Genomic DNA, 57,671 nt, shown 5'->3' on the forward strand with positions numbered 1-57,671 from the left:
GATATTGATGCCAACCGCGCCGAGCTGGATCAGCGCACCGACCAGTCCGCCGGTATCTTCCGCGTCCTCGCCGTAACCGCGTTCAATGTCGATGCTTACCGGTACGTCGACCGCCTCGATGATCCGGCGCGTGGCCGTCAGCAGGTCATCCAGCGGAAGCTGCTCGCCATCCGGGTGGCCCAGCGCCCAGGCCATGGCGGCGCTGCTGGTGGCGACGGCCCTGGCACCGCCCTTCTCGATGATGCGCGCGCTGGCGGCATCCCAGGCGTTGGGCAGGACCAGCGGCTCACCCGCGTCATGGAGCTGGCGGAAAGCTTGCGCACGGGCGGACGGGGCGTGGTTCATGACGATGACCTTGAGGTGAGCCCGCGTTCCGGGCCTGACTAGGAGACCACCCCCGCCCCCGGGGCGGCTGTCAGAATATTTAGCTATCGGAAGGACGACACAGGTCCGTCACTCCCGCGCTTGTTATGCTCCGGGCACTTGCCCCGGGAAGCCACAGCGGCGCCGCCCATGTCGTCCATCACCAGCCGCCTCCTGCTGTCGACGGAAACGCTGTCACTGCGCGATGTGCACTGCAGCGGCACGTGCCGCCACCGCAGCGCGGAAGAATGCGCCGCGTCGACCCAGCTGGTGTTTCCCTATCGCGGCCTGTACCTGCGCCACGTGTCCTCCGACCAGACCGTGGCCGACGCGAACCACGTGCTGTTCTTCAATGGGCAACAGGGTTACCAGGTCAGTCATCCGCTGGATGGCGGCGATGCCTGCCTGTCGATGAACCTGTCACCGGCACTGCTCGCCGAACTCACCCCGCGCGAACTGATCCACGCCGGCGAAGGACACATCTTCCGCTCGCAATCATTGCGCATCGATGCGCGCGCACAGGCACTGGTGGCCCTGCTGCGCCACAGCCTGGACAACGACAGCATCGAACCGCTGGAAGCGGAAGCACTCGCGCTCACACTGGTGTGTCGCAGCCTGGGCCCGCGTACGTCGCGCGCGCCGACGTCCACGCACGCGCGGCGGCGTCTTGCCGATCGCGTGAAGATGCTGCTGGCCAGCGACTTGTCGCGGCGCTGGACGCTTGCCGAGATCGGCGCGGAAATCGGCAGCTCGCCGGTCTATCTCACACAGGTGTTCAAGCAGGTGGAAGGCATGCCGCTGTACCGTTATCAGCTGCAGCTGCGCCTGGCCCGCGCGCTGGATCTGCTCGGTCAGATGGATGATCTCTCGGCGCTGGCCGCGGAACTCGGCTTCTCCAGCCACAGCCACTTTGCCAGCGCGTTCCGCCAGGCCTACGGACGCTCGCCCACGGCTTTCCGGCAGTCTTCGCGTCGTTCGGCCTGACCACGCCGGCCATTCAGTGTCCCGCCCGCGCATGCACGCGCACGCCCACCGCATAGCCGCACACCAGGCCTGCCGCCAACGCCACCAGCAACACCATCCACACCAGCGGATCGAACAGCATCATGCTGAACTTCCATTCGGCCGACCACGCCATCGAAATCAGCGTGACCAGCGCGAACAACGCGCCGCCTGCCCGTGCCCATGCCTTCGACACTCGCGCCTCGGCGGCATCGGTCGTGGTCGAGGGAAACGAATGAGAATGCACGCGGTTCATGGGACACCTGCACAGGCGGTGGTAACTGCCGCGCAGCTTAGAAACCGGTCCCGGCCACCAACATAAGACGCCTCTGAATCTGTCTGGCCCGAAGCGAAGCGCCCGGCCATCGCCTAAAGAATTCGACAGCATGGCCCGCGCGCAAGTGGTCTTCTGAACGGGCCCAATCAAGGGCGACATAAGGAGACCGCCATGAACGAGAAAACCTGCGCCGCGTGCGATTACCCGCTGGACGACAACGCCATCAAGGTCACTGTCGGCCATCGCGAAGTGGAAGTGTGCTGCGAGGAATGCGCCCAGAAGCTGCGCGAGGCGCAAGCCAAAGCCGGCGCGTAATCGACGATCACCCAGGCAAAGCGGCCTCCCGGCCGCTTTGCCTAGAGCAGGCTGTCAATGGGAAGCAGGCGCAGGAAGTCCACTTCCGCGCGTCGCTTGGTGGTTGCCTCCGGCTCGCTCTGATAGGTGACCGGCCCGTTCTTGTCCTCCGCGCGCCACACCAGGTGATGCGACGACGGGTCCAGCGTGACCTGATAGGCGTTGGATGGTTGCGTTGCCGTGTGGAAGAAATCGGTGATGGCCTTGGCCAGCCCCGGTGAATCCACGATCACACCCATCTCGGTGTTGAGCAGTTTGGAGCGCTGGTCCATGTTGAGCGAGCCAATGAACACCTGTCGCTCGTCCACCACGATGCTCTTGGCGTGCAGGCTGATGCCCGAGGATTTGCCCAGCGCGGTCGAGGGCTGCCCCTGCCCAGCCGATGGCTTCAGCTCGTACATCTGCACCCCGCCCTCCACCAGCGCCTTGCGGTAATGCACGTAACCCGCGTGCGCCGCCGGTTCATCCGTGGAAGCGAGCGAGTTGGTCAGTATCTGGATCGAGATGCCGCGCTGCACCCGCGCCACCAGATGTTGCGTGCCCTCTTCGCCCGGGATGAAGTACGGCGTGGTGGCGATCACCGAATGCTGCGCGCCATCCAGCATCGTCTTCAGGCGCGGGCCAATGCGCAGCGCGGGCACGTCGCCATCCACCGCGATCTTCTCCGGCTGATCGGCCACCAGTTCGGCATCGCCCCAGAACCACGCGCCCTCGCGGTCGGCGGTGGGTCCGTCCGGCAACTGGTCCAGTGCGGTCTGCGCATAGTCCGACTGGGCGAACGTGCGCACGTCATGCTGCAGCAACTGCCGCGCCGCGGCCAGGCGCTGCCCGGATGCGCTGTCCTTGGCGAGCTGGTTGAGCGGATACGCCGCCGCGCAGTTCCAGTACGTATCGAACGCCTCCGATGCCTGCGGCACCACCGGCCCGATGGCCACCACGTCCAGATCTCGGAAGTGGGTGTCGCTGCCGGCGTCGAAGTACGGATCGCCGATGTTGCGCCCGCCGATGACAGCTACCGTGTTGTCCACGATGAATGACTTGCTGTGCATGCGCCGGTTCAGCCGTCGCCACTCCAGCATGAACTGCGTGGCACGCGACAACGCAGACGGGTTGCGCGTCTGCAGCGGATTGAACAGGCGGATGTCGATATTGGGATGCGAGTTGAGCGCCTCGAACAGGTGATCCTTGTCGTCGAAATTGTTGTCATCGATCAGCATGCGTACGCGCACGCCGCGATCTGCCGCGGCAAGCAGGTGCTGCATCAGCAGATGCCCGGTCATGTCGTTGGCGAAGATGTAGTACTGCAGGTCGATCGAATGTTTGGCGTGATCTGCGAGTACCACGCGACTGAGCAGGGCGTTGGCGCTCAGCGTGAGCAGGCGAAAGCCGGACTGGCCCTGGTGCCGGGCCACCTCTGCGTGCGCGTACTGTGCGGTGGGCGTGTCCCTGGCCGGTGGCAGGTGATGCGTCTGGGCCTTGCCGTCGCTGGGGGGCAACGGGGAACACGCCTGCAGCCACAGGCACAGTAGGGCGAAGACCCAGGAAACGACCCAACGATCTGTCCGCATGACACACCCCGAGACGTGCCGCACATTGCAGCGCATGGCACCCCAGGTCGCCATGATGTTCACTGATTTAGCACGCCCTGCCCGGACGCCGGCTGACTGCCGCCAGTCATCTTCCAGACAGGTGCCGCCCGCTTGGCATGGCGTATTCCCGGTGACGCCAGTGACTCCAGGTAGCCGGGTGTCGACGTCTTCGCCACGTTTGTGGCGCGCATAATCGCCCAGCCCCTTTCCGCCCCTTCTGCGCAGGTGACGCCATGCCGCCACTTCAACGCCATGTGGCGACACTCCTGATGCTGGCCCTCCAGGCCGGCGCGGCGCTACCGGCACGCGCCGCGCCGGATGCAAAGGCACAGCGCGAGATCACCGCACTGCTGACCTTCGTCGGGCAAAGCCACTGCAGTTTCGTCCGCAATGGAAAGTCCTACGGCGGCGAACAGGCGCAAGGCCATCTTGAGGACAAGTTCCACTACCTGCTGCGCCGCGACCAGGTGAACACCGCCGAAGATTTCATTGACCGCGCGGCCACCAGGAGCAGCCTCAGCGGCGAGCCTTATCAGGTGATCTGCGACGGCAGGCAGCAAACCTCTGCGGCGTGGCTGAACGACGAGCTGCGGCGCATGCGCCAACGCGAACCGTGAGGCGTTGATCGCCCCCGCAACGATGCACCGGCGCTCGCACGTCAGGACCTGGCCTGGCCCGCTGCATCATCGCCGGGGCACGTCGCCTCATCGGTGGCGTACCCATCGGGCTCGTCCATGCGGGTTGGACGGCGACGCTTGGGCACCGCACGGCGTCCCACGCGGCAGGCCCGCGCGTAGTTGGCCTGCAGGGTCATCCAGTAGAACGGGCTGGTGCGGAACACGATGGCGAATCGCTGCGCCATGTCCTCTTCGATGGGCCGCTTGCCGGCGATGATGTCGGAGATATAGCGCGCCGGCACGCCTGTCTTCCTGGCCAGCTGGGCAGCTGGCATGCCGAGGGGCTGGAGATATTCATACCTGAGCACCTGGCCCGGCGAGGGGACGCCGGCGAATGCCATCGGGACGGTCCGAGGTAAAACTTTCATGGCGTGTTCGCTGTGAGAGATGACGGAATGGCGGATAAGCACCTACATACTTGCGTGTAGGGGATTGCGAAGCTCGATGTCAGCGGGCGAGCAGAACCAGAACCGGATGGTTGTCATGAGACCGGCGCAAGCCATGCTCCGGCGGGTCCGATCAGCTCCTGTCCGCTGCGCCAGCGGCTGACCTGATCGCACCGCGCCACGCGCCCCGGAGGCCCGAAACAGCGCCCTATCTTCGACATCCATCCATGGCTCCATCGTCTGGTGGCGGGTACGGGGACGCTGTTCCAGGCTGACGGGCGAGGCGGTGCGGCGGAATCGGGCGCGGTACATCGCGGCAAGTAACAGGCGTCCCCGGACACGGCCACCAGATATCCGGCGGCCAGACACTGCGCCGGCATGGAGGAAGCGCTGGCGAGCGGGTGACCTATGATTGCGAACAGCCATGATCAACTCTTGCTTAGCTGGTGATGGTCAGCGGGTCGCATGAGCGTCACCTCATGCGACCCGCGCTTCACGACATGGCTGTCGTGGCCACCTGCGGGGAACAAAGGCGCGTCGCAGATGACATGGGGACGGTAGCAAAAGCCAACCACCCCGCCTGTCAGGCATCGCCTGTCATCACCTTCTCGTCGCGGCGCGGGTTGTTGTCGTCTCACGGATGCACGCGCGCCCGGCAACACGCCGATGGCGCTACAGCTGGCGAATGCGATCCATGCTGATGCGATGACGAAAGCGCCGGCTCACGCGCAGCGACGTGCCGTCCCGCAGGGTGACCAGCGCATCGCGCGTGGGCAGCAGGCTCAGTCCCTGCACGCGGCTCAAGGGAATGATGGTGGATCGATGAATGCGCGCGAAGCGCAGCGGGTCCAGGCGCTGCTCGATGCCGTCCATGCTCTCGTGGATCATGTGCCGTCGCGGCCCTACATGCAGGGTGATGTAGTCGCCGCTCGCCTCGATCCAGTCGATGTCGTCCACATCGACCCAATGGGTCCGGCCACCGCTCCGGACCGCCAGGCGGCTGTCCCGCGCTGCCGCTAACCGGGTGCGCTCGGCCATGGGCACGGCCATCGATTGGGCGAGGGTTCGCTCCGCCACGCGCTGGCGAACCGCCTGCAAGGCGTCGTCGAAGCGTCCGTCGTCGATGGGCTTCACCACATAGTCGACCGCGTGTACGTCGAACGCCTTCAGTGCATGGTGGTCGTGCGCCGTAAGGAAGACGACCAGGGGACGTGTATCGCCCTGCATGCGGGACACCATGTCGAAGCCGTCCATGCCGGGCATCTGCACGTCGAGAAACACCACGTCGGGTCGCCGGGCTTCGATCATGGCCAGCGCCTGCTCACCTGACGCGGCTTCGCCCACCACGGTCGCGTCAGCCGCGCGACGCAGGCACACGCGAACGCCTCGCCGCGCCAGCGGTTCATCGTCGACGATCAGGATACGCATCATGGCCTGCCCTCCCCGGCTGGTTGCCAGGGAATCTCGATTTCGGCCAGCCAACCACGCGAGGCATCACCACCGACGGTGAATCGCCCTGCATCGCGATAGCGTGCGACGAGGCGAGCCGCCGTGTTGGCAAGGCCGACACCGACGGAATGCGGCGCGTCTGCCCTGTCGCCATCGACACTGTTGTGCACAGAAATCACCACAGCGTTGTCACGGCTGGTCACCACCAGCGCCAGCGTGCCGCCGCGTGGGTTGGGCGCGATGCCATGGCGAATGGCGTTCTCCACCAACGGTTGCAGCAACAGGTGGGGAACGAGCGCTTCCGCCGCCGCGTGATCGCAATCCATGGTGGCCACCAGCCGCCGGCCCAGGCGGATCTGTTCGATCTCGATGTATTGCTGCACCTGGGCAAGCTCCTGCGCGATGGTGACATCGCCCTGTCGCGTCGGCTCCAGCGTGGAGCGGAGGAAACCGGCCAGCAGGGCGATCATGCGCCGCGCCGAACGTGCGTCCCCTTCGCCGACCAGCGTGGATATGCCGTTGAGGGTGTTGAACAGGAAATGCGGCGTGATCTGGTAACGCAACGCCTTCAGTTCCGCTTCGCGCGCCAGCGATTCGGCGAGCAGCAACTGCTGTTCCCGCAGCTTCACCTCCCGCCCGCGCTGGACACCCAGATACAGCGCGCTCCACGCCACCAGCACGACGGCGGGGCTGAACGCGTTGGCGACACCTGCCATGAGTACCGCAGGCCAACCCACCGGCATCGACCCGGCCAGCACCTCCACGCATGCGCCGGCGAGTGAACAAAGCACGCCCAACGCATAGGCGCAGGCCAGTATCCGCGCAACGATGCCGGGCCAACTCATCGGCCGGTGCACGAGTCGCCGGCAAAGCGCGCGCATGGCAAAGCTTGCGAGGAAGGCCGCCAAGGTGGTGCCGGTGAAATAAAGCACGAGCGGCATGGCGTGGCGGTAAGGCAGCGCGCCCAACGCGCTGATCAACCCATACGCCACCCAACCGCCAGCGTGGACCAGCATCGTTTGCACGCGTGCGGATGTCCGGTCGCCAGACATCATGGGCGTCGCCCCGCGTGCCACCCGGCAGGCAAAAGCGGTCCGCTGGTCGAAAACCGGTTTGCGGCAGGGGGGCGACGACCTAGCCTCCTTGTCACGCATCGGACCACCGATTCGGTGACTACCGGGCTCATCACGAGGCAGACATCATGGAACATGCACTGGAAAAACCCACGGGCTTGCTGATCCGCGCAACGCTGGTGGCAGGCACGCTCGACATCCTCTCGGCACTCACCTATGCGCTGATGGCCGGCAAGAATCCGCTCGCCGTGCCTGTAGGCATTGCTTCGGCGATCTGGCCTGGCGCGGTGAAGGCCGGTGCACCCGCGCTGCTGGTCGGCCTGCTGCTGCATTTCGCCATCATGCTGGTGATGGCGACCGTGTTCGTAGCTGCTGCGCGGAAACTGCCATGGCTTACCGCCCAACCCGTGGCATCGGGCCTGCTCTACGGCCTGTTGCTCTGGGCGGTGATGAACCTGATCGTGCTGCCGTTGCGCTGGCCCGCGCTGTTTCCACACTTCACCGCGGTGTCGCTGGCCGAGCAGGTATTCAGCCATACCGTACTGGTCGGCATACCGCTGGCGTGGATCACGAGCCGGGCCGTGGCACATCGTCGGGCTAGCGCTGACTGACCAGCAGACGCAGGCCGAGCAAGGCGAAGCAGGCAGCAAAGCTGCGACGCATCCAGGTCAGCACCGCCGGTTGGCGGAGCACATGGGTACGCATCAGCGCCGCGAAACAGCCGTAGATGGAGAACACGACCCAGGTCATGGCCATGAACACGCCACTGAGCATCAGCATGGTGGCGATGGGGGATGGATCGTGGGCCGGCACGAACTGCGGCAGAAAGGCCAGGAAGAACACCGGCAGCTTGGGGTTGAGCAGGTTGACCAGCACGGCGGATGCGATGATCTTGCCCGCGCCCTGCTTCGCCGCTTCATCCTTCACCTCCAGCATGCGCGCATCGCGCAGCGCCTGCCATGCCATGTAGAGCAGGTAGGCCGCACCGACGATCTTCAGCGCCTCGAAGGCCAGCGTGCTGGTGCGGAACACCGTCGCCAGCCCCAGCACCGCCGCCAACATGTGCGGCACGATGCCCAGCGTGCAGCCCAGCGCAGCCAACAGACCCGAGCGCACGCCGTGGGAAAGACTGCTGGACACGGTGAAGAGTGCGCCCGTTCCCGGTGATGCCACCACCAGCAAGGCCGTAATGAGAAAGGCCATGCTCATGGCACGGCCGCCGCGTGGATCTCGTCATTGACCGCGCTGCGGGCGGTAGCTGGTTGCAGCTGCGCGGGGTCGTAGTAGAAGCGCTCGTGCACGATCTTGCCATCCGCCCATTGCTGCACGGCAACCTCGTCCAGCGTGACGCGTGCGGTGTCGTTGGCAAACTCGAAGCGCCAGTTGATGGTGACGTCGTCGCCATCAACCAGCACGTGCACGGCGCGCCCTTCGACGGCGTGGAAGTTCTTCAGCACCAGCTGCTCGTTTTCGATCAGCGCATCCAGGCCGATGCGCGAGCGCTGGCGGTTTTCCCACACCACGGCGGTAGGATGGTAGTAGCGCAGCAAGGCCTCGATGAACTGGCCGCGCTCCACCAACGAAACGAACGTACTGACCACATGACGCTCAGGCATGGCTGCTCCCGGAACAATGGATGGAATGCGCTACCCGTGCCCTGACCGGCCGGGCCTGGAATGTGCGCCAGCCTAGGTTGGCCGTGCAGCCTCGTCAGCGGGCTCCGGCGACAGATGCACGGGCGATCCCGCCGCGCATGTGGGAAAGGCATGGGCAATCCCGCCAATCTTTTCGCTTCGGTCGCCATGGGCGCGCTCCTTGCAACGCGTCAGTGACCGCCCAGTCCATTGATTCCATGGGAAGTTCTGGCCCATTCGGCAACCCCATGGCCGGCGCCGCCGCCAGGGCCCATGCTTGACGTGCATGGCGAAATCGCCACGCTTGGGCTCTGGAGTGATCGAGGACATTGCCGTGCGGGTCGCCATACTTGCCTACGACGGGTGCATGGGTGCCGAGGTCCTTGGACTGTCGGACGTGCTGCTCGTGGCCAATCGCATCAGCGCGCTGCGCACGCCCGATGCACCGGTGCCGTTCTCGGTCACCATCATCGGCACGCAGGCCGGGCAGGTGCGCCTGGCCGGCGGTGCCCATCTTTCCGTCGCCACGCCCACGCCGTTCGACCTGCTCGTGGTACCCGCGTTCGATTTCAACAATGCCGAGGAAATCTCGACCGCCCTCGCCGGCCTGGACGAAGAGAAAGCGCTGATCCGTCGTGCCGCGGAACAGCGCAAGGTGGCCTCCATCTGCGGTGGCAGCCTGTTGCTGGCCGAAGCCGGCATCCTCGACGGCCGACAGGCCACCACGGCCTGGGCACTGGCCGGCGAGATGGCACGTCGCTATCCCAGCGTGGAAGTGGTGCCCGATGCCGTGCTGGTGCGCGACGGCGAGATCGTCACCTGCGGTGCCTTCACTGCCTATGGCGATCTTGCCCTGCAGCTGATCCGCGATGCGGTGGGCACCAGCCTTGCCCGCGCCGTGGGGCGTTTCAGCCTGATCGATCACAGCCCGCGCACCCAGGCGGCGTACCTGGACCACCGCCTGAGCCACAAGCGGAGGGAATCGTTCGCGCGTGCCGTCAGCACGTGGTTCGAAAAGCGCATCGCCGAGCGTTACCGGCTCGACGTGCTCGCTGAAGCGTTCAATCTTTCCAGCCGCACACTGCTGCGCCGGTTCCGCGCCGAAACCGGGCGTTCGCCGCTGGACATGTTGCACGACCTGCGCGTGGAGCGCGCGAAGCTGCTGCTTGAAACCACCACCCTCAGCGTGGCGCAGGTGGCTTCGGAAGTGGGCTATCTGGACGTGGCCACGTTCTCGCGCCTGTTCACGCGACGCACGCATCTCACGCCCGCGGCATTCCGCAAACGCTTCCATACCACCGACATCGCGGTGTTCTGACGCCGCGTCGCCAGATGGCGACGCTGCCCTTCAATCTGTCTGCGCCGCCCGCTGTGCGCGCGAAAGGCCATTGCTAACGTCCATCACGCAAGCAACTCCCCTGCACCGCCCTACGGGAAGCGTGATCAACATGACGTCGCAACATCCCTCACCTTCATCCGGCCAACGCGCCGAGACACCCGCATGGATCGTCCCGGGACAACGGCTGATTCGTAACGGCATGCGGCTGCTTGGCGCACTCAGTCCCGTCCATGCGGCACGCGTGATGGATCGGCTGTGGTTCAGCGCGCCCCGCACCCGGCCACGCACGGCGGACCAGGCCGTGCTCGACTGCGGCGAGCGCCTGCACTTCAGCGTCGATGGACGCCAGGTGACGGCATGGGCATGGGGTGATGAGGGGCCCACCGTCATCCTGCTGCACGGCTGGGGCGGGCACGCCGCCCAACTGCAGACCTTCGTGCTGCCACTGCGCGAAGCCGGCTTTCGCGTGATGGCTTTCGATGCTCCCTCGCATGGCGATTCCGCAGCGAGCCGTCATGGTGGGCAGCGCGTCACGTTCTTCCAGTTCGCCGATGCATTGCGCTTGATCGCGGCAGGCGAGAACACGTTGGCGGGCATCATTGCGCACTCCGGTGGATGCACCGCCGTATCGCTGGCCCTGCGCGACGGATGGACGCCACCGGCCCAGTTGGTGTTCATCGCGCCGTTCGTGCATCCCGCGGCATCGGTCGACGCTTTCGCGCGTGCCATCGGGGCAAACGGACGGGTCGTCGCGGCGTTCAGCGCCGGCGTCGAACGCTGGCTGGGCAAGCCATGGTCTTATCTGGACATCAGCACGCTGGAGGCTGCGCACAAGCGCCACCGCCTGCTGGTGATCCACGACGAGGAAGACAAGGAAGTTCCGCTGGCCCACGCGCGCGCGCTGGCCGCCAGCTGGCCAAAGGCGCAGCTGATGGTGACCCGCGGGCTCGGCCATCGCCGCGTGCTGCGCGACCCGGCCGTGGTAGAGAAGGCGCTTGGCTTTCTTGCGGATGGCGCAACGGCCTCGCTCGCCGGCGGTACCGACTACCTGCCGCGCGATTCACGCTCGGCGCTGGATCGGGCGTATGAAGCGTGTGCATCGCGCTGACATGCCATGCAGGTCCGACGATGGATCCAGCCGTCGCCCGGATCAGCTTTGCGTCAACCGCAACGCACGCCCCTTGTGCGCAGCGATGTGATCGGTCTTGTCGCTCTTGATCTCGTACTGCGGATCGTCGGCGGTGGCGTGGTGGGTGTAACCCTTGTAGTCGAAGTTGCGGGTGTGCACCTTGATGATGGTGCCACTGACCCAGCCGGCCTCGGAGTTCCACGTGACGTGGTCACCTACCTTGAATGTCGTGGCCATGCTGCGACTCCCGCCTGCGTTCAACGAAAGCCGGGCCTCATGGGCCCGGCCAGCCCTGCTTACGCTGCGCGCGTCACGCGCACCGGTACTGATTTGTACGACGGTGTGCCGCTGATCTTGTCGTTGTAGTCCAACGGCACCAGGCAATTGCCTTCGGGATAGTACGTGGCCACTGCGCCACGGGCGATGGGATAGGCCACCGCGATCACGTGTTCCAGGCGACGTTCCCTGCCCTTGCCGAACGCGGTTTCCACGCACACCGCATCGCCCTCGCCGATGCCCAGCTCGGCAAGATCATCCTTGTTCATGAACAACACATCACGCCGGCCGAACACACCGCGATAGCGATCGTCGTAGCCGTAGATGGTGGTGTTGTACTGGTCGTGGCTGCGCACCGTGGTGAGCTTGAGCACGCGAGGATCTGCCGATACCGGATCTTCCTCCAGCCCGCGGAACAACAGGAACTCCGCCTTGCCCGAAGGCGTTCTCCACACGCGCTGCGTCGGCGGCAGCGGCAGGCGGAAGCCGCCGGGCACGCGAATGCGCTCGTTGTAGCTCTGGAAATCCGGGAACACCGATTCAATCGCGTCGCGGATACGGTCGTAGTCGGCCACCAGCTCCATCCACGGCACCCTGGTGTCCGGCAAGGTGGCACGCGCCAGCCCAGCCACGATGGCGGGCTCCGAGCGCAGCGCCTCGGACGCCGGCGTCAGCTTGCCGCGCGAGGCATGCACCATGGACATGGAATCTTCCACCGTCACCGACTGCGCACCGGCTGCCTGCATGTCGCGCTCGGTGCGCCCCAGGCACGGCAACAGGAAGGTGTGCTTGCTGGTGAGCAGGTGCGAACGGTTGAGCTTGGTGGCGACATGCACCTGCAGCTCCAGTCCGCGCACCGCAGAGAAGCACGCTTCCGGGTCAGGCATCGCCACGGCGAGGTTGCCGCCCAGGCAGATCAGTGCCTTCGAACGCCCTTCGCCGATGGCCTGCAGCGCCGCCACTGCGTCATGCCCATGCTTTGCCGGCGGGCGGAAGCCGAAGGTCTGCTCGATGCGATCCAGCAGCATGGCATTCGGCTTCTCGGTGATGCCCACCGTGCGATCGCCCTGCACGTTCGAATGGCCGCGCAGCGGGCAGATGCCTGCGCCCGGCTTGCCGAAGTTGCCGCGCAGCAACAGCAGGTTAGCCACCTGCTGCACGTTCTGCGTACCGGTACGGTGCTGGGTCATGCCCATGCCGTAGGTGATGATGGTGGCGTTGGACTTGGCGTAAGCCGCGGCGACGGCGCGCAATTCATCCTCGGACAAGCCCGAGGTCGCGACGATGTCGTCCCATGTCGTGCCGCGCAGATCCGCCGCCAGCGCATCGAAACCGTTGGTGTGTTCGCGGATGAACGCGTGATCGAGCACGGTGGATGCCGCGCCCGCTGCCGCGTCCATCTCCAGCAGCGCCTTCATGATGCCCTTGAGCGCCGCCGCGTCGCCGCCGATCTTCACCTGCAGGTACGTGGTGGCGATGGGCGTGGAGCCCAGCGTAGCCATCTCCACCGGGCTCTGCGGATCGGCAAAGCGCTCCAGCGCGCGTTCCTTCAGCGGGTTGAACACGATGATGGGTGCGCCGCGACGCGCCACTTCATGCAGCGTGCCCATCATGCGCGGATGGTTGGTGCCGGGGTTGTGGCCCATCGCGATGATCAGCTCGCAATGGTCGAAATCTTCCAGCGACACGGTGCCCTTGCCGATGCCGATGGCCGGCGGCAAGCCCACACTGGTGGCCTCGTGGCACATATTCGAGCAGTCGGGAAAGTTGTTGGTGCCGTATTCGCGCGCGAACAGCTGGTACAGGAACGCTGCCTCGTTGGATGCACGGCCGGAGGTGTAGAACTCCACGCTGTCCGGATCGTCCAGCCCACGCAGGATGCCGCCGATGCGTGCAAAGGCGTCGTCCCAGCTGATCGCTTCGTAGATGTCCTTGTCGGCGTTGTAGACCATGGGGTGCGTCAGGCGCCCCTCGTCCTCCAGCTCGTAGTCGCTCCACTCCCACAACGAGCTCACGGTGTTGAGCGCAAAGAACGTGGGCGGCACGCGCTTGTTGGTGGCTTCCCAGGTAACGGCCTTCGCGCCGTTCTCGCAGAACTGGAAGGTGGAGGTGTGCTTCTTGTCCGGCCAGGCGCAGCCCGGGCAGTCGAAGCCCTCGGGCTTGTTGGTGCGCAGCAGGGTGACGGTGGCATCGCCCGCATCCATCTGTTCGCGGATGGCCCGCGCCGTAGCGCGCAATGCACCCCAACCACCTGCCGGTGCATCGTAGGTGCGGATGCCGGGAATTTCTTTGTCAGCCATGAAGCAACGCCCTGGGTGCCTGATCTGTGTCGTGTACCCGGCCTTTATACACAACCGTTGCAACACCAGGCTTTAACGCAGAAGCCTGCGGTGGCGGATAACGGGGACGGCGCTGTGCTTCAGGTGCCCGGGTTGTTTTCCGGTTCGTCGACGTAGCGCGAACATGCGGGCGAGATAGCGCCACCGGGCGCCACGGTCGCCGTCGCTGTGAGCCTGAAAACCGGTGGCGCGATGCCGGCAAGTGCCGGAATGAAGGAGAGGTAGACCCGACCACCTCGCGCTGATCGGGTCCACGGCTTCGAACCAACGTTCGTGAAAGAAAAGGGACTGCCTTCCCTCGCCGAACTTGTTGGCCTTACTTCTCCGCAGACAACACCACCGCCGCCTCGGACGTGAGCTGCAGGAAGGTGAACGACTCCTGCAGGTACAGCGTGACGGTTTTTTCGTCGTGACTGAGGTAGCCGATGGAGATGTCCTGGCCCAGATGCAGCTCGAAGTCGCCGCCGCGTGTGCTCAGCACCACGCCGCCATGGATGGCCGGTGCCCAGATGATCTCGCCATCCACCAGGTTCTGCATGTCGCGCGCCACCGGGTAGCCGTGCTGCGTGGCCGCGCTCACGGCCGTGTACGCCTGCTCGCCGAGCAGCAAGGTGTACGGGCCGTTGACGCCCATCTCGCGCAGCTGGCTGACCGCACGCGCCACGGCGGCGGGATAGCCCGACGCATCCTTGGGCAGGGCAATGGCCTTGTTGCTGGTGCCCTGGTGGATGCCTTCGATATGGGCGGACTTGTAGCCTTCGAACACGGCACGATCTTCGGCAAAGGCGATCTTGCGCGCCGCATCCTTCAGCGGTTGCAGATCCGGATCGTTCGCGCCGCGCTCCACTGAATCCAGCGAGCGGCGGGACAGCTTGAACGGCACGCGGAATTCCACCAGCGGCTTGACCTCGCGCAGGCAGGCCTCGATGTCGCTGTCCGGCGCGTCGATCTTCGCCAGGTGACCCGTGCCGACCGCGGAGAACTCGGTGCCCTTGGGCCCCAGTACATCCACCACGCGCCGCGCGGCCAGGTGGCGCTTCAGCGTGCGCGCTGCTTCCTGCTCGATCTGCTCCCACGCCTTTTCGGAAATGGGCGCGAGCTTGCGGTGAAGATTATTCATGGGCTGACTCTCCTTTGAGCGAACCGATACCGAGCGAACCGTCGGACGGACGCGCCGCGCCGGATGCCTGTTCATCCGTTGCCGCCTGCGCAGCGGGCGCTTCGTCCTCCGACACGTCGTCGAGGAAACTGGCCGTGGGAATGAAGAACAACGAACCCGTTACGGCCTTGCTGAAATCCAGCAGGCGATCGTAGTTGCCGGGCGGGTTGCCCACGAACATGTTGTTGAGCATCTTCTCGATGCGCGTGGGCGAGCACGCATAACCGATGAAGTAGGTGCCGAACTCACCCTTGGACACATCGCCGAAGGGCATGTTGTCGCGAAGAATCTGCAGCTGCTGGCCGTTCTCTTCGATATTGGTGAGCACGTTGTGCGCGTAGCTGGCCTTGGCCGAATCGTCCTGCTCGATATCCGAGAGCTTCTGCCTGCCGATGATGCGCTCCTGCTGCTCCACTGGCAGCTTGTTCCAGGCGGTGAGATCGTGCAGGTACTTCTGCACGATGACGTAGCTGCCGCCGGCAAAGGCCGCATCCTCGTCGCCGATCAGGGTGGCATCCAGCGCCGCCTGTCCCGAGGGATTCTCGGTGCCGTCGACAAAGCCGAGCAGATCGCGCTCGTCGAAGTACTTGAAGCCATGCACTTCGTCGGCCGAGGTCACGCCATCACCCAGTCGTAGCATGATCTGCGAGGCCATCTCGAAGCACAGGTCCATATGCGTGGCACGGATATGGAAGAGTAGGTCACCCGGCGTGGAGACCGCGTGGTGTTCGCCGCGGATTTCCTTGAACGGGTGCAGCTCCGCCGGACGCGGCTCGCCGAACAGGCGATCCCACGCATCCGAACCAAAGCCCATGGTGCACGAGAGCTTGCGCGACGGGTGGCGAAAGCCGATGCCGCGCAGCAGTGACGACAGGTCGCCGCACAGCCCGCGCACCGCCTGATCTACCCTGGGTTCCGGTGCCAGCGTCACCACCAGGAAAATGGCCGACTGCGTCAATTTCTCTGCAACCGGCTGCGAAACGATGGAAGACACGATCTGCTCCTTATGACGGGTCTTGCTGATGCCCGTACGTCGTGCAATGAGGCACCCAAGCGCGCGAACAATCAATCCCCTTTGGGGGATTCGCCATCCTTGCTTACATGTATCTGATTCGAAAGGTCCGTACGTGCCGACCCGACTCCTCACCTGTCATGCAAACGCCATCTGCACGCGGCTCAGGCAACTACCGCCTGCCGGGCGCACCCGCGACCAGTGCGCGCACCGTGGCAGGCCCCGATACGTAACGGCTATCCGGCACGCTCCAACGCCAGGGCAGTTCGACGCCCACGCGGATACCCACCCGGCGCGTGCCGGTCAATCCCTTGGGCGGGCGCATGCCGTCGTCCACGATGGCAAAACCGTCCGGGTCTTCCACCAGATCGATGCCGTTCTGCGCCCCGGTGATGCCAAGCGCCTGGGTGAGACGCGCCGGGCCTCGACACAGGTCGCGGTCCCGGATTCCCTCCGGGCGTGCGCCACGCATCTGCGCCAGCCCGTGCAGCGGTTCCAGCGCCCGTATCAGCACACCCTCGCCCGGCGGCGCGCACACGCAGTTGGCGCACCAGTGCATGCCATAGGTGAAGTACACATACATATGGCCGGCGGGCCCGAACATCACGGCATTGCGCGGGGTCTTGCCGCGGAAGGTGTGCGCGGCCGGGTCGATGGACCCGCGATAGGCTTCCACTTCCACGATGCGCCCGGATCGTCCATCCGCGCAGGCCAGGATCTTGTTGAGCAGCTGGGGTGCCACCGTGGTGGCCGGGCGTGCGAAAAACGACCGCGGCACGACGGCGCCCGGCCACGCGGCATGTTGCCCCACCCTTGTGCGCATGGCTGACGTCCCCTGCGGGCTTGTCGACGGCGAACTCACCACGAGTATGGTCCACTTTCGCGCCGCGCCGGAAGGCGTGCCTGTGGAGGACACGGCCATGACTGCGCGCGATATCCGGGATGCCCTGGTGCGGCACTGGGCGGCATCGGCTGCCGGCGACCAGGACACGGAGCACAGCATCTATCACGACGATGCCGTGTGCGAGTACCCGCAATCGGGCGAAGTGATCCACGGCCGCCAGAACCTTCAGGCGCTGCGCAGCCATCACCCCGGCAAGCCCTCCGGATTCACCATCCGTCGCATCGTGGGCGAAGGCAACCTGTGGATCACCGAGTACACCATCACCTATCAGGGCAAGCTGGCATACACGGTGAGCATCATGGAATTTCGCGACGGCAAAGTGGCGCACGAAACCCAGTACTTTGCTGATCCGTTTGAAGCACCGGCGTGGCGGGTGCAGTGGGTGGAGCCACACACGTGATCTCACGCTTCATGCCATCACCTGCGGTTCGGCACCCCTCGATGCCCGCCCCCTTCCGAAGCGACCAGCGCGCCTGCAACGCCAGCCAGTAGAACGCCGAGGTGCCGAGCACGGCCGCCAGACGCACCGCGATATCCGGCGTGATGGGGCGCGTGCCGAAAATGGTGGCCGCGAGGTGCTTTCCCGGCACACCCGACAGTTTGGCCAGTTGGGCAATCGACAGGTGACGCCGGTCCAGATAATCCTTTTTCAACACCGTGCCCGGCTTTCGGGCCGGCGCGGTCATCTCCAGCATCATGTCTGGCGTCAGCGAAACGAGATTGGCCATGCGACCCGCCTTCTGTAAGGCACAAGGAAGCGGCAGAGCAGCCATCCGGCCGGCTCCGTGTAGGAAATGAGGAAGCACGATCAGACGTGGCGTATCGCCCGACCAGCCGATACGCCACCAGGACCGATCACCACACCCACCTAAACGCTCGCTTTCAGTTCAAGCCCGAGCGACCCCGCGTACTGCCGGAGACACTGCACCGCCGACGTCAGCCCTTCCACAAACAACGGCGAAAGCGGCCACACCACCAGCCCTTCCGGACTGAAGCGCGCCGCCGCCCTGCGCGAACACTCGCTGTATTCGAGCAGACACGACAGCGCGAACAGCGCCACCGTGATGTCATCGAGCGTGGAAAGGTGTAGCGACGATGCCTGCCTGCTGGCAGTCAATCGAACGGACGTGAGCGGAGAAGCGGATGCATCACCCGAAGGAAAATGCAGGCGAGCGGGTGCCGTATGATCGCGGATAGCCATGATCAACTACCAGAAGTTGGTGATGGTCAGCGGGTCGCTTTGAGCTGTTACTCAAGCGACCCGCGCTTCACGACATTGCTGACGTGGTCAACCGCGGAGCGAAGAAGAAGAACGCCGCGAATGACGTGGGGACGGTAGCAAAGGCTGAGGGCGGTGGATGTCAGGCGGTGCCGATGCGGCGCATGGGGTAAATGGCGCGTCTGTGTGGGCCGAGAAGGTGAGGCGCCGCCGTCCATCCACGATGGCGATTGACGAGCACGAGAGCGCCTCCACTTCGCCCCTCCGGGTCAGTCGCTAGCAGTCAAGCACTGATTCGTAGTGGTCGCCCACCTTTTGAAACGCCCCGAGTACATCTTGAATACCTACTCATCCGACAAGGCGCTAACCACCTCTTCCGGATGGGGAGCATCCGCCCTGGATTGACACCGTACACCTCGGTCACTGCGAAGCGCAGTGAATTCGTGATCTCTTTTTGAGCGGTGCAAGCCGTTTGGCTGGAACAAAGAGATTCTGGTTCTTGAGTTGACCGCCGCACCCGCTGCACTGGGTGTATTGCTCTTCTTTGGGAGACGACTTGAAACCCTGAGCCACCTGGGGCCTTGGTGCAACACGTCTCATGGATGCCAAGGGCTGGTCAGTGAACAGATGGCTTCGCCACAAGCTGTTCTTGCGGCGGCGGCTCGGCAAAAGGCTTCACCCCGATCGCGCCGTAGATTTCCGACGGGAAGAACACCGTGCCGTCCTTCATCACGAGCCGGGGTGCACGGATGGCGGAAATATTGGCCGTCGGGTCTTGCGCGACGAGGAAGAAATCGGCGAGCTTTCCGCGCTCGATCGTGCCCAGCCGGTCGGCGCGGCCGAAGTACTCCTCTGGCCCCAGCGTCGCCATGCGCAGCACCTCGGCGGGCGGAATGCCGGCCTTGACGTAAAGCTCCAGCTCGCGATGAACCGAGAAACCGTTCGTATCGTCCGTACCCGGCATGAGGCGAATGCCCTTGTCGTGCAGCAGCTTGAGGATGTCCAGGGACTTTTGCACCGCACCGTTGTATTGCGCGGTCAGCTCTGGTGTCGGTGCCGGCACGAAGGTGCGCTTGCGATACCGGCTATAGCTGATGGGCATGTGATCGATCACCGCCGCCTCGGGCTCGGGCGTTTCGCCGGCGCGACTGACCAGCAACCGCTCCACGATCGACATCGTAGGATCCAGCACGATATGTCGTGCCACCATCAGGTCGATGGTCGCCCGCACGTTGGGCGCGTTGAGATCCAGGCTCGCCAGCCGCGCCAGCGCCGTGAGCCGCAGCGGCGTACGGGTATCTTCACCGGGCTTGAGCACCCAGCCCAGCGCCAGCTGGTTGATGTGCGCGATCTCGTCATAACCGTCGTGGATGACCCGGTCGGGCGTATCGAAGGCGGGCACGTGGCCCGTCACACGCATGCCGCGTCGATGGGCCTCCGCCGCGATGGCCGGGACCCAGTCCGGATTCATCGAGTTGTAGATCTTGATCTGGAAGTAGCCGCGATCCGCATACCAGTCGACGTCGCGCACCGCATCCTCGACCGAGTCGGTGATGAAGCCAGTGTGGGCGGAGTACGGACTGCGACCTTCGAGAAAACCATTGGGCACGATGCGTGGCCCGATCAGCTCACCGGCATCGATGCGGGCCCTCAGCGTCTGCAGGAAACTATTGACGTTGCCCATGTCGCGGGCGCTCGTTACGCCAGCGGCGATGTAATTGAGGCCCGAATCGGAGGTGGCATGCGAATGCATGTCGTGCAGGCCAGGTACCAGCACGCCGCCCTGGCCGTCGAAAACCACCTGGTCCTCGGTGGGCGGTAGCTTGTCGGGATCGTTGCCTACGTAGGTGATGTGGTGGTCGAAGGTGATGACCGTCTGCAACGGTCCCACCTTACCCGTCGCCGGGTCGAATACATGGACGTTCTTTATCCGGACCGGCCGGTCATAGTTGTGGGCCAGCTTCGCGCCCAGGCTTCGCAGGCGCTGGTCCTCCAGGCTGGCGACCACATCGGCCACCTGTTTCGCGGCGCCTTCATAGCCGTCGAGGACGGCCGTACCCTGCCCATCCACCGTGCCCACCAGTCGCTGCTTGCTGTCGAGGAAGACGTAGAGCGGTTTGGTGTCGATCCCGGTGATGGCATACACGTCCGCGTGCAGCGTGTGGCCGTTGGCGGTGAGATCCGTCGATTGGAGCTTTTCCAGCTTCATGTTGCCCGAGGGCCAGGTGCCCAGGGACTGCTTGGGTGCCTTGAGCAGGGCCCGCGCATACACGCCGTACGCCCATGGGCTGGTGTCGTTCAACACGTAGAGCGCCGGTGCCGCCGCCGTGGACTCGCCCTGTTCCGCCTGGCTCTTCCACTGCGCGTGTCCGTCGGCCCAGTGGAAGTCTTCGTCAACCGCACCACCCATCAGCGACGTGCCCTTGACCGACCATGCCACGGGCAGCGCACGGTCATTGAGCACCAGCGCTTCGTGATGCCTGGGTCCGCGTCCGTTGTTGCTGACGGCATAGTCCACGGTGACGTGGTCGCCGCTGGTGGTCGCCACCACGGAGCCAACGGCTTCACCGTTGCCCACGATGATCAGCTTCTGCGTAGTGACAGGCTGCGCGTGGATCGACGAGGCGAGGGCGAGGGCGAGGACGGCAAGGGTCGATTTCATGAGGCGATCCACTTTTTAGGGTCGCTTCGGGCTTGTCACTCACCGATGCCTGGCGATGACCCGAGGATCCCGTGTGCGATAGAAAAGCGTGGCATCCATGCCAGCGGGGAAAAGGAGGCGCGCAGCCGACGGCGCATGGGTGCCGGCAACGGCCAAGGAACAGGGGCGGTGCAGCAGGCAGCCGACCGCCCCGGGTCTACTTCTCTCAGAACTTGTACGCAGCGGTGAGCCCGATGGTGCGCGGCTGGATCATGTTCCACGAATAGCGCGGATCTTTCGGGCTCAGCGTGTTCTTCGGGCCGCCGCCGAGGAAGCCGCGGCGATCGAACAGATTGCGTACGTTGAGCGCGAACGTCCACGGACCGTTCATGACACCACCATGGATGTCGGTCTGCGAGTACGAGGGCACGTGCACGCGCGGGAAGGTTTCATGCGAGGGGAAATCCTCGTAGCGGTCGCCCACGTAGGAGAACGTGGCGCCAGTGAAACCCGTCCAGCCGGCGGCGACCGGGAAGTTCTTGTCGAACGACAGCGAACCGGTCCACTTCGCGGAGTAAGGCAGACGATCGCCACTGAGCGCATAGGCGCTCTCCAGCGGGAAATCCTGCGTGAGCACGGCATCGTTGTAAACCAGGTTGCCCGTGATGCTGAAGCTGTCCGTCGGCTGGAAGGTCAGCGTGTTCTCCACACCCTGGCTCTTGGCCTTGCCCGCATTGCCGGTGAACGACATGCCCGACACCAGGCTGGTCTCCAGGATCTGCACGTGGTTCCAGGCGATGTAATAGAGCGAGGCATCCCACACCAGCTGGTGGTCGAAGTACGCACCCTTGATGCCCAGCTCGTAGTTGGTGGTCTTGTCCGGCGCGTAGGTCAGCGGCACATCGGACGTCTGGATCACGCCGGCGTTGGAACCACCCGGGCGATAGCCCGTGGCCACGCGACCGTAGACCATGACGTCATCGGTGATCTTGTAGCGAGGCGTGATCAGATAGGTGGTGTTGTGATCGCTCGACGAACCGGAGACCGAGCTGTCACCGCCGTTGAGTATGCCGCCCGAAAGGCTGGAGTACGTCTGCTCGATCCGGCTCACGCGGCCGCCGACCTGTACATCGAACCGATCGGTGAAGTGATAGGACGCGTCTCCGTACAAGGCGTATTCCTTGTAGGTCGAGGGGCCCGAGCTGTTGAAGAACTCACCCGGGGGCCCCACCACTTCCATCGTCGACGGCACCAGCGGATTGACGCTCTGCGCACTGAATGAGTTCTCGCGGGTGAAGAACGCACCGACCTGCCAGTCCCACTTGCTGTTGTTGCCTTCGTTGGAAGAAAGGCGGAATTCCTGGGAGAACTTGTCGGTCTTGCCGGGCTCGTAGATGTTTGCGCCGAGGCCGGGGACGCCGAACACCATGCCGGCAATGGTGCCGAAGATCGGTGAAACGTCATCCATGTGGGTAAAGCTGTCCTGACTGTAGCCGGTCAGCGAGGTGAGGCTGCCCCATCCGAAATCCACGTCGACATGGGCGTCGTAGAACTTCGTGTCGCGATGGTCGTAGATGTTCGGCAGTTGCTTGCCGCTGTACTCATCGCCATAGGTCGGGACCCGATTGATGTCACCGGCGAAGTTGCTGACGTTGTCGGTATAGGTGTGCTGCTGCAGCGCGGACACTCGCACCGTGACGTTGTCGGCGGGAAGCCACAGGGCGCTGATGCGGCCACCGTTGGCACCATGGCTTCCCTTGTCGTTGTCGTTCTGGGTGTTCTTGATGAAACCGGGTTCATCCCGTTCGAACGCGCTGACCAGCACGGCCAGGTTGCTGGTCAATGGCACATTGACCGAGCCGCGTACGCCCCAGCCGGTACCGCCGTGATCGATGCTCTGCCCATCGACTTCCACGCGGCCACCGAAGCTGCTGGTCTGCGGCGAGACGGTTTCGTACTTGATCAGGCCACCCATGCTGGCGGCGCCGTAAAGCGTTCCCTGCGGGCCGCGCAGCACTTCGATCTGCTGCAGCGCGAACGGATCGAAATCAGGCACCACGCGGCCGCCGTTGCCGTTGGCGACGGTCGAGCCGAACGGAACGTCATCGATGGTGACGCCCACCGTGGGGTTGCCGAAGGTGCCGGTGGTGATGCCGCGGATCGCCACGTTGCCGCGGCTGTAGCTCAGGCCGGGCACCTGGGTGTAGTAGTCGCTCAACTGCAGGGTGTTATTGATCACCAGGTTGGCGGGCTGCACCACGGCGACCGGAACCGGCACGTCGAGCAGGGCCTCGGAGCGCTTCTGCGCCGTGACCGTCACCGTGCTCAGGGTCTTGGTCTTCTTGCTGTCGCCACCCGACTGCCCGCTGTCCTGTGCCGCCCCGTTGCCGGCCGGTTGGGCTGCCTGCGCATGGACCGCCGAGGACATCAGCGACGCGGCAAGGAAGCTGGCCCCCACGGCCAACAGCACGCGTTCGCGGCCGGGGCGACAGGCGCGCCCGAGTTCCACCGCAAGATGCTTCAACTTCAGCTTGTTCATCACCCCTCCCCAGGGCTTCTTGCTCGCCGTGATGGCTGTTGTGGAAGGCTGGCTTGCAACCCGCACACCACGATTCCGGGTGCGGAGATGCCTCCCTGTTCAAATTCAATTTATTTCATCGAGTGGGCAATATCCGTGCGACTTTCATGCGGACATCCATCACTTGCGATAAAAAAATCGATCATTCGGCCATTTGGCGAAAATTTTGGTCGCTGCGCCGTGGTGCGGCGCAGAACGTCTTGATCTGGCTCATGCACGGGAGGAAAACCCGTCGCGCCATGAGCGCACAAAAGAAAAGCCGCACTCGGTCGAGTGCGGCTTCCGTGCCGCGCGATGCTCAGAATTTGCAGGTAGGCGCTGCGCCCTTCGCGCGCTCCCAGTGGTACGCCTCAACGGCGCCGCCACGCGGCAGATAGGTCACGGTATAGGACTTGCCGTCACGCTCGAACACACCCGTGACTTCGGTCTTCTCGCTCTTCCACGCCTTCGACGCGTCAGGGGCCTTGAGGATCTTGTCGCCGTTCTTCACGCCAGCCCGGGCGGCTGCCGAATCCGGCTTGAGATCGGTAACCACCGCGTCGGATCCTGAATTGCTTCGCACGTAACCCAGCTCGAACGCATGGCGCTGCTCGCTGACCACCTTGAAGCACGGTGCGAAGGCGTTATCCGGAATCACCAGGGTCTTGCCGGACTTCATGGTGTCGAACGCGGCCTGCGCTTCAGCCGGGCCAATCTCCTTGCCGACAAGTTGCAGCCACTCGGCAACGCCGTGCGGTTCCTGTTTCTCGGTGCGGCGATAGATCTCCAGCACGACGTCATCAAGGCTGCGCTTGCCGCCGCTCTTGGCCAGGATGGCGGCATTGGTCTGCACCAGATAGAGGAACCCGCGACCGTACGGATCCTTCTGCATCACGGGATCCTTCCAGAACAGCTTGGCCGCGTCGGCGGTGGTCATGTTGCGGCTCGGGCTTGCGTAGTAACCGTCGGCGCGCTGATTGATGCTGGCCAGGTACTCGTCGAGCGTGAGCAGGCCGGCGCGGTACGCCATCAGCAAGGAGTAGTACTCCGCCGTGCCTTCCGAGTACCACGCGGTTTCGCCATGGCTGCCTTCGAGCATCGGCCAGGTGTGGGCCATTTCATGCGCCACCAGATCCCTCAGGTCTTCCACCGTCGGCTTGGCCGGCGGGTAGTAGCCGAACATGAAGGAGTGCGCCAGGGCGGTGCCGCCCGTACCCGCATACGGGTTCTGCCGCATGAAGACGCGATACGAAGACTTCGTGTCGCCGAAAAAGGTAGACGTGTAGTTGTAGAACTTCGACACCCAGGTGCTGAAGGCCTTCGCGTCGAACGGCGGCTCACTGAGCCAGTACACGTTGAGGCGCGAATCGGTGGCGCTGGACTGGCTCTTGAGCGGGCCCGCGGCGTAGTAGCTGAAGGACAGTACCTGCGACGGCACCACCGCCTTCACTTCACCCTCGCCCAACGACCACACGCCGCGCGAACCCGCCGGCATGTCGCTCATGTCCCACTTGAGGTCGACGCTGTACGGACCTTCGGCCGCGGGCGTCGCAAGAAAGCCCACGCCGGCGCCTTCAAAGCCGCCGTTTTCCGCGCGCAGGTCGAACAGCGGTCCATTGTTCGTACTGGCCGTCACCACGCGCGGCGGTGCACGGAAGCTCACCACCACGTCGCCCTTGGTCGGGCGCTTGACGCTCCAGCGACGATAGACGCCTTCCGGCTGCGGCTTCTCTTCGGAAATCTCGAGCGCCAGCGGACCCTGGTCATCGCGCGCGGTCAGCGCATCGCCGTCGTAACGGGCGGTGGGAATGCCCACGAGCTGCAGCGGCAAACGCACCAGCGGCGCGCCAGCCTGGAGCGATGGCGTCTGGAAGGACATCGTCACGTCGATATAGCCCGCGGTGCCGGCCGGCACATGCGGCTTCAACACCACATTCAGCGCCGGCGGCGCCTCCGCGGCCATCGCCGGCGCTGCAAGGCCCGAACACGCGCACGCCAGTGCCGCTCCGATCATTACCGATAACCGCTTCATCGATCTCTCCCCATTTCGGTGCCTGCGGAACATGGTCCGCTTGAATGAATCGGGCTTGCCCCTGCCCATGGAGGGGCGAGCCGTGATTGATCAACATGCGGTCGCGCCCCGACGCAAACCGCAACGTGTGGTCAGCTGTGCATCACGCGGTACCCAGCGCATGCATCGCGCGATCGATGTCCTCCATCGTGTTGAACACCGATGGCGAGAACCGGAAACGATTGCGGCTGATCGTGATGTCCACCTGGGCTTCCTTCATCTTCGGGCGCAGACGATTTGCCGCGTCCTTGTAGGCGAAGGTCACCAGAGGCGCCGTGCTTTCCATCGGCGTCACCAGCTCGAAGCCGCGTTTCGGCAACTCGGTCTTGAGGTGATCCGTGAGTGGTTTCGCATGCGCCTGGATCGCAGGCACGCCCACCTTCTGGATGTAGTCCAGCGAGTAGTCGAGCAAGCCGATGCCCATGTGCGAAAAGGTTCCCCACATGAAGTAGCCGGAAGCGTCTTCCGGCACACCGTAGTCAGCCACGTCGTCGCCGGGCGGATCGAACGGATAGACATGGCTCTGGAACGCGTTGAGCTGGTAGTAGCCCCACACGGGATGCTGCAACTCGGGGAGGCGATCCTTGCGCACGTACAGGAAGCCCAGCCCGAAATCGCCCATCAGCCACTTGTAGCTGGCACAGGCCGCGAAATCGACGCCCGTGGCCTTGACGTCCAGCGGCACGCAACCGGCCGCATGAATGATGTCGGCGTAGACCCGCGCACCCTTCGCATGCGCGATTTCGCACACCCGCTTCAGGTCGTGCTGGAAACCGTTGAAGGTGGAGACGGCAGAAATCGCTACCAGCTTCGTGCCCTTCTTCACCGCCGCTTCGATGTCATCGAGGTCGATGCGATTGTTCTTCGGCCGGACCCAGGTGACATCCACGCCAAGTTTGGCCATGGCTTCATACAGGTAGAACGAACCGAAGAAGTGCATGGTGTCGGTGACGACATGCGCACCGGCGGCAGGCAAGCCAAGCGCGCGAAGCACCAGCTGTTCGCCGGCGGTCGTACTCTGCACCAGGGTCACTTCCGAACGGTCGGCGTTGATCATCTGGGCGAAGTTGCCGAGCACGCGGTCGCGAATGGGATCCTGGTGATAGGACGTGCTGCGCGGATCGCCCATGCGGTCCGCCAGGTAGGCATCAAGCGTCGCACGTGATCCCACGCTGACGGGATGCATCGAACCCGAGTCGAGATAAACGCCATCGTTCTTGTAGAACTCGATGCCGCCGAGTCCTTTGATGGTGGGCAGACTCTTCATGTCCGCGCCCGCTGGTGCGGGGGTTCCGGCGCGCGCGTAAAGCGGCGCGGTGGCAGCAAGCCCGGCGGCGGCCAGGAAGTTCCGTCGATTCATTTGCATGACTTCTTCCTTTGCAGGCCGAAGGAAAGGGTGATGGTGCGCAATGCGAGCGCCACGGCCGCCTCGTCCCTCAGCCGTTCTGCATCAACGGGCCGGCCGGGCAGCCTCGCTTTCTCGCGAGGCCCGCGGCGACTCGCGCGTGTCGTGGCGGCCAGGGACGTCGCGGTTGTCATGGCGCGGCCGTGCTCTTGATGAAGCTGTGCAGCTGCGAAGAGAAGGCCTTGAGCGTTCCCGGGTCGCCGTAGGGCGAATGACCGGATGCAAAGCCGGCTTCCGTCAGGCGTCCGGCAGGAATGCCCGCATGGTCCATCACATAACGGGCCGCGCTCCAGGGCGTGGCCATGTCGAACAGGCCGCCCGCAAGCAGGATCTTCATGCCGGGCCGCTTCGCCGCCGCGTCACCGATGAACGGCGCGGAGTTGAAGTAGAAGCGCGGCCCCGGCTGGTCGCCTTTGTCGTCCGCCCAGTTCCAGATGGCATTGACCTGGAAGTTGACGCCGACGTAGCGGCGATCGGTGGGCACGTGCAGTTCGTCGCGGAAGTAGCGGTCGTTGATGCCGACCTTCTGGCTCACGTGCAACGAGGGATCGTTGGTGGGCACGCCCTTGGGCGCCTCCGCGTGCAACGGTCCGGTTTCACGCGTATCCAGGCGACCGAGGCGCAGCCCCTGATCGGCCAGCAGTTCGTTGAGGTAGTCCTCGCTGTTGACGCGAAGATCAGCGCGCTCGATGCGCTCCGCCGGCAACCCGATATAGCCGGCCATCTTCTGGGCAAGCGCGTGCCGCTGCGCGGCAGGCAGCTTGTCGCCCTGCTGCAGGGCCACCGCGTAATCACTCGAGGCAAAGGCCTGCGCATCCGCCACGAAGGCTTCCAGCGTAAGGCCGCGACGATCCACCTTCTGGTGGAACCATGCCGCGGCCGCCATCGTCGGGAAGCCATTGATGTAAGGCTGGTCGTTGCCCTTGGCGTCCACCATGCTGATGCGATCGAGCATGGGCGAGATCAGGATGACGCCGGCCACCTGCTGGTCGCCCAGCAGCTTCATCATCGTGCCCAGGCGATAGCCGCCATAGCTCTCGCCGGCGACAAAGACCGGGGACTGCTCGCGGTGATGCTCCTTCAGCCAGTCGCGCATGAAGCCAAGGATGAGCTGCGCGTCGCTGTCCGGCCCCCAGTAGGGCTTGCCATCGCCACCCGGCATCACGCGACTCAGGCCCGTGCCCACCGGATCGATGAAGACCAGGTCGGCAGCATCGAGCACGCTGTACGCGTTGTCGACGATGGACGGCTCTTTGTGGGTCTTGTCCGGGTCCATCACCATCCGCGGGCCGAGGGCATGCAGATGTAACGGCGTCGACGAGGCACCGGGGCCGCCGTTGAACGCGAAGATCACCGGCCGCTTCGATGCATCACGCACATCGCTGCGCAGGTACGTGGTCGCCGACATCGTGGCCTGGGGATGGGATTTGTCATCTCCCAGCGGCAGTTCGGCAAACGTCGCCTTGTACGGCACGCTGACGCCACCGATGGTGACCTTGTGCGTCGTGGTCACCGGCGCGATCAAGGGCTCCACCGTGTCCGCCGCGAGCGCGATGGCCGAGGTGCCGAACGCAAGCAGCGTGGCAAGGCCCAGGGCACCAAGACGTGGGATGGAAAAGCCCGTGCTGGTCGATCGCTTCATCGTGTGGCTTCTTCTGAAGGGTGGAATGGATGGCGTGCGTCGCATGCGACCGCTCCCCAAGGCGGGTTCAGGGAGCGGTCGCAGCGCGCGGGGTGGTGCCCGTGGCCGACGACGCCGGCGAAATCAGTTCGTGCAGGTCACGGCTCATCTGCTCGAGGCTGCTCTGCACCGTGTAAGCCATGTGGCCCGACTCGTAGTACGCAACGCGCACCCGATCCTTCGGCCAGCCGGACTGCGCAACGGCGTAGTCCGTCGCACCGGTGGTGGTGAGCGTGTCGAAGTAGCCCTGCCCGATCACCACGCGGAGCTGCGGCTTGAGCGTCATGGCGTCCTTGATCATCGCCATGTAAGGCCAGTCGCCGAACGGACTCTTGGCGCCCCAACCCCACAGGTCCATGTTCTCGACGCCCGCGCGGCTGCGATAGGCGTAGCCGGTCTGTACACCCAGTTCGTCCTTGGCGTACTTGGCGTAGGCGGCCTCGGCGGCCTTCATGACTTTTTCCGAGCCGTCCGGATGCGGATCGTCCTTGGTGATGAGCGCCTTGTAGCGGCCATCGTTGGCGGACAGCAGCTCGTTCTGATCCTTGAACAGCAGCGCGCGGTACTGGACCTTGGATACCTTCAGGTCGTTCGCCAGGAACACCGACGCCGGCAGGCCGGTCAGGGCTTCCAGCTTCGCGGCGACAGCATCGCGCTCCTTCGGGTCGAGGTTGCTGCCCTTGAACAGCGCGGGCATGTACACGTTCTGCGCGAAGTCGCGCGACGCGTCCAGATGCTGCTGGAAGGTCTTGCCCGCGTGATCCACCTTCCCGTGGAACCAGCCCAGCGCGGCCAGCGTGGGCAAGGACACGGTGTAGCTGATGATGTTGTCGTGGCGCTGCGAGATCTCGATGATGTTGAGCGCCTGCCCCTGCAGGAATACGCCACTCAACTGCACCGGCGTCTTCAGGTGGCTGAGCTTCTGTGCCGCCGCAGCCGCGCGCAGCGTGCCGTAGCTCTCGCCGTAGAGGTAGACGGGTGACGCTTCGCGACCGTGCGCCTTGAGCCACGCCTGCACGAACTGGGTGAACTGTTCCGCGTCCGCGTCCACCGAAAAGTAGGCGCTCGGCGAGGTTCCGGTGGCCACCCGGCTGTAGCCGGTTCCCGCCGGATCGAAGAACACCAGGTCGGTGGCATCCAGCGGAGACGACGGATTGTCGGCCAGCGGCGCGGGCGGAATATCCGCGTTGACGTCGCCCGGCGTGACCAGCCGGCGCGGGCCGAGTCCCAGCATGTGCAGGTAGACCGACGCCGTGATTGGTCCGCCATTGAACACGAACATCACCGGGCGATCCTGCTCGCGCTTGATGCCCTCGGCCACGTACGACACCGACACCAGGTCGGCGGACGGGCCGCTGTCACCGCTGCTCACATGCGTTGGCGCCACTTCGACGGCGTAACGCATGGCCTTGCCGTTGAACGTGCCGCGATGATGGGTCGTGACATGGGGCTGCGTGCCGCTATCCGGCGCGTCCGCGGCGTGCACGGACAAAACGGATGCGCCGAGGCAAGCGACGAACGCCCCCAGCATCAAGGCTTTCATGCCGTGGATCCGGCTACAGGACATCATCGGTGGGTAATGCATCAGTGCGAGGCCGCCGGCGTGGTCACGTAACCCAGGCACTCCACTTCAAGCTGCGCGCCCAGCGCGAGGCCCGTGACACCGAAAGCGCTGCGGGCCGGGAATTTCCCGGGCTGGAAGTAGGTGCGATAGATCTTGTTGAAGGCGTCCCAGTTCTTCATGTCGGCGAGCATCACCGTGCACTTGGTGAGGTCCTGTGGCCCCATGCCCGCGAGCTTGGCGGTCGACATGATGTTGTCCATGGCCAGCCGTGCCTGCGTTTCGAAGTCCTTGCCGAGGCCGGAGGCATCCCCGCCGATCTGTCCGGACAGGTAAACCGTGTTGCCGGCACGCACCGCAGGCGAGAAGGGAAACTTGCTCTCACCCGTGACGTAGTGCGTGACACCTTCCTGCAGCGGTGCAGCGTGTACATGGAGCGCGCCCATCGACGCATAAGCGAGGGCGGCGACAACCAGCATTCGAACGTTGGGACGGAACATGGGAGGGCTCTCCTGATTGAAGGAACGCGGCGACCGCAGAGGTGTCAGGGCTTGAGCGTCAGCTCACCTTCGATCTCTACGGGAATGTTGAAAGGCAATTCCGCCATGCCGACGGCGCTGCGCGCATGTGCACCTCGTTCACTTCCATACAGCGCAAGAATCAGGTCGGAGAATCCATTGATCACCTCGGGCTGGCGAATGAAACCGGGCGCCGAATTGACCATGCCCAGCACGCGGCCCCAGGCTTCCACCCGATCCAGATCGCCGATGGCGCGCTTCAGGCTGCCCAGCATCGACAGCGCCACAAGCCGCGCAGCGTGGTAACCCTCCTGCACGGAAAGATCCGCACCCACCTTGCCCATCGGCCCTGCCATGCGCCCATCGGCACCCTGCGGACCGTGCCCTGAGATCAGCACGCGATTCCCAAGCACATGGACGAACTTGAACGGGAGTGCGACCCCGCCGGGAGCCACGATGGCCGGGGGAAGTTGCAGGCCGAGCGAGGCCAGGCGCGATTCAATCTGACTCATAGGAATATCTCCCGGTCACACGGACTGTTGAACGCGATAACGGAGCAGGCCCGCCCGAAGGCGATCCAGGCCATCCTTGATGTGCGCGGTGTTCTTGCCAAAACCCAGCCGCAAATGCCCGGGGCGCCCGAAGTAGCTGCCCGGTGCCACCGCGAGGCGTTCCGTCTCCCACAGAAAATCGGCGACGGCCATGTCGTCATGACTCACCAGCAAACGCGGGAAGTACATGCAGCCGAACGTGGGCACGGGACCGGCCAGGAGTTCTTCGGCCTCCAGGATGCTGGCCTGCTGCTGCATGAGCGGACGATTGGCAGCAAGGATGTCGCGCCAGTGTTTTTCAAACGGCGCCATGTCATCGAAAACGGATGCCGCCACGGCATGGGTTACCTTCGACACGCCCAGCTCGTAGCGGTCGTAGACGGCCTGGATGCGTTCACGGGCTGCCTTCTGCGCGATGATCCATCCGCAGCGCAAGGCAAACAGGCCATACACCTTCGAGAGGCTGCCCGTGCTCACCAGCGCCGGCGACAGGCGTGCAGCCGCGCCGGAACGCGAGCCGTCGGTAATGAAGTCGGCGTAGACCTCGTCCACCACCACGGTGACACCGGCACGTTCTGCCACGATGGCAAGCTCGGTCAGTGCCGCATCGCTCAGCGCAGCGCCCGTCGGGTTATGCAGGTTGGTGACGACGATCAGGCGCGTATCGGTGCGGATCTGGCTGACGATGCGGCTCACGTCCAGTTCGAACGTGGGGCCCGTGCGATCCACGTAGCTGATCTGCGCTCCGCAGTTCTTGCCGAGATCCGGGAACAGATCAAAATACGGACGCTCCACGATCACGTGGGTTCCCGTGCCAAGAAACGCGCGGTAGATGATCGACAGCGCACTGCTGCAGCCGGTGGTACACGTGATCCACGGCGATTCCACGCCATAGCGCTCGGCAATGGCCGAGATCACATCGGGATTTCCCCGCGCGAACACGCTGCGATAGTGAGGATTCGCGTCGCCGGTGAAGGCATTTCGCACCTTGTCTCGAAGCAGCTCGGACGGCTCTTCGATGGTGCTGTCGAACAGCAGGTTGACCCTGGAGTCTGTCCCGGCAGCCTGCACGACGGCGCGACACCACTCGGTGTAGGTAACCGTCGGCTTGGAGGGGTCGTTCGAGCGAGGTTTCAACATAGAGATACTGGGGTCTCGGCGAGCGACGGGGTTCGGCATGGACTGATGGATAGGGCGAGCAGGTACCAGGGCGACGGCCAACGAGCGGAGCGCGGTTGCCTCGACTCGATCGAGCCGGCCTGAAGGGACGTCGGTGCCATCACGCGTTTTCACGCCCACTGACCGCGACTTGCTTCTGTCGCATGGCCTGTAGCTCGGCCTCAGGCAAGTGGTAGCGGGTGAGGCACGCCACGGCCAAAAAGGCCAGCGCACACGAAGGCAGCGTCATGGCGATGCGGATGCCCATGCCGATGCCGGGACCCGCATGTTCGACATGGCCGTCGTACCCGATGATGGCCAGTGCCAGGCCGGTGACCAGTCCACCCAGGGCCAGCACGGTCTGTTGCTGGGAAACCCACAAGCCGTAGATGGCGCCTTCGCGGCGCTCTCCGCTGACGAGTTCGTCCACGTCCACCACATCGGGGACCATGGCATTCGGCAACAGATCGCCGCCCGCCTGAAAAATGCCGACCACCACCATCGCGGGATAGATCAGCCAATGCATGCTGTCGGGGATCAACAGTGGCGCGGTCCACGCAAGCCCCGCGCCACCCCAGCTGAGCATGCACATGCGCCGCTTGCCGAAGCGCTCTGCGGCCCTGGCCCACAAGGGCGTGACGATGGCCGACGTCAGTGACGCAATGGGAAAAAGCACGCCCACCAGTGCAGCGGACTGACCCAGTACCACCGTGACGTAATAGACGAGGAGCCCGACGAACGGCAGCTGCCCCAGGAAATAGATGGCGTAAGAGAAAATCAGCACGATGAAAGGCCGGTTCGCCCGCGTGGCCGCCAGCTGCTCACGGAGCGTTGCGGGCTCCTTGCGATGCGACACCGTGCTGCGCGCGCCCGACGTGGCCCAGAACGCGACCACGCCACTGATGAGGATGACGCTGCCAAAGACCATGCCCATGAGGCGATAGCCATCCGCGGGCACCGGCATCAACTGCACCACGCGCGGAGCCAGCGCGACGCCCGCCAGCACCGACAACCGCGCAACGACGTTCTTCCAGCTGATCAGCGAAATGCGCTCCGCGTAGTCCTCCGTCATTTCCGTAGCCATGGCGCAGTACGGCACCTGGTAGATGCTCAACCCGGTGTTGGTGATCAGGAAAACCGCCAGGAACGCCAAGCCGAACAGCCAGCCACCATCCAGACGCGGCATGCTGAAGATGAGCGCGAACCCGATGCCCCACAGCGCTGCACCACCAATCAGGAAGGGGCGTCGGCGACCGTAGCGGGTCGACGTTCGATCCGAGATCTGACCCACGATCGGATCGATGACGATGTTCCAGATGCGCGGGATGAGCAGAAGCACGCCGGCATAGGCGGCCGAGATGTGCAGCACATCCGTCATGAAGTACAGGAGATACATGGCGAGAATCGCCACGTAGCTGGCTAGGCCGATCTCGCCCAGCGCCCAGCCGCCCTTGATGCGCAGCGGCAGGCTCGCGCGCACGGGGGCGTGCACGGCGCTCGCATTGTGCGGCCCCTTGGTTATTGCCGCCGCCACATCACCGCCCGCTTTCAAGATCTGCTCCACCGACAATCGCCCACCCGGTTGCATGGAAGTGTGCTCGGACCACGCCACCCCTCGCACACGCCTCGAGCAGCAATCTCACGAGGCATGGAGACAGAATGAAAACGGCCAGAGGCTATTCCGACACTTGCAAATTTATTCGTGCAGACCCGTAATGGGTGTGCATTTCAGGCACACCTGCGGGTCAAACGTGTCTTTTTTTCACGAAATGTACCCAAGAACAGTAAAGTTTTTTCACCCCACCTTGGTGCAGTGCGACAGCCATGGATACGAACGAGAGCAAACTTGATTCCTTCGATGTCCGGATCCTCCAGGAGCTCCAGGAGCAGGGCGACCTGACCATGGCGGAGCTCGCCGAACGGGTCTACCGCTCCAACTCGCAGTGTTCCCGTCGAGTGAAGCAACTCCAGGAGATGGGCGTGATCCGCCGGTACGCGGCCGTGCTGGATCCTGAAAAGCTCGGGCTGAAGCTGAAGGCCTACGTCACCGTGGTGCTGAAGCAGCACTCCGAGGAAGCCTCCGCATTCCATCAGCTCGTCAGGGACCTGCCGGAGATCATGGAGTGCAGCATGGTCACCGGCGACGGCGACTACCTGCTGAAGACCTATACGCGCGACATTCCCCATTTCCGCGAATTGCTCGGCAAACTCGTTTCGATAGAGCTGGTCGGCACCCTGAAATCCATCATCGTCGTCGACGATCTGAAGGAAACCTCCGCGTTGCCGGTGTACGCACAGTAAGCAACGAGCGGCGATGCGCGGCATGTCGCTGGATGCATTCCAGAAGGCTGGAGACCACCCGCGCGCAACTCCAAGAGATGTTTGGCATAACCGACAAGAGCATCAATAACGGAATCTTTCGCCCGAAAGGCCACGAATCCGTGTGGCTCTTTGTCACCAAGAACAAGACGCCAGACCGAACTCAGTATCACGACTCGCTTCACGGCGACGACCTTGTGATGCAAGGCCAGACCAAGGGTCGAACTGATCGCTTGATCATTGATCACAAGACGAATAACCAAGAGCTTCTACTCTTCTATCGAGAGAGCAGACATCAGCACCCGAAGTTTGGCTTCGTATATGAGGGACCGTTCAATTACAAGGATAGAAGCGGCTCAACGCCTACCACCTTCGAATTGAAACGAGTCGGAACAGCCAACATCGACGATGTGCTCAAGCAAGAAGAGTCCAATGCAGACAACAGTGGATTCTTCGACATTGAAAGCGTTATCGACGCCAGGCACCGGACGGCGGCAAGCATTGTTCGTCGCCGAGGCCAAAGGAAATTTCGAGACAAGCTTCTACGCGCTTATGGCGGCGAATGCTCAATCACGAGATGCTCGATCGAGGAGATACTCGAAGCAGCGCACATCCATCCGTACAAGGGCGACCAAACGAACGTCATCCAAAATGGTCTTCTCTTGCGAGCAGACCTGCATACGCTCTTTGATCTTGGCCTGATCGCTATCGAACCGACGACTCTAGAAGTACTGGTCAGCCCGAAACTCCAGGGCACCGAATACGAACGGCTGCGCGGAACGCAGTTGAAGACCTGCAGTCATTCGCACGAGAGACCCAATCCGGAGGCCCTCCAATGGCACCGGAATCGGTGCGATTGGTAGCCGATCAGGCCATGAAGGAGGCGGAATACCAGCTGCGCGATCTCACATAGCTTGGCCGCCGCAAGTTGAGACGAGGCAATCCACTGAAATGTCGACGCCGACACCTGCCAGGAATGGAGGCCGTCAACTGTAACTACCTCCGGAGCATCTGTGATTTGGATCAGCGGATGTGGACCCAGTGGACGTGCTTACCTTGGTCATCCGCCCGCTGGCCTTGCCGGGCGTGCCTGACTGTCCCGTAGTAGCTTCGCAGGGTGTCGCCAACCGCCGTGTCAATCCGCACGTGTTCACCCGGCGGGATGCTGAAGTCGGCGACGATGATGGCGACTTTGTCGCGCATATACATGAGCTGGACCGATTTGAATCCTGAGGCACCCATGCCCAGATGAATCTTTACTGGCGCCGGCGTGTGCGTACCGCGATTGTCGAGTTGCCAGCCTTCGGATCTTTCCAGGAGCTTCTGGATGCGCGGGTCCGACCAATTAACAGCATTTGCGTTCTTCATATGTACCTACTTCGACTGCATTCGTTCTGTGGCTCTCTGGTTCAAGACCATGAGAGCTTCGCAGTGAAGCAAGATGCGGGCCACGCAATCGGCCAACGCAATCGCATCAGCCCCCATGTTCATAATTGCGGTATCAAGGGGCGTGAGAGCGATTAGTACAACGTCGAGCATTGTCTCCTCGCGCATCTCGAGTCGGCATCGTCGCGTCGTTGGCGCTTCCCTCTCAGGCCGGCAGTTGAGCCGGGCGCCCGCATGCGCCAATGCCAATGGGACGTGGCGGCGACGATCAATCAAGGCACTACTTACTGCAGGACTCGCCGGACTGTGGGGCGAGTGGGCAATGGGACAAAAGCTGGGTCTTACGACGCTTACGTCCATCCCGAACGTACGATTAGGAATGGACCAGCTCTCACGGAGATGCTGTCGCCACCAAAAAGTGTCACTTCCTAACCGGAAGCAGACCATCAGTGCGCAGAAGATGCGCGCGCATTAAAGGCGCGGCGTCGAATCGAATGCCGAGCTATTCAAGTACCGACGAAGGTCCGCTCATCCTTGATGTGCTTCTCTATGAACTCCCTGCGCACAAACGGGGCCAAAGTGTCTTTCGGGGCGATCTCACACGAAGAAAAACACTCTGGCCCCTTTCCTTCGCACAGTTCCCTTATCGCCACGCAAGCTACCGCTTCGCGCAGCTCGCAATATAAAGATTACCTGAGCGGAGAAATGCGGTTCTTCGTTAGGACATAAAGGCAGCGATCTTTGCAGCGGTCTTCGCCATGTCGCGCAGCTCGCATTCCCATATCGTTAACACCTTCCAATTGGCATCGGCCAGCGTGCAAAGGTGTTCGACATCGCGCTCTCTATTTCGACGGATCTTGCTGGCCCAGTAAGCGGCGTTCGTTGTTGGCAGGCGACTCCCTCGCTTACAGTCATGGCCGTGCCAGAAACATCCGTTGACGAAGATTGCTTTTCGCCGTCCTATGAACACGACATCAGGCTTCCCCGGGAGATCCTCTCGATTGAGCCGGTACCCTGTAAATCCGAGTTCGCGAAGCTTCTTGCGGACTACAAGTTCAGTTGACGTACCCGAGGAATGCACCGCGCGCATAGTTCGATTTCGCAGTTCTTCGGGCGATTCACTCGGCTTTCCCAATCGAGAGTGCTGACTTCTTCTGCGTCTCTCCATTGCGTACCACCTGGACTACTTTCCGCCGGTCAGTTCGATACGAAGACTTGGATCCGTTTCATATTCGTCCACAACCTCGTTGTATCGGTCGACGATCTTGGCAAACATTGCCTTCCGGCCTTCGCTAGTGAATCGTCCAAACTCAAAGACGTTCGTGGCGATGAACTGCTCGAATTCAATAAGGTCTACCCGATCGCCAATACCAAGGTTGTCTAACAACCCTTCTGCAGCAGCCATGCGGTTAGAAATTGTAATAATGATGGGCCGCTTACCCTTTCCGAGGTTTTCCTGACATTTTCGGATTAGGGCTTCTCCGGGAGCGGTACTAACATGAATGGCCACATCTTCGAGATCGAAGTCACCATGCCGATCGGGGCTCTGATCGCTTTCGTTGGACCCGTGATGGGTAATGGCGGTTGCCCCCCCGGTCAGCACCACATCTAACTTCGCCCCAACCAGATGCTGGATCAGCGTGCCGAGAAACATCGTTCCCGGGACTTGCTTTTGGCGCTCCACCGCTTGCGCTGTGAGAAATCGGACTGCCATGCGAATACCCCACGCTGCATCCAACTTCAGGGTAAACGGCTTGCCCGCAAAAAAGGCCTCTACCTTAGTGATCCAGAATTTCTCTGCAGACGCCAAATCAGTTGGTCCTTCGTTGGCCTCATGTTGATTCAAGAAATCTACGTAGGCGCGCATGAACTTGATACTGCCACGTGAAGTTCGCCCCCCTTCCGCAGCAAGTACCCGATCAATGCCATGCCGCTTCAAAATGGTCTGGACAGCAGCCACCCCAAGGCCGAGCACTTGGCCGCCTTGATTCGTCAACAAATCATCCGCTTTTAGAGGAATACCGTTTGCCTGCCTCTGCTTAGCATGCTCATTTACCACCAACATGACGGATAGTGCACCTTTGCCCCGTACACGGTGGTCGCGCGCGAACGCTTCAAGGTCCGCAGCGAGATTAATGTTGGACACTAGGCAACTCCTTGATTGAGGTAGACAACCTTAGTGTCGCTCGTCACGCTGTTAACCAGGATCGGTTCGAAAATTGACGCGGCGAGATGACGAACTACAGGTACAGCCACGCCATCACCTGCAACGTGATAAGCATCGTTGTAGTTGGTGGGTAGCTTGTAAGTATCTGGAAGACCCATCAAGCGAGCAGCTTCTCGAGGAGACAACAAACGAGAACGGATCTTCTTCCCTTCCACCAGAAGAATGTGCTGGCGGCTAGAGCCGCCGGCAGGCGTGCGCAAGCAACCAGCCACGTCGTCAAAACGGACTTCTGCACGTTGAATCTTTTCGCCGTTCTCAATGCGAGTACGTCTGTATACGCCGCCCACGACGCGACGACCCGAATTTTGAGCTTGAGCCACCTTTTTCTTATTGATGTCACTCATCATCCCCAACAGACTTTTGGTTCGTTCTGCCGAATCCCAAGCAACACTAGTCGGGTTCTCTTCGATGAGGTCAACGAAATTACTAGGGCGCGCCATGGGCTCAGGCGGGTTCCACCACAGCCACCCCTTGCGGGCTTCCTTTGAAAGGCGCTGATATGCCTCCTGCATGCCGTCAGGGTGCCACGGTTGAACAGGCTTGGTTGAGCACAAGGATGCTGGAATCGAGACGTCACGGCGTACGCCCACAACGAATACACGCGGGCGAGAGTGAGGAACAAAAAGCCGTGCATCGATCACCATGGCACCGAAACGGTAACCCGCACCAGAGAATGCAGAACCGATTGCGGCGAAGTCCCTCCCCTCGTTGGACGTGAGAACGCCATAGACATTCTCCAGCACAATCAACTTTGGCCCTCGGCCGTCATTCATTAGATCGCGCATGAGCTGCCAAAAGGGCCAGAACGTGCCTGAGCGCGTCTGCTCCCGGTCTTGCCAATGACCGATGCCGTTGTAATTTCCGGCCAGCGACAGGTCCTGGCACGGAAACGATGCCCAGACCAAGTCGGCCTGTCCGGTTAGTTGGTTCACAGCCAACTTGTTGATGTCCTCCACCAACAGGTCTTGGCCGCCATCCCAATTGTCGCGATACACCCGCGCCTTCATGGGATCGAAATCGTTGGCAAACACGCAGTCCCAGCCTGCGCCAAGGCCAGCCCTCGCCATGCCGCCACCTGCGAAGAACTCGTAGAAACGATGGCGGTTCACGTCGTCATGTGCGCCCAGGGCAGACTGCTGGGCGTTATCTCGCGCAATCTTTTCATCGATCGCCTGGGCAATCCAACTGCTCATCGGGACCTTGCCACCATCCCTCCGGCAAAGGTGCTCAATAGCGTCATGTTGACTACAGTTAAGGCGAAGACTGGTGCGGAAGTCGGCGTTTTTTTTCATGCGGGCTACTTTTGGCGCCAAATTTTGGCCCCACAGTAACCGAGGGCTGTCTCATGTCAAGAGATAAGTCCCAGCTTCTGAGATGAAAGCAATGCTTTGGAGTCCTTCCGGAGGCCCCAATGAAAAATTTGTCTGGTAGATGCCATGTACTTCTCAATTCCAACTAGTACTTAGGTGGTGCGCGATACCCGCCATTCTTCAGACAGAGCAGATCTGTCCGGGGGTGGTTGTGTGGCCACCATTTATGTCCGAACGGTGGGAAATTTATAGCTGTCATATATGTCGTATGATTGTGGACAGCCAACCAGCAGGGCGCCTTAGTCGGCAGCCTAGCCGAACGCCAGTACATGGAATGACGGGATGTCGATGAAGGATCTTGCATTTAGGAAGCAAGCGGTCAAGAGATTGACGCCCGAAATCGGCGTCTATGTCCTTTGCGACCTGGATAATGTCCCAATTTACGTGGGGCAATCAAAGGACGGAATTCGAAAGCGGGTGGCAAGGCATCTTACGTCTGCACGCTCAGACATCATCGCCAATCGGCAAATTGACGTTTGGGAAATCGCTTATGTATGGGCGTATCCGGTGGATTCAGTGGATATGATCGACTGGCTCGAAGCTCAACTGTTTCAGGCTTTTAATCCTCAGTCCCAGTTGATGAACGGAGCCGTCCCACCTGCTCACGAGTACGGTGCAGCCCCTCGACCCAAGCAGGTCATCCCAGTTATGTCGGACATGGAGATCCGAGAGCGAAAGGATGCAACCCAGAGGCTGCCACGCCAAGCTGGGCACTATGCGCAGATCGTCGGTCATTTTCTCGCTGTCAAAAATTCCAGCCACATCGCGCAGGCGATGGACGCTCATTTCGACAGGCTTCAGAAGTATCACAAAGAGCTGTTGGGCCTCGCAGAGGATCAACCAGGCGAAGCCAAAAGGCGACGATCGACCCGGCGATTGCCGGTATCCAAATGAACGCGTCGCACTAGATGGCCCGACTTCTTCCTTGGATCGATCCCTTAGGAGCTGCCTGCGTATTGTGGTTCGCGATAGAACCCTGACTGAGCAAAAGTCACTTGGAAAAAGGGGCCAGAGTCGTTTATTCCCTAACGCATAGCCCCGATTCATCGGCAGATCATAAAATGGCCGTGTGCCACAAAGCATTGATATGCCATACACACTCAGCGGAAGTATGCTTGTTGGCGCCCGAAGAAGGCTGCCCTAGGCTCCAGAACTACGTGGTCACGAGAGTAAGGAGCCGTTCGCTATGGTCTGCAGGAGCCACTACTCAACGAATCTCCCCGTGTCAGTCTGATACTGGCAGTAGTACAACGGGAGCGAGAAACGTTCCCTAACCAGACGACCAATGAAAATAAATGAATGCGCCCGAATCAGTGCTGATTGAATGGACGATACGGCGTAATTGGCACTCCGCACGTTGTCGACGTGATGCCACATCTCGTAGTTCGATAAGTGACTGGCCAACGCCAACTCCAGTCGAACGGTATTGGGCTTTTTGCCCTCCCCCAACCGATGATCGCGATAGCGGGCGACCAGGTCGGTGTTTACCGCAGCCAGCGAATACCTTCCAAAAAATAGGCGGAGCGATACGGCCTTGAGGCGTTCTGCGCGTTGCGTCGACTCCTTCTTCGTCGGGGTAACTTCAGCTAGATAGCGATCCAAGGCCATGCCGAAGGTCGTTCGCTCGGAAGGCGCGCGCTGAATGAATACGCCCCGAACCATCTCGTCTTCGGTGCGGCGCGCCCAGTCTTCGGCATCACGCTTTGTCCGAAACGTCTTGGCAGACGTGGGCCAGCCCTGCTTTCGGATCACTGCTTTCCAGGTACCAGAAGGAGTCTTTACAAGAGTCGCCATGGACAGGTCGCGTTTCGTCGGTGTACCGAAACTGTACCTTCGACCAAGGGACTTTCAAGTACTTTAAAAAAACACCGGAATTTATGGTGGGCCCACCAGGATTCGAACCTGGAACCAAGGGATTATGAGTCCCCTGCTCTAACCGTTGAGCTATAGGCCCATGCGTACCGGCGTTGCGCCGGTGTGGGGCGGACATGGTAGCCGGGGTGGGCGGGGGCGTCGACGGGGGTGGGATGGGATTTTCCCGGAAATTCGGCGGGATGGCGCGGGTAACGTAGACTTTGTGCCGTCGCGCCGGGTCTGGCGCCTGATTTTCCGAAGGATGCGCCATGCGCGAGCTGATCGAACGTTACCTGGCTGCCTATAACCGCATGGACGTCAATGGCATGGCGGCGACGATGCATCGCGAGGTGGTGTTTGAGAATTACACCGCGGGGGTGCTGAGCGTGCGGACGCTGGGGGTGGATGAGCTGACGCACCTGGCGGAGAGTTCGAGCTTTCTGTTTTCGGCCCGGCGGCAGGTGATTCTTGCTTATGAGGAGCGGGACGGGACAGCGACGGCGCACATTCTGTTTGACGGCACGTTTGCGGTGGATCTGCCCAATGGGGTGCGGGCGGGGCAGTCGATTACGTTGAATGGGCGTAGTGAGTTCAGGCAGCGGGATGGGTTGTTGGTTTATATCGGGGATTATAGTGAGTGAGGGGTTGCCTCGCCTGCCCTGATGGACGCATGAGTTCCTCGCGATAACCGGGCCAAAGGCGCTGGATTCCCGCTTTCGCGGGAATGACGTTGAGGAAGAATAGGCGCTCGGAGGCCCTTCGAAGGTTTCTAATCACTAAAGCCGGCCGCTTGCGCGTCGGCCTTTAGCATGCCCGGATCGGTCCTGCGCAGCAGGGCGTTGCGCCAGTGTTGTTGCTGGGTGGCCGTGGATTCGGTCAGCCACTGGGGTTTGTTGGCTACCCAGGCGGCGACGGGTACGCCGTCTTCGAAGAGCACGCGGGTGCCGGTGATGGCGGGGAGCTTGCTGCCGGCGAGCACGGTGCCGACGAGGTTGAGGGGGTCGGGGCCGCTGACCAGGACGAGTTCGCCGCCGGGTTCCTGCTGGCGGATGGCGCGGAGTTTGGTGATGGCTTCGGGCAAGGCGAATTGTTCGCCGACCAGGCCTTCCACGAAGCGGCCGCCGCGGATTTCACCGCGGGCTTCCAGGCGGTGGTAGACGCGTAGCAGTTCGCGCCAGCTGGGGAGCCAGGGGGCTTCGCGTTCGAGCAGTTTCCAGAAGACCACGCCGTAGCGGCGGAGGAGGCTGCGGGCGATGTGTTCCAGATGTTCTGGGTCGAGTTTTGTGTTGGGGCTAGGAGAGGCTTTCGCGAGCACCCGCCCCTCATCAGTCCTGCCGGACAGCTTCTCCCCGGAGGGGAGAAGCGATGCACGGTTGGACCTAACTAGGGACCACCTACCCGCATCTTCGATGCCGGTGAGCATGTGGCGGCGCAGGCGGCGGTGGCGGTGGTTGTCGCGTTTGGCGGCGGGGACGAGCAGTGCGCGCAGGCCGGCGAAGCTGTCGGCGGTGACGCGGCCGGCGGCGACGAGTTCGCCCAGGGCGTCTTCCAGTTCGGTACGCAGCAGGTGGGCGTCGTTGATCAGTTCGTCGAAGAACAGGGCTCCGTGATCGCGCAGGGCGTCGAGTACGGCTTGCGCGCGGGAAGAGACCACGGTGTCCTGCGCGCTGGCGTCCATGGCGGCGGCGCTGTTCCAGATGGGCAGGCTGCGGCGCGGCAGCAGCACGATGGGCGTGGCGCGCACGGGGCCACCACCGCTGCCGGTGCCGCTGCGCAAGCGACTCCAGCTGACGCGGCCGGCACGGATCTGTTCGTCCAGCCAGGTGATGGAGTAATCGTCGATGCGCGAGGGCAGCAGTTCGCTTTCCCACGCGCCGGCCGCGGCTTCGTAGCCTTCCAGCTGGGTGAGTAAGGCAGGCAGCGCGTCGGGGCCGGTGAGGCGCGCGCCGGGCGCCACGTGTTGCCAGTCGAACAGGAAGCGCATCAGGTCGCGGCGGCTGACGGGTTCGATCTCGCGACGCAGGCGGCCGATGGTGTAGCGGTGGATGCGTGCCAGCAGGTGGCGTTCGCACCATTCCACCTCGTGCGTGCCGGGCGTGAAGTGGCCCTGCATCACGTAGCCTTCCGATTGCAGGCGCAGCAGGGTCAGGTCGATGTCGCTGTTGTCGACGTGGAGTGCCGCGGCCAGTTGGGCGACGGTGGTGGGACCGGAACCGGTGAGGCGGCCGCGCACGAGTTCGAGCAGGGCGTCTTCGCGGGGCCATGCTTGCGACGCGTATTCGGCGGGGGCGGCGATGGGGGGAAGCAGTGAGCTGTCCGGGTGGACAGACTGCCATTTGGGGAGGGATTCGGCGGTGGTCCAGATGGACTCGCCTGCCTGCGAAGAGCTTGACTGGGGCGAGGTTGGCCCCTCACCCCGGCCCTCTCCCCGGAGGGGAGAGGGAGACAGGCTTGTCGCTCGATGATCTTTCGCGAGTGATTGGAGCCAGTGGTTCCAGCCTTCGTTTGCATCGGCTTCGCTTTGCGTGATGCCGCCGAGGATGCCGAGGGCTTCATGCATTTCATCGGCGCTGCGCACTTGCGGCCAGGCTTCTTCGCGCACGGAGGCGATGGCATCCGGGTCGAGGCGGCCGAGGTCGTCGGCGCTTTCAGGGTCGCTCCAGCGGCGGGATTGCACGGCTTGCGTGCGGCGTTCTTCCAGCGGGGCGTCGTCGAGGTAGGCGTAGGGCGCGGCGCTGAGCACTTCGCCGGCGAGCGGGCTGGGTGCGGCCAGGTCGCGGGCAACCACGGTGATGCTGCCTGATTCCAGCCCGCGCAGGATGTGCAGGAGGCCGTCGACGTCCATCGCTTCGCGCAGGCAGTCGTGCATGGTCTGGTTGACCAGCGGGTGGTCGGGCACTTCGCGTTCGCCGACGATGTTTTCCAGGCAGGCGACCTGATCGGGAAACACGGTGGCGAGCAGGTCTTCGCTCTTCATGCGCTGCAGTTGCGGCGGCACTTTCTTGCCACCCTGAAAGCGCGGCAGCGCCAGCGAGGTCGTGGCGTTCCAGCGCCAGCGCACGGGAAACAGCGGTGCGTCGAGCAGGGCCTGCACCAGCACATGTTCGGCGGTGTTGGAGTGCAGGTAGCGCGCCACTTCTTCCAGCGGGAAGCTGTGGCTGGTGGAGAGCGACAGCACGATGGCGTCTTCGGTCGCCGCCGCCTGCAGTTCGAAGTTGAACTGGCGACAGAAGCGTTTGCGCAGCGCCAGACCCCATGCGCGATTGATGCGGCTTCCCCACGGCGTGTGGATGATCAGCTGGGTGCCGCCGGATTCGTCGAAGAAGCGTTCGAATACCAGCGTGTTCTGCGTGGGCAGCACGCCCAGCGCGGCACGCGCGGCGGCCATGTAGTCGGCCAGTTGCTGCGCGGAGGATTCGCTCATGCCCAGCGTGTGCATCAGCCAGTGCAGCACGGCGGGCACACCGCCCTGGTCGATATGCGCGGCTATTTCTTCGCGCAGGCGCGATACGCCGAACGACAACTCGGCGGTGCGGCCCGGTGCTTCGCCCAGCCAGAACGGGATATTCGGTGGCACGCCTTGCGCGTCTTCCACGCGAAGACGGTCGCGCTCCACGCGCAGGATGCGATAGCTGGTGTTGCCAAGCTGGAAGATATCGCCAGCCAGGCTTTCCACAGCGAAATCTTCGTTGACCGAGCCGACGATGGTGGCCTGCGGTTCCAGCACCACGAGGTAATCCGCGGTGTCGGGGATGGCGCCACCGGAGGTGACGGCGGTGAGGCGTGCGTTGCGACGCGCGCGCAGCTCCTTATGCACGGCATCGCGATGGATGTACGCGCCGCGCGGGCCATTTCGTGTGGTGAAACCGTCCGCCAGCATGCGTACGGTGGCATCGAACTGTTCGCGCGTCAGGTCGCGATAGGGATAGGCGCGGCGCAGCGTGTCGTACAGCGCGTCTTCGCTCCACTCCTGGCAGCTCACTTCCGCCACGATCTGTTGCGCCAGCACGTCGATCGGCTGCGGGGGCTGGATCAGCGTGTCGAGTTCGCCCCTGCGCACGCAGTCGAGCAGCGCGGTGCATTCGACCAGGTCATCGCGCGAGGTGGGAAACAGGCGTGCCTTGGGCGTGCCATTCACTGCATGACCGGAGCGGCCGGCGCGCTGCAGGAAGGCGGCAATGGAGCGCGGCGAGGAGAGCTGGCACACCAGATCCACGTCGCCGATGTCGATACCCAGCTCCAGCGATGCGGTAGCAACGAGCACGCGCAGGTCACCGCGTTTCAGGCGTTGCTCGGCGTCAAGGCGCTGTTCCTTGGCCAGGCTGCCGTGATGGGCGGCCACGGCTTCCTTGCCCATGCGCTCGGACAGATGCCGCGCCACGCGCTCGGCCATGCGGCGTGTGTTGACGAACACCAGCGTGGTGCGATGGCCTTCGACCAGTTGCGCGAGGCGGTTGTAGACCAGTTCCCAGCAGTCGTTGGACATGACGGCTTCGAGGGGAACGGGGGGCACTTCGATGGCCAGGTCGCGGTGGCGGGTGTGGCCGACGTTGATGATGTTGACGTTATCTTCCTCTCCCCTTTGGGGAGAGGATCGAGGTGAGGGGGCGGGGCTTGCCTCGGTTCTTTTCGAAGCGCGTTGTTTTGTCTTTGAGGGCGTGTCGCAAGGTTGGCCCCTCACCCCAGCCCTCTCCCCGAAGGGGAGAGGGCGAATGGCGTGCGCTCCGACCAAAAACTTCGCGACGTCTTCAATCGGTTTTTGCGTTGCCGACAGACCAATGCGCAACAGGCGCCGCTGGCACAACGATTCCAGCCGCTCCAGCGACAGCGCCAGATGCGCGCCGCGCTTGCTCGATGCCAACGCGTGGATTTCATCCACGATCACTTCGCGCGTGGTCTTCAACATGGCGCGACCGGATTCGGACCCCAGCAGGATGTACAGCGATTCCGGTGTGGTAACGAGGATGTGCGGCGCCTGCTTGCGCATCAGGTTGCGTTCGGCCTGCGGCGTGTCGCCGGTGCGCACGGCCGTGCGGATGTCCACGTCCGGCAGGCCCATCTTTTTCAGCTCGGCGCGGATACCTTCCAGCGGGGCTTCCAGATTGATGCGGATGTCGTTGGACAGCGCTTTCAGCGGCGAGACGTAGACCACGGTGGTGGCGTCGGGCAGCGCACCGTCGTGGGCCACGCCTTCACGCACCAGCGCATCGATGGCGGAGAGAAACGCTGTGAGTGTCTTGCCCGAGCCTGTCGGCGCGGCGACAAGCGTGTGCCGGCCTGACCGAATGGACGGCCATGCGGCTTTTTGCGGCGCCGTTGGTTCAGGAAAGGTGGCCTGAAACCAGGCGGCGACTGCCGGATGAAAATCGTGCAGGGGCATGGACTTAAGTGTCCCCCAAGGCGTTCTCAGTGCCTGAGATATAGGGTCGTCAAGGGTTTTAAACAATATTTCGCATAAATTTGCGCTTCAGTCCCCACTGAAATTACGTGACAATATCGTTAAGCCGCTCTTGCACTTACGTTTCTTTGCGGCTTTTTCTTGCTCCACCCCACCCTTTCTTGCTCTTCCATTCTCCGGGGAAACTCAATGACCGCCGCCAGCCCGACGCGTTTCGCGTTGCTCGCCCTTTCCATTGCCAGCGCCCTTGCTGTAGGAACCACTGCTTTCGCACAGGACGCGAATACGCCCGCCGCCGCTCCGGCGAAGGGCCAGAACGGCAAGCCAGTCCAGCTCGAAACCGTCAACGTGACCGCTGAAAAGCGCGTCGAAAACCTGCAGAAGGTGCCGGTCTCCATGACCGTGGTCACCCCGCAGCAGCTCAGCAACTACGGCCAGGCCGGTGACACCGTGCTGCAGCTGGCCGGCCGCGCGCCGAGCGTGTACGCCGAGACGTCCTACGGTCGCGAATTCCCGCGCTTCTACATCCGCGGCCTGGGCAACAGCGATTTCGATCTGAACGCGTCGCAGCCGGTGTCGATGGTGTACGACGACATCGTGCAGGAGAACCCGATCCTCAAGGGTTTCCCGCTGTTCGACCTGGCGCAGGTGGAAGTGCTGCGCGGCCCGCAGGGCACCATGTTCGGCCGCAACTCGCCGGCCGGCGTGATCAAGTTCGACTCGGAGAAGCCGAGCCAGGAAACCACCGGCTACGCCAAGGCCTCGTACGGCACCAAGGGCACGGCCAATGCCGAAGCAGCCCTGGGCGGTTCGCTGGGCGGCAACTGGTCCGGCCGCGTGTCGGCGCTGGCGCAGCATCGCGGCGGCTGGATCGACAACGACTACACCGACAAGAAGGACGCGCTGGGCGGCTATAACGACCGCGCCATCCGCCTGCAGGCCATGTACGACGTGCAGGATTTCAATGCACTGATCAACGTGCATGCACGCTGGCTGGACGGCAGCGCCATGGTGAACCGCGCCAACGCCATTCCGCTGGGCAGCGACAGCCTGGTCCAGGGCTTTGACCGCAACGTGGTGTACCAGGATGGCAACAACCGCCAGCACCTCTTCAGCTGGGGCAGCAACCTGCACCTGACCTGGAACCTGGGCGATTACACGCTCACCTCCATCACCGGTTTCGAAAAGGCAGACACCTATAGCCTGGGCGACGTGGACGGCGGCATTGCCATCCCGCACAACCCGAGCCAGGACGCCTACGTCACGCCGTTCCCGTCGGAAACCGCCGATGCACTGCCGCACGATCGCCAGATCACGCAGGAAGTGCGCCTGGCCAGCAACCCGCAGGACACGCTGAACTGGCAGGTGGGTGCGTACTACTTCTACGAAGACATCGCGATCGTCAATTACGACTACGCGACGCTCAACAACCACGCCCTGGACGGCTACGCGCAGCAGGCGCAGACCACCAATGCGTATGCGGTGTTCGGTTCGGCCGACTATCACCTGACCGATTCGTTCGACGTGCGCGCCGGTGCGCGCTGGTCGCATGATTCGCGCGACTTCAGCGTGAACCGCATCCTGTCGCCCATCGGCGGCGGCCCGCTGTACCTCACCGCCAACCCGCACGATTCCCGCTGGAGCGGCGACCTGACCGGCACCTGGGAGATCAACCCCAACGTGAACGTGTACGGCCGCATTGCCAACGGCTTCCGCGCGCCCAGCGTGCAGGGCCGCGTGCTGTTCGCGGACTTCATCTCGCAGGCCAAGCCGGAAACGATCACCTCGTACGAGCTGGGCGTGAAGACCACGGGCATGGACAACCGCCTGCGCTTCAACGCGGACATCTACGACTACACGATGCACAACCAGCAGCTGACCGCTGTGGGTGGCGACATCAACGTCACGCGCCTGATCAACGCGAAGAAGACCGAAGGCCGCGGTGCCGAGTTCGACATGGAAGCCTACGTGACGCCGAACTTCGTGCTCACCGCCGGCGGCAGCTACAACTTCACCAAGCTGAAGGATCCGGACCTGGCCGTGGCCGTGTGTGGGTCGGGCTGCACCGTGCTTGATCCGCTCAATGCGCAAGGCAACGCGCTGGTGGATGGCAACCCGCTGCCGAACGCACCCAAGTGGATCGGCAACCTCACCGCGCGTTACGGCATTCCGTACGGCGAGAGCGGCGAGTTCTTCATCTACACCGACTGGGCTTACCGCAGCGAAGTGAACTTCTTCCTGTACGACTCCGAAGAGTTCCGCGGCAAGCCGACCCTCGAGGGCGGCGTACGCTTGGGCTACAACTGGGATTTCGGCAAGCGCGAGATCGCCCTGTACGGCCGCAACATCACCAACAAGCAGTACATCACCGGTGCGATCGACTTCAACAACCGCACCGCGTTCGTCAACGACCCGCGCATTCTGGGCGTGGAGTTCCGTGCGGACTTCTGATGACAAGGTCGGCGGCAACGCCGGCTGAGTGGTGCCTTCGAAGGGAGCGGCTTGCCGCTCCCTTTTTTTGGTGACACCAATTCCTCTTGGTAGCGCCAACAGCGCTGTCAACGCCCGGTTCGTCATGCCCCATGAAGTCCTCACCGTCATCCCCGCGGAGGCGGGGATCCAGCGACTTTGACCGTGTGAGAGAGAGCCAACAGGCACTGGATCCCCGCTTCCGCGGGGATGACGGTGAGGGGGCAGGAGGCGCCGCGGCAAGGATGATGATGAGCTGCCCGGAGCCGTCGCGCCGAGGATGACGGTGAGGGGCCCGGACGTGTCGCGGCAAGCTCGCATTCTCTGGAGAGGGCGGACGGATGGTCGCCAGTAGCAGCCTGCTGCGTTTGATCAGGTTCATAGGAACGGACTGCCCGGCCCCGCCTGCCTCGTCCCTCTGCCAGAGAGCCAAACCCGCGCCGCTTGTAGCAGAATGCGGAGCTTTCCCGTCGAGAGCGCGATGTGAACCACCCGGACGGCCACGGCAGCGAACAGACCCACGTCCTCACCATGGCCGACGGCCTGCCCGTGTTCGTGCGCGACTGGCCCAGCAGCCGGGCCCACGATGCCGTGCTGATCGTGCACGGGCTGGGCGAGCACAGCGGCCGCTACCAGCGCCTGGCCACCTGGTTCCACGCGCGCGGTTACGCGGTGCGCTGTTATGACCAGCGCGGCCACGGCAAGACGCCCGGACAGCGCGGCGCGCTGTCCCATCCCGACGACCTGCTGGAAGACCTGGTAGCGGTCTACAACGACTACGCGGCCGCCCTGCCCCGGCGCCCGGTGCTGCTGGGCCACAGCATGGGCGGGCTGGTTGCCGCGCGCGCCGTGCTGGACCGTCGTGTGCAACCGCCTGCGATGGTGCTGTCCTCCCCGGCGCTTCGTACGTGGGAGCCGGCATGGCGCCGCAAGCTGGCAGCCACACTCACCAAAGTGGCGCCCAATCTGCCTCTGCCGAACGGCCTGCCGTTCGACAAGCTCTCGCACGATCCGCAGGTGGAGCCGGCGTACCGCGCCGACCCGCTGCGCCACGGCTGGATCACGCCACGGCTGGCGGATTTCATCTTCCGCGCGGGCGACGCCACGGTGGCGGATGCCTCCCGCCTGACCCTTCCCACCCTGCTGCTGGTAGCGGGTGCGGACAAGCTGGTGAACCCGTCCGGCAGCCGCGACTTTTCCTCCAGCGGCTGGGCCGGCAGCCAGCTCACCACGCGCTATTTCGACTCGCTGTACCACGAGCTGTTCAACGAGGCCGAGCCGGCGCGCAGCCAGGTGCTGAAGCAGCTGGGGGACTGGCTGCATAAGCGCGGATGACGCGCCAAGCCCTGCCCTGTAGGAACGCACCCTGTGCGCGACCACCGGACGGAGCGGTATCGACATGGCGCTGCGGTCGCCCACAAGGTGCGCTCCTACAGAGGGCGTGCTGTGGATGGAGCGGTGATGGGCTGCGATCGCTGACTCGCTGTACCACGAGCTGTTCAACGAGGCCGAGCCGGCCCGCAGCCAGGTGCTGAAGCAGCTGGGGGACTGGCTGCATAAGCGCGGATGACGCGCCAAGCCCTGCCCTGTAGGAGCGCACCCTGTGCGCGACCATCGGTCGGAGCGGTATCGACATAACGCTGCGGTCGCGCACAAGGTGCGCTCCTACAGAGGGCGTGCTGCCGATGGAGCGGTGATGGGCTGCGATCGCGGACTCGCTGTACCACGAGCTGTTCAACGAGGCCGAGCCGGCGCGCAGCCAGGTGCTGAAGCAACTGGGGGACTGGCTGCATAAGCGCGGATGACGCGCCAAGCCCTGCCCTGTAGGAGCGCACCCTGTGCGCGACCATCGGACGGAGCGGTATCGATATAACGCTGCGGTCGCGCACAAGGTGCGCTCCTACAGAGGGCGTGCTTCGGATGGAGCGGTGATGGGCTGCGATCGCGGACTCGCTGTACCACGAGCTGTTCAACGAGGCCGAGCCGGCCCGCAGCCAGGTGCTGAAGCAGCTGGGAGACTGGCTGCAGAAGCGCGGGTGATGCGCCAAGCCCTGCCCTGTGCGCGACCATCGGACGGAGCGGTATCGACATAACGCTGCGGTCGCGCACAAGGTGCGCTCCTACAGAGGGCGTGCTTCGGATGGAGCGGTGATGGGCTGCGATCGCGGACGGGGTCCGTTCCTTCCCTCTGCGCCACTGGGCTCTACATCCACTCCCGCTTGCCGGTGAACATGATGGTAAGCCATTCGGCACGGATATCGCCGCCTATGCGCCGGGCGATCTCGCTGCGCACGTCGTCGATGTCAGCCATGTCGCCGAGCGGGCGGGTGGAATCCACCAGGATGTGGATATCGATGAAGCGCATGCGGCCCATCTTGGCCACGTAGCTGGCGTAGCTCAGATAGCCTCGCTCCTGAACCATCGCGGTCATCACGTCGCGCACGCGCTGGTCGAGTGCGTCGGGCGCCAGTTGCAGCACTTCGCGCAGGGCCTGCCACAGGCTGCCCAACGGCAGCGGCAACAGGGCCACGGTGAGCACCAGCAGTACGGTGGAGTCGATGTAGCGCGTCCAGTGATCCAGCGGGCCACCCTCGATGATCGAGCCGAGCACGAAGCCTGCGAGCACTGCCAGGCTGATGGCGCCACCGATGAACCAGCCCTTGGCATCCAGCTGCAGCAGCACCGAACCCAGTGCCGCGGACTGGCGTCGCATGTATAGCGCCATGCCCAGGCTGGCCACGCCCATGATCGCCGCCCACGCCGCGCCAAAGCCGAAAGCCAGCTCGTGGCCACCCGTCATCAGGCCATGCAGGGCCGAGTAGCCACCGTAGCTGCAGATGATGGTGAGTACCGTTGCGTTGAACAGCAGCACCAGGGGCTCCAGGTGCCAGTAGCCGAACTGGAAGCGGCGGCTGCCTTCGCTGCTCACCAGATGGGACACCGCCAGTGCACCGGCGGTAAGCACCACGTCCACCAGTGAGTAGAAGCCGTCGAAGGCAATGGCCTGCGAACGCATCACCAGGCCCACGGTGACGCAGGCCACGCCGACCAGAAAGGTGATGCCGATGGACAGGCGTAGCTGGCGCTGCTCGTTGGAGGTATCCATGGGCATGGCGCCAACGTAGCGGGAAGGCTTCGGCTGGGGAAGTGATCTGGGCGCTGGGCTCGCCTCTGCGAGGGCCCCGTTTTTGCTCGTCATTCCGGCGCAGGCCGGAATGACGGGCGGAAGGGAGCGCCGGCTTGTAGACCGGCGCGCCGCGCAGCCTTACTTCTTCAACACTTCCACCACGTACTTCGGCCCTTCCGGATGCTGTTCGATGATCAGGCCGTGGATGTCGGACTCGAAGCCCGGGAAGCGTTCGTTCTGTTCCTTCGCCGTGCGCAGGCTTTCGATGATGGGTGAATCCTTCGCACCGAACTTCTCGCCGGGCATGATCACCGGGATGCCCGGCGGGTACGGCACCAGCATGGTGGCGGCGAGGCGGCCGGAGAGCTTGTCGATCTCCACGCGCTCCACTTCGCCACGCACCAGGCGGTCGTAGGCTTCCCACGGCGCGATCACAGGCTGCGGCAGCTCCACGTACATCTCGCGCATCACCTGCGCCACCTTGTTCTTGGTGTTGAACGCATGCAGTGCGTCACACAGGTCGCGCAGACCGGTATTGGCGTAGGTGGTGGGGTGATCCTCCACCAGCGACGGCAACGCCTTGCTGAGCGGGGCGTTGGCGTCGTACAGCTCCTTGAATGCCAGCAGTTCGGTGGTGAGCGTGCTCCACTTGCCCTTGGTGATGCCCATGGAGAACAGGATGAGGAAGGAATAGAGGTTGGTCTTCTCCACCGTAATGCCGCGTCCCCACAGGAAGCGACTCACCACCGCGGCGGGAATGCCCTGCTTCTCCACCTTGCCGTCCATGTTCAGGCCCGGCATCACCAGCGTGACCTTGATCGGGTCGATCATCACGAAGTCGCGCGCAAGATCACCGAAACCGTGCCAGGCGGCCTTGGGCACGAGCTTCCAGTCGGACTGCTTGGTGCTTATCGGCTGGCCGGCGCGCTCGCCTTCGTCCAGGCGTTCCTTGAGTCCATCGGGCTGCCACACGCTGAACCACCAGTCGCCCTTCTTGATGCTGTCGCCCACGTGCAGCACGGCGCGGCGGAAGGCAATGGCTTCCTTGTGCATCTGCTCGATCAGGCTGCGGCCGGCGCGGCCCTCCATCATGCGCGAGGCCACGTCGCACGAGGCGATGATGCCGTAGTGCGGCGAGGTGGAGGTGTGCATCATGTACGACTCGTTGAAGCGATCGGCGTCCAGCTTGCGCGTGCGGCTGTTGCGCGCATGGATCATCGAGGCCTGCGAGAACGCCGCCAGCAGCTTGTGGGTGGAATGCGTGGCAAAGATGATCGGGTCCTGGTCGCGCGGTTTCCCCTTGGCCATGGCGTAATGGTTGTCGTACATCTCGTGGAAGGCCGCGTAGGCGTACCAGGCTTCGTCGAAATGCAGGAAATCCACGCTGCCGCCGATGTCCTTGGCGATCTTCTCCACGTTGTAGCAGAGGCCGTCGTAGGTGGAGTTGGTCACCACCGCGATCTTCGGCTTGAAATCCTTGCCCTTGGCCTTGGCCACCTTGCTGGCCAGCGGATGGTCGGCAATGGCCTTGGCCATCGCCTTGGGTTGGAACTGGTCCAGGCTGATCGGGCCGATGATGCCGTGGGCATTGCGGCTGGGCGTGAAGTACACCGGCACTGCACCGGTCATCACCAGCGCATGCAGCAGCGACTTGTGGCAGTTGCGGTCGACGAACACCACGTCGCCGCGCGCCACCGTGCCGTGCCACACGATCTTGTTGGCGGTGGAGGTGCCGTTGGTGACGAAGAAGGTGTGGTCCGAGCCGAAGTTGCGTGCCGCCTCCGTCTCGGCGTCCTTGATGGGCCCGGTGTGGTCGAGCAGCGAGCCGAGTTCCGGCACCGAGACGGATAGATCGCTGCGCAACGTGTTCTCGCCGAAGAACTGGTGGAACGCACGCCCCTCTGCCGACTTGGTGAACGCCACGCCGCCGCCATGGCCCGGCGTATGCCAGGAATAATTCGACTCCGCCGCATGACGCACGAGTGCCTTGAAGAACGGCGGCATCAGCTTGTTCATGTACTCGTCGGCGGCACGCATCACCTGCTTGGCGATGAAGGCCTTGGTGTCTTCGTAAAGGAAGATGAAGCCATGCGTGATGCCCAGCAGCTTGGTGGGAATCTGCTCCACCGTGCGGCGCTCGCCGTACAGGAAGATGGGCAGGTTTTCGCGGTAGGCCAGCTGCGTGTTGAGGAAGTCGAACAGGCGGTCGAACTGGTGCGGGCCCTCTTCCGCACCATCGATGGAGATAAGCACCGCCGACGCCGCGTTATAGGTGCGCGCGCCTGCCTCCGCATCTTCCATGGTGAGGCCACTGAGCACGCGATGGTTGTAGCCGCGGATCTCGTCCGCCAGGGCACGGATCAGGATGCCGTTGATGCGCGGCGAATCGTAGTCGGCGTCGATGATGACGACGGGGTAATCGAGGGCGTTGAAGTACATGGTTGAGCTCCATCAATCGCGGGGGGCGAGGGGAAACGTAGATCAATGAATCCGTGGATCAGGTGCGTGGCGTGCCGGGGAGCGGAACCCGGTTGGCCTTGTCCTGCCGGCGCTGTTCGCTGAAGAACGGATAGAACACGCTGATGAACAACATAAAGAGGAAGGCATAGGTCACCATCTGGCCGGCGGTGCCGAAGATGGCCCACAGGCAGTACACGACGGTGATGCTGGTGAGCACCCAGTAGAAGCCGGTATGCGCCGTGGTGTGGCTCAGCTCCACCGCGAAGTAGCAGGCCACGCAGGAATAGATGTACGGCAGCAGCGTCAGCACCACGGCCGCCTGCGTGATCACCTCGAACTGTTCGGAGGCCGACGGCGAGGCCGCCGTGACCAGCACGATCAGCGACATCAGTACGCCCACGATCAGCAGTCCCTGTACCGGGGTATCGTCCTTGTTGGCCTTGCTGAAGATCTTCGGGAACAGTCCGTCATCACCGGCGGCCTTGGCGCTCAGCGCGGTCAGCATGATCCAGCCGCCCAGTGAACCGCCGGCACCCAGCGCCGCGCACAGGCTCACCACGCCACCGCCGATATTGCCGATGGCCACCTGCGCGGCCAGCGCAAACGGTGCATCGGCCACCTGCAGCTGGTCGTTGGGGATCATGCCCATGATCACGGCGGAGCTGGAGATGTACACCACGGCGGCCAGTGCCACGCCGGCGATGGTGGCGATGGCCACGTTCTTCTCCGGGTTCTTCACCACCGCTGCGGACACCGACGCCGATTCAACGCCGATGAAAGCCCACAAGGTCAGCGAAGCCGCACCGGAGATGGCCTGGAAATCACCCTTGCCGGTGACGTTGTACGCAGCCGAGAACAGGTCGCTCTTGAAGAAGAACCAACCGAAGATGGCTATGCCAAACAGCGGGATCAGCGCGAACGAGGTGGTGATCGACTGGATGCGCGTAACCACCTGCGCACCCAGGATGTTGGCGAAGGTGAACAGCCAGATCAGCACCAGCACCACCACCGTGCGAACCATGGGTTGCGACAGCGCGGGAATGAAGTAGCTGAAGTAGCCCACCGCCGCGACAGGCAATGCCACGTTGCCGATCCAGTTGGCAAACCAGTAGATGGTGTTGGTCTGGAAGCCCATGTACGGGCCGAACGCATCGCGTGCATAGGCATAGGGGCCGCCCGCCTTGGGCGCGAGGCGGCCCAGCTTGGCGAACACGAAAGCGAGCAGCAGCGAACCGATGGTGGTGACCACCCAGCCCCACATCGACACGCTGCCGATCTTGGCGAGGCTGCCCGGCAGCAGGAACACACCCGAGCCCATCATGTTGCCTGCCACCAGGAACGTGGCCGCTACGACGCCGATCTTGCGCTTCTCATCTGCCATGACGTGGCTCCCTTGGTTCGAACGGTAAGATGTCGAAGGGCCGAACGCGCCCGCACACCGTTGCGCGCACGGCGCAAGGCGAACGCGTCGAAAAATACTTAGGTATGTTTGAAACAGCGTGCGGCTGGCGGAACGCGCATCGCTCCCTGCGCGTGATGCTGGCCATGCATCGTGCGTTTCGCTGGATCATCGGGTGACACACTCCATGTCGCGACCGACCTCGGCATCGCCGGAACGCAGGTAGGCAACCCCGTTCCCCGCCATCGAAACGCACTGAGATCGATATCCATCGGCCCCTGCATCTGCCCGGCGACACCCTGAGGTCGGATTGTCGTCATGCAAGCGGTCGATAGACCGTGAAGGATGATTCCTCAAACGCTTGGAATTCCCTCAAAAACGCGCCTCTGCGCGTACGTTTTCTGTCAACGAACTTTCACGTTTTACATCCACCTGTCGCGGCAGCATGTGAGAGTGCAGCGCACACCCGATGGGGGAATGTCATGTCGAGCAAGCCCAGTTCGCCGTCGCGCCGCGACTTTCTGCGGCAGTCGCTGGTGGCGGTTCCCGCGGTCAGTCTGTTGGGCACATCGGCCATCGCGCAGACACAGAGCGGAAGCGCTGCTGCACCGGCAGCCATGTCGGCAGGCAACTACGCGCCGCGGTATTTCACCGCACCGGAGTGGGCATTCCTGCAGGCGGCCGTCGACCGCCTGATTCCTTCCAACGACGATGGCCCCGGCGCCGTGGAAGCGGGCGTGCCGGAGTTCCTCGACCGGCAGATGGAAGCGGCTTACGGGCATGGCGGCCTGTGGTACATGCAGGGACCGTTCGTACCCGAATCGCCACCGACACTGGGCTATCAGCTGCGCTACACGCCACGCGAGTTCTATCGCAAGGGCATCGCTGCCATCGACGACTGGTGCAGGAAACAACACCAGAAAACCTTTGCAGAACTGCCGGCGGACCAGCGCGACGCGATCCTGCACCAGCTCGAGAAGGGCGAGATCCACCTGGACGACGTGCCCACCGCGGCGTTCTTCACCCAGCTGCTGACCAACACCAAGGAAGGCTATTTCGCCGACCCCATGTACGGCGGCAACAAACAGATGGCCGCGTGGAAGATGATCGGTTTTCCCGGGGCACGCGCGGATTTCGCCGACTGGATCGAGCAGCCCGGCAAGGTTTATCCCTACGGGCCGGTGTCGATCGAAGGGGCCAAGTCATGATCCGCATGAAACCGGTCGACGTGGTGATCGTCGGCTTCGGCTGGACCGGCGCCATCATGGGCATCGAACTGGCCGACACGGGGCTGAAGATTCTTGCGCTGGAACGCGGCGCCTATCGCGATACCTCGCC

General features: G+C 63.3%; 49 protein-coding genes and 1 tRNA gene (2 of these 50 only partly in view). 15 read left to right on the top strand and 35 right to left on the bottom strand.

From position 1 onward, the window contains the following. Nucleotides 1-345, bottom strand: partial view of an isocitrate lyase/PEP mutase family protein gene (locus tag H8F01_RS08565; RefSeq protein ID WP_187058593.1) — the beginning only. Its footprint begins 531 nt before the window's first position; only the first 345 of its 876 coding nucleotides appear in the window; its start codon is at nt 343-345; its stop codon lies off the left edge, out of view. Nucleotides 346-513: 168 nt separating this feature from the next. Here H8F01_RS08565 and H8F01_RS08570 point away from each other — a divergent pair, with 168 nt between their 5' ends. Beyond that, on the top strand, nt 514-1,347 hold the full coding sequence (locus H8F01_RS08570) for a helix-turn-helix domain-containing protein (RefSeq protein ID WP_187058594.1): 834 nt from the start codon (nt 514-516) through the stop codon (nt 1,345-1,347). 13 nt (nt 1,348-1,360) lie between these two features. Here H8F01_RS08570 and H8F01_RS08575 read toward each other — a convergent pair whose 3' ends face one another. Then, nucleotides 1,361-1,621, bottom strand: a complete 261-nt coding sequence (locus H8F01_RS08575; RefSeq protein ID WP_187058595.1) for a hypothetical protein — start codon at nt 1,619-1,621, stop codon at nt 1,361-1,363. A 192-nt stretch (nt 1,622-1,813) separates the two neighbouring features. Here H8F01_RS08575 and H8F01_RS08580 point away from each other — a divergent pair, with 192 nt between their 5' ends. After that, a complete protein-coding gene (locus H8F01_RS08580; RefSeq protein ID WP_187058597.1) occupies nt 1,814-1,957 on the top strand; it encodes a hypothetical protein in 144 nt (47 codons plus the stop codon). A gap of 41 nt (nt 1,958-1,998) precedes the next feature. Here the strand turns inward: H8F01_RS08580 and H8F01_RS08585 are convergent, their stop codons facing one another. Further along, nucleotides 1,999-3,564 (bottom strand): phospholipase D-like domain-containing protein, encoded by a 1,566-nt coding sequence (locus H8F01_RS08585; protein ID WP_238481193.1) that lies wholly within the window; start codon nt 3,562-3,564, stop codon nt 1,999-2,001. A 254-nt stretch (nt 3,565-3,818) separates the two neighbouring features. Between H8F01_RS08585 and H8F01_RS08590 the strand changes: the two genes are divergently transcribed. Beyond that, a complete protein-coding gene (locus H8F01_RS08590; protein WP_187058598.1) occupies nt 3,819-4,202 on the top strand; it encodes a DUF5329 family protein in 384 nt (127 codons plus the stop codon). Nucleotides 4,203-4,243: 41 nt separating this feature from the next. Here H8F01_RS08590 and H8F01_RS08595 read toward each other — a convergent pair whose 3' ends face one another. The 3 genes from H8F01_RS08595 to H8F01_RS08605 form a co-directional block, all read right to left on the bottom strand. After that, entirely contained in the window at nt 4,244-4,630 is a 387-nt protein-coding gene (locus tag H8F01_RS08595) for a HigA family addiction module antitoxin (protein WP_187058599.1), read from the bottom strand. Nucleotides 4,631-5,320: 690 nt separating this feature from the next. Then, the gene (locus H8F01_RS08600; protein ID WP_187058600.1) at nt 5,321-6,079 is read right to left on the bottom strand and encodes a LytR/AlgR family response regulator transcription factor; all 759 of its coding nucleotides are present in this window, start codon (nt 6,077-6,079) and stop codon (nt 5,321-5,323) included. Then, nucleotides 6,076-7,251: a sensor histidine kinase gene (locus tag H8F01_RS08605; RefSeq protein ID WP_187058602.1), complete on the bottom strand. Its 1,176-nt coding sequence runs from the start codon at nt 7,249-7,251 to the stop codon at nt 6,076-6,078. Before H8F01_RS08605 ends, H8F01_RS08600 begins: the two co-directional genes overlap by 4 nt. A 47-nt stretch (nt 7,252-7,298) precedes the next feature. On the opposite strand from H8F01_RS08605, the gene H8F01_RS08610 reads away from it, so the two are divergent. After that, nucleotides 7,299-7,781 (top strand): hypothetical protein, encoded by a 483-nt coding sequence (locus H8F01_RS08610; RefSeq protein WP_187058603.1) that lies wholly within the window; start codon nt 7,299-7,301, stop codon nt 7,779-7,781. On the opposite strand, the gene H8F01_RS08615 is transcribed toward H8F01_RS08610, so the two are convergent. Together H8F01_RS08615 and H8F01_RS08620 are read right to left on the bottom strand one after the other, a co-directional pair. Next, nucleotides 7,768-8,379, bottom strand: coding sequence for a LysE family translocator (locus H8F01_RS08615; RefSeq protein ID WP_187058605.1), 612 nt, complete (start codon nt 8,377-8,379; stop codon nt 7,768-7,770). The two genes, H8F01_RS08610 and H8F01_RS08615, sit on opposite strands and share 14 nt — an antisense overlap. After that, nucleotides 8,376-8,786 (bottom strand): nuclear transport factor 2 family protein, encoded by a 411-nt coding sequence (locus H8F01_RS08620; RefSeq protein ID WP_187058606.1) that lies wholly within the window; start codon nt 8,784-8,786, stop codon nt 8,376-8,378. Before H8F01_RS08620 ends, H8F01_RS08615 begins: the two co-directional genes overlap by 4 nt. A 304-nt stretch (nt 8,787-9,090) precedes the next feature. On the opposite strand from H8F01_RS08620, the gene H8F01_RS08625 reads away from it, so the two are divergent. Then, complete coding sequence (locus H8F01_RS08625) at nt 9,091-10,122, top strand: GlxA family transcriptional regulator (protein ID WP_274380588.1); 1,032 nt, start codon at nt 9,091-9,093, stop codon at nt 10,120-10,122. 130 nt (nt 10,123-10,252) lie between these two features. Further along, nucleotides 10,253-11,251 carry an alpha/beta fold hydrolase gene (locus tag H8F01_RS08630; RefSeq protein WP_187058609.1) on the top strand — a complete coding sequence of 333 codons (999 nt, stop codon included), beginning with the start codon at nt 10,253-10,255 and terminating at the stop codon, nt 11,249-11,251. A 42-nt stretch (nt 11,252-11,293) separates the two neighbouring features. On the opposite strand, the gene H8F01_RS08635 is transcribed toward H8F01_RS08630, so the two are convergent. The 5 genes from H8F01_RS08635 to H8F01_RS08655 all read right to left on the bottom strand — a co-directional run bounded on the left by H8F01_RS08635 (nt 11,294) and on the right by H8F01_RS08655 (nt 16,881). Further along, on the bottom strand, nt 11,294-11,509 hold the full coding sequence (locus H8F01_RS08635) for a hypervirulence associated TUDOR domain-containing protein (protein WP_187058611.1): 216 nt from the start codon (nt 11,507-11,509) through the stop codon (nt 11,294-11,296). Between the two features lie 59 nt (nt 11,510-11,568). Then, nucleotides 11,569-13,848, bottom strand: coding sequence for an FdhF/YdeP family oxidoreductase (locus tag H8F01_RS08640; RefSeq protein WP_187058613.1), 2,280 nt, complete (start codon nt 13,846-13,848; stop codon nt 11,569-11,571). A 355-nt stretch (nt 13,849-14,203) separates the two neighbouring features. Then, nucleotides 14,204-15,007, bottom strand: a complete 804-nt coding sequence (locus H8F01_RS08645) for a family 1 encapsulin nanocompartment shell protein (protein WP_187058615.1) — start codon at nt 15,005-15,007, stop codon at nt 14,204-14,206. Then, the gene (locus H8F01_RS08650) at nt 15,000-16,040 is read right to left on the bottom strand and encodes a Dyp-type peroxidase (protein WP_187058617.1); all 1,041 of its coding nucleotides are present in this window, start codon (nt 16,038-16,040) and stop codon (nt 15,000-15,002) included. Before H8F01_RS08650 ends, H8F01_RS08645 begins: the two co-directional genes overlap by 8 nt. Nucleotides 16,041-16,230: 190 nt before the next feature. Further along, nucleotides 16,231-16,881 (bottom strand): DNA-3-methyladenine glycosylase, encoded by a 651-nt coding sequence (locus tag H8F01_RS08655; protein WP_187058618.1) that lies wholly within the window; start codon nt 16,879-16,881, stop codon nt 16,231-16,233. Nucleotides 16,882-16,978: 97 nt separating this feature from the next. Between H8F01_RS08655 and H8F01_RS08660 the strand changes: the two genes are divergently transcribed. After that, nucleotides 16,979-17,362, top strand: coding sequence for a nuclear transport factor 2 family protein (locus H8F01_RS08660; RefSeq protein ID WP_187058620.1), 384 nt, complete (start codon nt 16,979-16,981; stop codon nt 17,360-17,362). Here the strand turns inward: H8F01_RS08660 and H8F01_RS08665 are convergent. From H8F01_RS08665 to H8F01_RS08720, 12 genes are all read right to left on the bottom strand, one after another. Beyond that, the gene (locus tag H8F01_RS08665) at nt 17,259-17,690 is read right to left on the bottom strand and encodes a HigA family addiction module antitoxin (protein ID WP_187058622.1); all 432 of its coding nucleotides are present in this window, start codon (nt 17,688-17,690) and stop codon (nt 17,259-17,261) included. The two genes, H8F01_RS08660 and H8F01_RS08665, sit on opposite strands and share 104 nt — an antisense overlap. Before the next feature lie 140 nt (nt 17,691-17,830). Beyond that, on the bottom strand, nt 17,831-18,163 hold the full coding sequence (locus tag H8F01_RS08670; protein WP_187058624.1) for a hypothetical protein: 333 nt from the start codon (nt 18,161-18,163) through the stop codon (nt 17,831-17,833). 634 nt (nt 18,164-18,797) lie between these two features. Further along, entirely contained in the window at nt 18,798-20,843 is a 2,046-nt protein-coding gene (locus tag H8F01_RS08675) for an amidohydrolase family protein (protein WP_187058626.1), read from the bottom strand. Between the two features lie 205 nt (nt 20,844-21,048). Beyond that, nucleotides 21,049-23,361 carry a TonB-dependent receptor gene (locus H8F01_RS08680; RefSeq protein WP_187058628.1) on the bottom strand — a complete coding sequence of 771 codons (2,313 nt, stop codon included), beginning with the start codon at nt 23,359-23,361 and terminating at the stop codon, nt 21,049-21,051. A gap of 337 nt (nt 23,362-23,698) precedes the next feature. Continuing rightward, the gene (locus H8F01_RS08685) at nt 23,699-25,411 is read right to left on the bottom strand and encodes a M61 family metallopeptidase (protein WP_187058629.1); all 1,713 of its coding nucleotides are present in this window, start codon (nt 25,409-25,411) and stop codon (nt 23,699-23,701) included. A 142-nt stretch (nt 25,412-25,553) separates the two neighbouring features. Further along, entirely contained in the window at nt 25,554-26,810 is a 1,257-nt protein-coding gene (locus tag H8F01_RS08690) for an aminotransferase class V-fold PLP-dependent enzyme (protein WP_187058631.1), read from the bottom strand. 175 nt (nt 26,811-26,985) lie between these two features. Then, complete coding sequence (locus tag H8F01_RS08695; RefSeq protein WP_187058632.1) at nt 26,986-28,497, bottom strand: S10 family peptidase; 1,512 nt, start codon at nt 28,495-28,497, stop codon at nt 26,986-26,988. Nucleotides 28,498-28,564: 67 nt separating this feature from the next. Next, nucleotides 28,565-30,079, bottom strand: coding sequence for a S10 family peptidase (locus tag H8F01_RS08700; RefSeq protein ID WP_222615738.1), 1,515 nt, complete (start codon nt 30,077-30,079; stop codon nt 28,565-28,567). 41 nt (nt 30,080-30,120) lie between these two features. Further along, entirely contained in the window at nt 30,121-30,597 is a 477-nt protein-coding gene (locus H8F01_RS08705; RefSeq protein WP_187058634.1) for a RidA family protein, read from the bottom strand. A gap of 44 nt (nt 30,598-30,641) precedes the next feature. Continuing rightward, nucleotides 30,642-31,127, bottom strand: a complete 486-nt coding sequence (locus H8F01_RS08710) for a RidA family protein (RefSeq protein ID WP_187058636.1) — start codon at nt 31,125-31,127, stop codon at nt 30,642-30,644. A gap of 15 nt (nt 31,128-31,142) precedes the next feature. After that, nucleotides 31,143-32,306 carry a pyridoxal phosphate-dependent aminotransferase gene (locus tag H8F01_RS08715; protein ID WP_187058638.1) on the bottom strand — a complete coding sequence of 388 codons (1,164 nt, stop codon included), beginning with the start codon at nt 32,304-32,306 and terminating at the stop codon, nt 31,143-31,145. Between the two features lie 139 nt (nt 32,307-32,445). After that, nucleotides 32,446-33,888 carry an MFS transporter gene (locus tag H8F01_RS08720; protein ID WP_187058640.1) on the bottom strand — a complete coding sequence of 481 codons (1,443 nt, stop codon included), beginning with the start codon at nt 33,886-33,888 and terminating at the stop codon, nt 32,446-32,448. 260 nt (nt 33,889-34,148) lie between these two features. Here H8F01_RS08720 and H8F01_RS08725 point away from each other — a divergent pair, with 260 nt between their 5' ends. Further along, complete coding sequence (locus H8F01_RS08725) at nt 34,149-34,625, top strand: Lrp/AsnC family transcriptional regulator (RefSeq protein ID WP_187058641.1); 477 nt, start codon at nt 34,149-34,151, stop codon at nt 34,623-34,625. A 32-nt stretch (nt 34,626-34,657) separates the two neighbouring features. Beyond that, the gene (locus tag H8F01_RS08730) at nt 34,658-35,506 is read left to right on the top strand and encodes an HNH endonuclease (RefSeq protein ID WP_187058643.1); all 849 of its coding nucleotides are present in this window, start codon (nt 34,658-34,660) and stop codon (nt 35,504-35,506) included. Between the two features lie 160 nt (nt 35,507-35,666). Here the strand turns inward: H8F01_RS08730 and H8F01_RS08735 are convergent, their stop codons facing one another. From H8F01_RS08735 to H8F01_RS08750, 4 genes are all read right to left on the bottom strand, one after another. After that, on the bottom strand, nt 35,667-36,011 hold the full coding sequence (locus H8F01_RS08735) for a hypothetical protein (RefSeq protein WP_187058645.1): 345 nt from the start codon (nt 36,009-36,011) through the stop codon (nt 35,667-35,669). A gap of 736 nt (nt 36,012-36,747) precedes the next feature. Beyond that, nucleotides 36,748-37,197, bottom strand: a complete 450-nt coding sequence (locus tag H8F01_RS08740) for a very short patch repair endonuclease (RefSeq protein WP_187058647.1) — start codon at nt 37,195-37,197, stop codon at nt 36,748-36,750. 15 nt (nt 37,198-37,212) lie between these two features. Then, nucleotides 37,213-38,175: a DUF4928 family protein gene (locus H8F01_RS08745; protein WP_238481195.1), complete on the bottom strand. Its 963-nt coding sequence runs from the start codon at nt 38,173-38,175 to the stop codon at nt 37,213-37,215. Further along, nucleotides 38,175-39,548 (bottom strand): DNA cytosine methyltransferase, encoded by a 1,374-nt coding sequence (locus H8F01_RS08750; protein ID WP_238481196.1) that lies wholly within the window; start codon nt 39,546-39,548, stop codon nt 38,175-38,177. Before H8F01_RS08750 ends, H8F01_RS08745 begins: the two co-directional genes overlap by 1 nt. A gap of 366 nt (nt 39,549-39,914) precedes the next feature. Here H8F01_RS08750 and H8F01_RS08755 point away from each other — a divergent pair, with 366 nt between their 5' ends. Beyond that, the gene (locus H8F01_RS08755; protein WP_187058648.1) at nt 39,915-40,520 is read left to right on the top strand and encodes a GIY-YIG nuclease family protein; all 606 of its coding nucleotides are present in this window, start codon (nt 39,915-39,917) and stop codon (nt 40,518-40,520) included. Nucleotides 40,521-40,829: 309 nt separating this feature from the next. Here the strand turns inward: H8F01_RS08755 and H8F01_RS08760 are convergent, their stop codons facing one another. Together H8F01_RS08760 and H8F01_RS08765 are read right to left on the bottom strand one after the other, a co-directional pair. Continuing rightward, nucleotides 40,830-41,420 carry a hypothetical protein gene (locus H8F01_RS08760; protein WP_222615739.1) on the bottom strand — a complete coding sequence of 197 codons (591 nt, stop codon included), beginning with the start codon at nt 41,418-41,420 and terminating at the stop codon, nt 40,830-40,832. An 84-nt stretch (nt 41,421-41,504) separates the two neighbouring features. Next, a tRNA-Ile gene (locus H8F01_RS08765) sits at nt 41,505-41,580 on the bottom strand. A 169-nt stretch (nt 41,581-41,749) separates the two neighbouring features. On the opposite strand from H8F01_RS08765, the gene H8F01_RS08770 reads away from it, so the two are divergent. Continuing rightward, complete coding sequence (locus H8F01_RS08770; RefSeq protein ID WP_187058649.1) at nt 41,750-42,121, top strand: nuclear transport factor 2 family protein; 372 nt, start codon at nt 41,750-41,752, stop codon at nt 42,119-42,121. Between the two features lie 128 nt (nt 42,122-42,249). On the opposite strand, the gene H8F01_RS08775 is transcribed toward H8F01_RS08770, so the two are convergent. Further along, complete coding sequence (locus tag H8F01_RS08775; RefSeq protein WP_187058650.1) at nt 42,250-46,860, bottom strand: DEAD/DEAH box helicase; 4,611 nt, start codon at nt 46,858-46,860, stop codon at nt 42,250-42,252. 207 nt (nt 46,861-47,067) lie between these two features. Between H8F01_RS08775 and H8F01_RS08780 the strand changes: the two genes are divergently transcribed. Together H8F01_RS08780 and H8F01_RS08785 are read left to right on the top strand one after the other, a co-directional pair. Then, a complete protein-coding gene (locus H8F01_RS08780) occupies nt 47,068-49,329 on the top strand; it encodes a TonB-dependent receptor (RefSeq protein ID WP_187058651.1) in 2,262 nt (753 codons plus the stop codon). Nucleotides 49,330-49,830: 501 nt separating this feature from the next. Then, complete coding sequence (locus H8F01_RS08785; protein ID WP_238481197.1) at nt 49,831-50,682, top strand: alpha/beta hydrolase; 852 nt, start codon at nt 49,831-49,833, stop codon at nt 50,680-50,682. Nucleotides 50,683-51,550: 868 nt separating this feature from the next. On the opposite strand, the gene H8F01_RS08790 is transcribed toward H8F01_RS08785, so the two are convergent. The 3 genes from H8F01_RS08790 to adiC all read right to left on the bottom strand — a co-directional run bounded on the left by H8F01_RS08790 (nt 51,551) and on the right by adiC (nt 56,315). Then, nucleotides 51,551-52,453 (bottom strand): cation diffusion facilitator family transporter, encoded by a 903-nt coding sequence (locus tag H8F01_RS08790; protein ID WP_238481198.1) that lies wholly within the window; start codon nt 52,451-52,453, stop codon nt 51,551-51,553. Between the two features lie 159 nt (nt 52,454-52,612). Beyond that, nucleotides 52,613-54,913, bottom strand: coding sequence for an Orn/Lys/Arg family decarboxylase (locus tag H8F01_RS08795; RefSeq protein ID WP_187058653.1), 2,301 nt, complete (start codon nt 54,911-54,913; stop codon nt 52,613-52,615). Between the two features lie 58 nt (nt 54,914-54,971). Beyond that, a complete protein-coding gene (gene adiC / locus H8F01_RS08800) occupies nt 54,972-56,315 on the bottom strand; it encodes an arginine/agmatine antiporter (protein WP_187058654.1) in 1,344 nt (447 codons plus the stop codon). A 500-nt stretch (nt 56,316-56,815) separates the two neighbouring features. Here adiC and H8F01_RS08805 point away from each other — a divergent pair, with 500 nt between their 5' ends. Then, nucleotides 56,816-57,541 carry a gluconate 2-dehydrogenase subunit 3 family protein gene (locus H8F01_RS08805; RefSeq protein ID WP_187058655.1) on the top strand — a complete coding sequence of 242 codons (726 nt, stop codon included), beginning with the start codon at nt 56,816-56,818 and terminating at the stop codon, nt 57,539-57,541. Then, nucleotides 57,538-57,671, top strand: partial view of a GMC family oxidoreductase gene (locus tag H8F01_RS08810; protein ID WP_187058656.1) — the 5' portion only. 1,642 nt of this gene lie beyond the right edge of the window; the window shows 134 of its 1,776 coding nt (coding positions 1-134); its start codon is at nt 57,538-57,540; the stop codon falls past the right edge of the window. Before H8F01_RS08805 ends, H8F01_RS08810 begins: the two co-directional genes overlap by 4 nt.

The sequence above is a fragment of the Dyella telluris genome (genome assembly GCF_014297575.1).
In the GTDB taxonomy this organism is placed as follows: Bacteria; Pseudomonadota; Gammaproteobacteria; order Xanthomonadales; family Rhodanobacteraceae; genus Dyella; species Dyella telluris.

Coding starts and splice junctions, on each gene's coding strand:
- H8F01_RS08575 (WP_187058595.1), bottom strand. CDS start 1,621: ATGAACCGCGTGCATTCTCATTCGTTTCCCTCGACCACGACCGATGCC.
- H8F01_RS08725 (WP_187058641.1), top strand. CDS start 34,149: ATGGATACGAACGAGAGCAAACTTGATTCCTTCGATGTCCGGATCCTC.
- H8F01_RS08680 (WP_187058628.1), bottom strand. CDS start 23,361: ATGAACAAGCTGAAGTTGAAGCATCTTGCGGTGGAACTCGGGCGCGCC.
- H8F01_RS08710 (WP_187058636.1), bottom strand. CDS start 31,127: ATGAGTCAGATTGAATCGCGCCTGGCCTCGCTCGGCCTGCAACTTCCC.
- H8F01_RS08605 (WP_187058602.1), bottom strand. CDS start 7,251: ATGCGTGACAAGGAGGCTAGGTCGTCGCCCCCCTGCCGCAAACCGGTT.
- H8F01_RS08580 (WP_187058597.1), top strand. CDS start 1,814: ATGAACGAGAAAACCTGCGCCGCGTGCGATTACCCGCTGGACGACAAC.
- H8F01_RS08790 (WP_238481198.1), bottom strand. CDS start 52,453: ATGGATACCTCCAACGAGCAGCGCCAGCTACGCCTGTCCATCGGCATC.
- H8F01_RS08620 (WP_187058606.1), bottom strand. CDS start 8,786: ATGCCTGAGCGTCATGTGGTCAGTACGTTCGTTTCGTTGGTGGAGCGC.
- H8F01_RS08755 (WP_187058648.1), top strand. CDS start 39,915: ATGAAGGATCTTGCATTTAGGAAGCAAGCGGTCAAGAGATTGACGCCC.
- adiC (WP_187058654.1), bottom strand. CDS start 56,315: ATGGCAGATGAGAAGCGCAAGATCGGCGTCGTAGCGGCCACGTTCCTG.
- H8F01_RS08795 (WP_187058653.1), bottom strand. CDS start 54,913: ATGTACTTCAACGCCCTCGATTACCCCGTCGTCATCATCGACGCCGAC.
- H8F01_RS08590 (WP_187058598.1), top strand. CDS start 3,819: ATGCCGCCACTTCAACGCCATGTGGCGACACTCCTGATGCTGGCCCTC.
- H8F01_RS08805 (WP_187058655.1), top strand. CDS start 56,816: ATGTCGAGCAAGCCCAGTTCGCCGTCGCGCCGCGACTTTCTGCGGCAG.
- H8F01_RS08740 (WP_187058647.1), bottom strand. CDS start 37,197: ATGGAGAGACGCAGAAGAAGTCAGCACTCTCGATTGGGAAAGCCGAGT.
- H8F01_RS08730 (WP_187058643.1), top strand. CDS start 34,658: ATGCATTCCAGAAGGCTGGAGACCACCCGCGCGCAACTCCAAGAGATG.
- H8F01_RS08775 (WP_187058650.1), bottom strand. CDS start 46,860: ATGCCCCTGCACGATTTTCATCCGGCAGTCGCCGCCTGGTTTCAGGCC.
- H8F01_RS08615 (WP_187058605.1), bottom strand. CDS start 8,379: ATGAGCATGGCCTTTCTCATTACGGCCTTGCTGGTGGTGGCATCACCG.
- H8F01_RS08630 (WP_187058609.1), top strand. CDS start 10,253: ATGACGTCGCAACATCCCTCACCTTCATCCGGCCAACGCGCCGAGACA.
- H8F01_RS08625 (WP_274380588.1), top strand. CDS start 9,091: ATGGCGAAATCGCCACGCTTGGGCTCTGGAGTGATCGAGGACATTGCC.
- H8F01_RS08750 (WP_238481196.1), bottom strand. CDS start 39,548: ATGAAAAAAAACGCCGACTTCCGCACCAGTCTTCGCCTTAACTGTAGT.
- H8F01_RS08770 (WP_187058649.1), top strand. CDS start 41,750: ATGCGCGAGCTGATCGAACGTTACCTGGCTGCCTATAACCGCATGGAC.
- H8F01_RS08690 (WP_187058631.1), bottom strand. CDS start 26,810: ATGAATCGACGGAACTTCCTGGCCGCCGCCGGGCTTGCTGCCACCGCG.
- H8F01_RS08645 (WP_187058615.1), bottom strand. CDS start 15,007: ATGAATAATCTTCACCGCAAGCTCGCGCCCATTTCCGAAAAGGCGTGG.
- H8F01_RS08640 (WP_187058613.1), bottom strand. CDS start 13,848: ATGGCTGACAAAGAAATTCCCGGCATCCGCACCTACGATGCACCGGCA.
- H8F01_RS08715 (WP_187058638.1), bottom strand. CDS start 32,306: ATGTTGAAACCTCGCTCGAACGACCCCTCCAAGCCGACGGTTACCTAC.
- H8F01_RS08685 (WP_187058629.1), bottom strand. CDS start 25,411: ATGAAGCGGTTATCGGTAATGATCGGAGCGGCACTGGCGTGCGCGTGT.
- H8F01_RS08735 (WP_187058645.1), bottom strand. CDS start 36,011: ATGAAGAACGCAAATGCTGTTAATTGGTCGGACCCGCGCATCCAGAAG.
- H8F01_RS08705 (WP_187058634.1), bottom strand. CDS start 30,597: ATGTTCCGTCCCAACGTTCGAATGCTGGTTGTCGCCGCCCTCGCTTAT.
- H8F01_RS08675 (WP_187058626.1), bottom strand. CDS start 20,843: ATGAAATCGACCCTTGCCGTCCTCGCCCTCGCCCTCGCCTCGTCGATC.
- H8F01_RS08665 (WP_187058622.1), bottom strand. CDS start 17,690: ATGGCCAATCTCGTTTCGCTGACGCCAGACATGATGCTGGAGATGACC.
- H8F01_RS08595 (WP_187058599.1), bottom strand. CDS start 4,630: ATGAAAGTTTTACCTCGGACCGTCCCGATGGCATTCGCCGGCGTCCCC.
- H8F01_RS08760 (WP_222615739.1), bottom strand. CDS start 41,420: ATGGCGACTCTTGTAAAGACTCCTTCTGGTACCTGGAAAGCAGTGATC.
- H8F01_RS08610 (WP_187058603.1), top strand. CDS start 7,299: ATGGAACATGCACTGGAAAAACCCACGGGCTTGCTGATCCGCGCAACG.
- H8F01_RS08655 (WP_187058618.1), bottom strand. CDS start 16,881: ATGCGCACAAGGGTGGGGCAACATGCCGCGTGGCCGGGCGCCGTCGTG.
- H8F01_RS08635 (WP_187058611.1), bottom strand. CDS start 11,509: ATGGCCACGACATTCAAGGTAGGTGACCACGTCACGTGGAACTCCGAG.
- H8F01_RS08570 (WP_187058594.1), top strand. CDS start 514: ATGTCGTCCATCACCAGCCGCCTCCTGCTGTCGACGGAAACGCTGTCA.
- H8F01_RS08700 (WP_222615738.1), bottom strand. CDS start 30,079: ATGAAAGCCTTGATGCTGGGGGCGTTCGTCGCTTGCCTCGGCGCATCC.
- H8F01_RS08660 (WP_187058620.1), top strand. CDS start 16,979: ATGACTGCGCGCGATATCCGGGATGCCCTGGTGCGGCACTGGGCGGCA.
- H8F01_RS08780 (WP_187058651.1), top strand. CDS start 47,068: ATGACCGCCGCCAGCCCGACGCGTTTCGCGTTGCTCGCCCTTTCCATT.
- H8F01_RS08600 (WP_187058600.1), bottom strand. CDS start 6,079: ATGATGCGTATCCTGATCGTCGACGATGAACCGCTGGCGCGGCGAGGC.
- H8F01_RS08670 (WP_187058624.1), bottom strand. CDS start 18,163: ATGGCTATCCGCGATCATACGGCACCCGCTCGCCTGCATTTTCCTTCG.
- H8F01_RS08695 (WP_187058632.1), bottom strand. CDS start 28,497: ATGAAGCGATCGACCAGCACGGGCTTTTCCATCCCACGTCTTGGTGCC.
- H8F01_RS08585 (WP_238481193.1), bottom strand. CDS start 3,564: ATGCGGACAGATCGTTGGGTCGTTTCCTGGGTCTTCGCCCTACTGTGC.